We start from the raw sequence: 54,788 nt of genomic DNA, 5'->3' as shown, positions 1-54,788 counted from the left end.
GTGCTGTCGGTCGTCTGTCGGGGATCTGTCGGCAGCGTCCGTCAGCGTGGGGGCATGAGACGAAACGACCGCATCGCCGTCGAGGTCAGGGGCCTCGTGAAGCACTACGGCGAGACGAAGGCGCTGGACGGCGTCGACCTGGAGGTCCGCGAGGGCACCGTGCTCGGCGTCCTCGGGCCGAACGGCGCCGGCAAGACCACCCTCGTCCGCTGCCTGTCCACCCTCGTCCGCCCGGACGCCGGGACCGCCGTCGTCGCCGGGTGCGACGTCCTGCGCGAGCCGCGGCGGCTGCGCCGCGCCATCGGGCTGACCGGCCAGTACGCCTCGGTGGACGAGAAGCTCTCCGGCCGGGAGAACCTGTACATGATCGGGCGGCTGCTCGACCTGTCCCGCCGGGACGCCCGGCGCCGGGCCGACGAGCTGCTGGAGCGCTTCTCCCTCGCCGAGGCGGCCCACCGCCCGGCCCTGCAGTACTCCGGCGGGATGCGCCGGCGCCTGGACCTCGCGGCCTCGATGATCGGCCGCCCCGCGGTGCTGTACCTGGACGAGCCCACCACCGGCCTCGACCCGCGGACCCGCAACGAGGTGTGGGACGAGGTCCGGCACCTGGTCGCCGAGGGGGCGACGGTGCTGCTGACCACCCAGTACATGGAGGAGGCCGAGCAGCTGGCCGACGAGCTGACGGTCGTGGACCGCGGCCGGGTCATCGCGGGCGGGGCCGTGGACGAGCTCAAGGCCAGGGTCGGCGGCCGCACGCTCGTGGTCCGCCCCGCCGAGCCCGCGCACCTGGACGCCGTGGCCGCCGCGGTGGCGCAGGCGGGTCTCGACGCCGCCCCCGGGGTGCGCGTCCTCCGGGAGGAGGGCGAGCTGCACGTTCCCGTGCTGAGCGACCTCCAGCTGACCGCCGTGGTGGGCCTGCTGGGCGACCGCGGGTTCCCCCTCGCCCACATCTCGACCGAACTGCCCAGCCTGGACGAGGTGTTCCTCGCCGTCACCGGCCTGCGGCCGGAGGCGGCCGGCGCCGCCGCCGGGCCCGTCCCCGAGGAGGTGGCCGCATGAGCGCGGCGACCCGTCCCGCCCCCGCCGTACCCGCCGTCCCCGCCGGCCTGGCGCCGCCGCCCGAGGGGCGGATCTCCCCGCGGGCCGGCCTGCGGCACATCGGCGCCCTGGTGCGGCGCAACGTGCTCCAGATCCGCCAGGACCCGGAGTCCATGTTCGACGTCCTGCTGATGCCCGTCGTCTTCACGCTGCTGTTCGTCTACGTCTTCGGCGGGGCGATCTCCGGCAAGGGCAACCAGCAGGAGTACGTCAACTACCTGGTGCCCGGGCTGATGGCGATGATGGGCATGAACATCGCCATGGCCGTCGGGACCGGTATCAACGACGACTTCCGCAAGGGCGTGATGGACCGCTTCCGGACGCTGCCCATCGCCCGGTCCTCGGTGCTCGTCGCCAAGATCGTGGTGGAGGCCGGGCGGATGCTCATCGCCATCGCCATCCTGCTGGCCGTGGGCTTCGCGCTCGGTCTCCAGATCGGGACCTCCGTGCTCGGGCTGCTCGGCGCCGTCGGGCTGTCCCTGCTCTTCGGCACCTCGCTGATGTGGATCTTCATGCTGCTGGGGCTGACCATGAAGACGGCCCAGTCGGTGCAGGGCATGGCCATGCTGGTGCTGATGCCGCTCCAGTTCGGCTCGTCGATCTTCACACCGACGGAGTCCATGCCGGGCTGGCTGGAGGCGTTCACCGACGTCAACCCGCTGTCCAACCTGGCCGATGCCGCCCGCAACCTGATCAACGGCGGTCCCGTCGCCGGCCCGGTGGGGATGACGCTGGCCTGGGCCGCGGCGATCACTCTGGTCACCGCGCCGCTGGCGATCAGCAGGTTCCGGCGCAAGACCTGAAGCCGGGCGGGGTGCGGCCGGGGTCAGCCCCCGGCCGCACCCGCGGCGCGCACCAGGGCGGCCGCCTCCTCCGGTGCCAGGCGCCCGCCTTCGGCCCTCAGCGCCTCGAAGCGGTCCCCGAGCGCGGCCCGCCCGGCCCGCTCGGCGTACTCCAGCTGCTCCCGCTCGACGGCGGTGGGCACATGCCCGGGCGGCAGCAGGCCCGGCCGGGCCCCGACCAGCCGCGCCCCGGCCGAGGTCCGGTCCGGGCCGCCCAGCCGCAGGAGGGCGCAGGCGGCGGTGAGCACATGCAGCGCGGGGAGCTGCGGGGCGACCATCAGCGACAGCCGGTCCAGCGCGGGGTCGAGGGCGGCCCGTGCTCCTTCCAGCGCCTCGGCGAAGCGGCCGTCGAGCACGTCCAGCCAGGCCAGGTAGCCGACGACCATGCCGTGGAAGAGGACCAGCGTGTCCCCGCTCATCTCCGCGGCCAGCAGCCCGAGCTGGGTGCGCGCCTCGGGGGTGCGCCCGGTGCGGGCGTAGAGCATGGAGATCACCAGCCGGGCCGCCGGAAGGGCCTCGTTGCTCTCGCCCTCGGCCTCGACCACGGCCCGCAGGATCGCCTCGGCCTCGCCGTACACACCGGTCTCCACCAGCACGGCGGCCAGCCGTGTGCGCAGCAGCGCCGCCTGGCTCTCGGCGCCCAGCCGCTCGGCGTGCCCGGTCGCGGCGCGGAAGCCGGCGGCGGCCTCGGCGTAGTCGCCCCGCCGCTCGTGGGCCTCGGCCCGCGAGGCCAGCGCCTCGGCGATGCCCCAGGCGTCCCCGAGGTCCCGGAACAGGGCGAGGCTGCGGTCCGCGTCCTGCAGGGCGTCGCCCGCCCAGTGGGCCCGGTTGGCCAGGAGGTTCGCCCGCTGCTGGAGGACGGCCGCGAGGGCCCAGTCGTCTCCCTGCTCCCCGGCGGTGCGGACCGAGGCGTCGAGGAAGCGCCGGACGTCCTCGCCGTCGCCGGTGAGCAGGACGGCGAAGAAGGCGAGGGAGCCGGGGAAGCGCGCGAGCTGCGGCAGCGACGGCGGCTCGTAGGTCCGCACGACCCGGCGGAGCCACTCCTGCGCCCGGGGGGAGGTCCAGTCCTCCGCGTGGTGGTCCATGGCCGCCATCCGGATCAGCGCGTTCTGACGCCGGGCCTCGGCCAGCACCGGGGGCGGGAACGGCGGGGGCCCGTCCGTGCACCGGCCGGCGAGCGGCGGCGCCGGGCGGACGGGTTCGCCGAACGGGTCCCCGTGCAGGGCGGCCGCGGCGGCCGACCACTGGCGTGCCTCGCCGCGCAGGTCGCGCATCTGCCAGTACCAGGCCAGGGAGAGCACCAGGCACAGCACCTCGTGCTCGGCCCGCAGGGCGGTGGCCCGGCGCAGCGCGGCGCGCAGGTTCTCGTACTCCCGGCGGAACAGGGCGAGGGCCCGGTGCTGCTCCGGGCCCCGCAGGACCGGGTCGGCGGCGCGTGCCAGCTCGCGGTGGTACACGAGGTGGCGCCGCTCGGCGGCGGCGCGCTCGCCCGCCTCGTCGAGCCGGTCCGCCGCGTACTCGGCGACGGTCTCCAGCAGCCGGTAGCGCATCGCCCCGCCGTCGTCGGGCTCGGCGACCACCAGGGACTTGTCCACCAGTGCCCCGACGAGGCCGGCGACCTCGGTCGCGGGGACGGGCCCGGCCGCGGCGGCGTCGGCCCCGGTCCGCTGCCGCCCGGTCGCGGGCGCCCCGGTCCCCGCGGGGTCCCCGGCGGGACCCGCGGGGACGGCCTCCGCGGGGTCCCCGGCCGGATCCGCGCACACGGCCTCCGCGGCGGCGAGGGCGCAGCCGCCCGCGAACACCGACAGGCGGCGCAGGACGGCGCGCTCGGCCGCGGTCAGCAGGTCCCAGGACCAGTCGACGACGGCCCGCAGCGTCTGCTGGCGGGGCAGCGCGGTCCGGTTGCCCGTCGTCAGGAGGCGGAAGCGGTCGTCGAGCCGGTCCGCGATCTGGCGGGGGGTGAGCATCCGCAGCCGTGCGGCGGCGAGTTCGACGGCCAGGGGCAGGCCGTCCAGCCGTCGGCAGATCTCGGCGACGGCCCGGGCGGTCGCCTCGTCGGCGTCGGCGCGGAAGCCCGGCCGGACCGCGGCCCCGCGGTCGGCGAAGAGCCGCACCGCCACCGGGTCGGGCAACGGGTCCACGGGGCGCAGCAGTTCACCCGGGACGCCCAGCGGTTCGCGGCTGGTGGCGAGGACGGCGAGCCCCGGGCAGTCCTCCAGGAGCCGCTGGGCGAGCAGGGCCGCGGCCTCCACCAGGTGCTCGCAGTTGTCCAGAAGCAGCAGCATCCGGCGGCCCGAGCAGTGCTCGGCCAGCCGGTGCAGCGCGTCGTCACCGTGGCGGTCGGCGGCCCGCAGCTCCTGGGCCCCCGCCCCGCGCAGCACGGTCCGCCGGCCGCCGAGGGCGGTGAGGACCGCCTCGGGCAGGGCCGCCGGATCGTCGACGGGGGCGAGTTCGGCCATCCAGACGCCGTCGGGCCAGCGGTCCCCGAGGGCCTCCGCGGCCTCCTGGGAGAGCCGGGTCTTGCCCGCGCCGCCCGGCCCGAGGAGGGTCACCAGCCGTGCCGCGGCGAGGTCGCCGCCGAGGGCCTGCAGTTCGGGCTCGCGGCCGACGAAGCTGGTGAGACGGGCTCTGAGGTTGCCGCGGGCCGGGGCGGCGGCCGGGACCGGCGGCGGGGCGGGCGGGGCGAGCAGTCCGGCGTGGAGGGCGGTGAGTTCGGGCCCCGGGTCGGTGCCGAGGCGCTCCGCGAGGCTCCGGCGCACCTCCTCGTAGGCGGCGAGGGCCTGGGCGGGGCGGCCGGCGTCGCGCAGCGCCCGGATGCGCAGGGCCTGGAGGGGTTCGTCCAGGGGGTGCGCCGCACACAGGTCGGCCAGCTCCGCGGTGGCGTCCCCGGCGCGGCCGAGGGCGAGGGCCGCGTCCAGCCGGGCCCTGCGGGCGTCCAGTCTGCGCGCCTCCCAGCGCGCCGCGGCGGCGGTGCGGCCGGGGAGGTCGGCGAGGGCCGGACCGCGCCACAGGGCGAGCGCGTCGTCGAGCAGGGCTGCCGCCTTGACCGGATCGCCGTCGGCGAGGGCGCGCGTCCCCTCGGCGGTGAGCCGTTCGAAGCGGTGGAGGTCGACGTCCTCGGGGTCGGCGCAGAGCCGGTAGCCGCCGTCGGCGGAGGCCACCGCGTCCCGGCCCAGGGCCCTGCGCAGGCGGCCGACCAGGGCCTGGAGGGCCCCGTGGGCGTCGCGCGGCGGGTCCCCGTCCCACACCTCCTCCACGAGGCGGGCCGCGGGCACCGCCCGTCCCGGCCGCTGCGCGAGGACCGCGAGCAGGGTCCGCAGCCGGGCACCGCCGAGCGCGGCGGCGGTGCCGTCGTCGCGGACGGCCTGCGTGGTGCCGAGGAGAGTGATGCGCACCCGCCCATTGTTCCCGACGGCCGGGGCAGGGGGCCCGGGCCGCCCCGGCCGGGGCAGGGGGCCCGGGCGGGGCGGCCCGGGGGCACGGTCCGGGGCGGCGCGCGATGCGGGGTGCGCGGTACGGGCGCGGGCCGGGCCCCGCGGGGAACCCCGGGTGGCCGGGCGGCGTTCCCCCCGTGTCCGCCGTACGGCCCGGGCCCGGCCGTGACCCGCCCCGCCTCCCCACCCAGGAGCCGCCCCGTGACCACCGCCGCCGCGCGCCGCGCCGACCGCCGGATCAGCCCCGTCTTCCTCGGGATCGCCGCCGTCGCCGCGGTGTCGGGCTGGGCGGTGTGGAGCGGTGTCCCGGCGGCGCCGGGCCCGGCGGTCTTCGCCTTCGTGCTGTCGGCGTGGGTCGTCTCGCTGTGCCTGCACGAGTACGCGCACGCCCGCACGGCACTGCACGGCGGGGACCTCTCCGTCGCGGCCAAGGGCTATCTCACGCTGAACCCGCTGAAGTACACCCACGCCCTGCTGAGCGTCGTGCTGCCGGTGCTGTTCGTGATCATGGGCGGTTTCGGTCTGCCGGGCGGAGCCGTGTACATCGAGCGGCACCGCGTCCGCGGGCGGCTGCGGCACAGCATGATCTCCGCCGCGGGACCGCTGGCGAACGTCGTGTTCGCCCTCGCGTGCACGGCGCCGTTCTGGACGGGCGCCCTGGCGGGGGTGCCGGTGACGTTCCTGTTCGCGCTGGCCTTCCTGGCGATGCTCCAGGTCACGGCCGCGGTGCTGAACCTGCTCCCGGTGCCGGGCCTGGACGGGTACGGCGTGGTGGAGCCCTGGCTGTCCTCCGGGCTGCGGCGCCGGCTGGCGCCGTACGCCCCGTACGGGCTGCTGGCGGTCTTCGCCGTGCTGTGGATTCCGGGGGTGAACGCGGCCTTCTTCGACGGGGTCTACGCGGTGATGGACGCCCTGGGCGTGCCCCGCGAGGCGGCCTACTGCGGCCGGGAGCTGTTCCGCTTCTGGGAGGGGGAGGGCTACTTCTGCTTCGCCCCGGTGCCCGGCTGAGGCGCCGGGCGGGCGCGGCGGGGCGGGCGGCTCAGACCTCGGCGGCGGCCCTGCGCGCCCGGTCCCGGCGCAGGTAGTACCAGGCCATGTTGGAGGAGAGCCCGGCCAGCAGCACCCAGACGATGCCGATCCACATGCCCTGCACGAAGGAGAGGACCGCCGCGGCCACGGCGAGCACGCAGACGATCAGGGAGTAGAGGGCGAGGCGGGGCATGGGGGGCGGCTCCTGTCCGGGTGCTGCGGGGTACGTCCGCTCCAGTGTCCCCCATGCCGCCCGCGGGGCGGCCCGGCGGGCCCCCGCGGCCCGCCCCCGCTGCGGGGGCGGGCGGTCGGCGGGGCCTGCGCTCAGACGTCGGTGACCCGCAGTCCGGCGTGGGCCTTGTAGCGGCGGTTGGCCGAGATGAGGTTGGCCACCAGCGACTCGACCTGGTGGGCGTTGCGCAGCCGCCCGGCGAACACCCCGCGCATCCCGGGGATGCGGGCGGCGAGCGCCTGCACGACGTCGGTGTCGGCACGGGACTCGCCGAGGACCATCACGTCGGTGTCGATCTCCTCGACGGACGCGTCCTGGAGGAGGACGGCGGACAGGTGGTGGAAGGCGGCGGTCACCCGGGAGCCGGGCAGGAGCGCGGCCGCCTGCTCCGCGGCGCTGCCCTCCTCCGGCTTCAGGGCGTAGGCGCCCTTCTTGTCGAAACCGAGCGGGTTGACGCAGTCGACCACGATCTTGTCGGCCAGTTCCTCGCGGAGCGCCTCCAGTGTGGGGGCGTGCCCGTCCCAGGGGACGGCCACGATGACGATGTCGCTGCGCCGGGCGCACTCCGCGTTGTCGGCCCCCTCCACACCGAAGCCGAGTTCGGCGGCCGCCGCCTCGGCCCGGTCGGCGGCCCGCGAGCCGATGACGACCTTCTGGCCGGCCCGGGCCAGCCGGTAGGCGAGGCCGCGCCCCTGGTCGCCGGTGCCGCCGAGGACGCCGACGACGAGACCGGATACGTCCGGGAGGTCCCAGGGGTCCTTGGCGGGGGCCTTGGCGGGGGTGGCGGCGGTGCCCGTTGCGTCGTGGGAAGTCATGGCCCGACCCTATCGCCGGGGGCCCGGCTCCCGAACGGGTGAGAGCGGGTCCGTTCCGGCCCGCGGCCCGGCCGGCGCGGTGCAGGATGCCGGGCCATGGACGCCGTACGGGTCGCGCTGCTGCGCGAGGTGCTCGCCGGGACGGAGTGGCCCGCGGCCGCCCGGCGCTTCGCCGGGGTGCTGCGGACGGCGGCCGGGGACCGGCCGGGGGGCCTGCTGCTGGTGGGCACCGAGGCGTACGAGCCGTGGCATCTGGCGGCCCATCTGGTGGACGAGGCGGCCTGGTCCGGGCGTCCCGGGCTCGCCCCGACGCTGGTGCGCCACCGGGTGCGCGCCGGTGCCCCCTCGCATCTGGCGGTGGGGCTCGGGCGGCTGGAGGCCGCTGGGCGGGGCGAGACGCTCCTGGTGGTGGCGCCGGGGGCGCCGGGGGCGGAGGTGCTGGAGCGGGTGCACGGGGCCCGGCGGGCGGGGGCGACGGTGCTGGCCCTGGAGGGCGGCGAACCCGAGGTGCGGGGCCTCGCGCACGAGGCCCTGACGGTTCCCGGCTCGGCGGAGGTCGGCCTGGACACCGTGCAGCACCTGGTGAGCGCGGCGGCCGGGGAGAACGGGGTGCCCGGACCGGGGGGCGGCGCGGGGCGGCGCCGGTTCCGCGACCGTCTGTCCCGCCTGGCGGACCGGCTGACGGCCCCGCCGCCCGAGCCGTGGTGAGGGGCGGCGGGGGCCCGGGGCCGTCCGCCCGGCCCCGGGCTAATTCGGTTGCCCGCCCGCGGCACGGCGCCGAGCATGGCCCTTCGTGCCCTCCACGCTCTCCTCGCTGCTGCCCGACGTGTCCCCCTGGCGTTCCTCTCCCGACTTCCGGCTGCTCTGGGTCCAGGGGCTGATCACCAACTTCGGCAGCTTCATGGCACTGGTCGCCCTGCCGCTCCAGATCAAGGAACTGACCGGGTCGCCGCTCGCCGTCGGCGCGATGGGGGCCGTCGAGCTGGTGCCGCTGGTGGTCTTCGGGCTGTACGGCGGGGCCCTGGCCGACGCGGTCGACCGGCGCAGGCTGATCCTGTGGACCGAGGCCGGGCTGGGCTTCCTCGCGCTGGTGCTGCTGGTGAACGCGCTGCTGCCGCAGCCGCTGCTGTGGCCGCTGTACCTGGTCGCGGCGGGGGTCTCGGCGCTCGCGGGGCTCCAGCGCCCGGCGCTGGACTCCCTGCTGGCCCGGATCGTGCCGCACGACCAGCTGACGGCCGCGGCCGCGCTGAACGCCCTGCGGTGGCAGCTCGGGGCGATCGCCGGGCCCGCGCTGGCGGGGCTGGTGGTCGCCTACGCGGGCCACGGCACGGCCTACGCGGTGACCGTGGCCGGCTTCGCCGTCTCGGTGCTGCTCTGCCTGCGGCTCTCCCCCGCCCCGCCGGCGCCGGGTGCCGGCCGGCCCTCGCTGCGGGGCATCGCGCAGGGCGCCCGGTACGCGTGGAGCAGGCCGGTGCTGCTGGGCACCTACGCCGTGGACCTCGCGGCCATGTTCTTCGCCTTCCCAAACGCGATCTTCCCCTTCCTCGCCGACGAGCTGGACGCCGAGTGGTCGCTGGGGCTGATGTACGCGGCCGGCTCGGTCGGTTCGGTGCTGCTCGGCCTGACCAGCGGCTGGACCTCCCGGGTGCGGCGGCACGGCCTGCTGGTGGTCCTCGGCGCCGCGGGGTGGGGTGCCGCCGTCTTCGCGGCGGGCCGGTTCGACGAGGTGTGGCTGGTGCTGCTGTGCCTGGCGGTCGCCGGGGCCGGGGACATGCTCAGCGGACTGGGGCGCTCGACGATCTGGAACCAGACGGTGCCCGAGGAGCTGCGCGGCAGGCTGGCGGGCATCGAGGTGCTCTCGTACAGCGTCGGTCCGCAGCTGGGCCAGGTGCGGGCGGGGGCGATGGCCGGCTGGACGGGGACCCGTCCGGCCGTCTGGAGCGGCGGGCTGGCCTGCGTGGTGTCGGTGGGGCTGCTGGCCGCCGCCCTGCCGAAGCTGCTGACCTACGACGCCCGCACGGACGAGGACGCGCTGCGCAGGAAGGCGCAGAAGGAGGCGGCCGCCCCGGCGGAGGGCTGAGGCGGGCGCGGACCCGGAGCGCTCAGTCGCCCGGCTCCCGGTCGTCCCTTTCGGGCCCGGACGGGGCGTCGTGCCAGCGCGGGTCGTTCTCCCACTCCAGGTTGCGCTCGCGGGCCGTGGCCATCGCGTGCTCCGCCTCCTTCCGGGTCGGGTAGGGCCCGAAGCGGTCCTTGGCCGGGCACTCCGGTCCCTCCTCGACCTTGCGGTGCTCCAGGCAGTAGTACCACTCGCCGGGCTTGCCGACCGTGCGCTTCTTGAACAGGGGCATGTGGGGCTCCTTCCTCTGAGGCCATGCTGCCCCACCCCGGCTGGTTAGACTCGCTCGCATGTCTGGCCAGTCGCTGCTCGTACCAGGGGAGATCTCTCCCGCCCGCTCCGTCCCCGGCTCCATCCGGCGTCCCGAGTACGTGGGGAGGCCCGCGCCGGCCCCGTACTCCGGTCCGGAGGTCCAGGACTCCGACACCGTCGAGCGGATGCGTGTCGCGGGCCGTATCGCCGCCCAGGCGATGGAGGAGGCCGCGAAGCACATCGCCCCCGGCGTGACCACCGACGAACTCGACCGCGTGGCCCACGAGTTCATGTGCGACCACGGCGCCTACCCGTCCACCCTGGGCTACCGCGGCTTCCCCAAGTCGCTGTGCGCCTCGGTCAACGAGGTGATCTGCCACGGCATCCCCGACTCCACGGTGCTGCGCGACGGGGACATCGTGAACCTCGACGTGACGGCCTACATCGGCGGTGTGCACGGGGACAACAACGCGACCTACCTCTGCGGCGACGTGGACGAGGAGTCCCGGCTGCTGGTGGAGCGGACGCGGGAGTCCCTGAACCGGGCCGTGAAGGCGGTGAAGCCGGGCCGGCAGGTCAACGTCATCGGGCGGGTGATCGAGTCCTACGCCAAGCGGTTCGGGTACGGGGTGGTGCGCGACTTCACGGGCCACGGCATCAACACGTCCTTCCACTCCGGCCTGATCATCCCGCACTACGACGCCCCGCACGCCACGACGGTCATGGAGCCGGGGATGACCTTCACGATCGAGCCGATGCTGACGCTGGGGACGCACGAGTACGACATGTGGGAGGACGGCTGGACGGTCGTCACCAAGGACCGCAGGCGCACGGCGCAGTTCGAGCACACCCTGGTGGTCACCGCGACGGGGGCGGAGATCCTGACCCTGCCGTGACGGCTCGCGGGCCCCGGCCGTCCCGCGCGGCCGGGGCGGGGCCGGGCCCGGCGGGGGGCGCCGGGCGGGCAACGGGGGGGGCGGGACGGGTTCGGATCCTGTTGACTCAGGTAGACCTCAGTACAAGGATCCGTACTGCCTGCCCGCCCTTCCCGGTACCGGAGGTCCCGACGTGGACACGCCCTTCTCGACGCAGATCCGTGTCGCCTCGCAGGAGCAGCACGCCGAGGCGGAGACGTCCCCCTTCATGGCCCGCATGCTCGGCGGTTCACTCGGTGTCGAGGCCTTCGCCCGGTACACCGAGCAGCTGTGGTTCGTCTACCGCGCCCTGGAGGACGGCGCCGGGCGCCTGGCGGGGGACCCGGTCGCCGGGCCCTTCGTCCGGCCCGAGCTGATGCGCACGGCGGCGCTGGAGCGCGACCTGGCGCACCTGCGCGGCGTCCGCTGGCGCGAGGGGCTGACCGCCCTGCCCTCGACGGCGGCCTACGCCGCGCGGATCGAGGAGTGCGCCCGTGCCTGGCCGGCGGGCTACATAGCCCACCACTACACGCGCTACCTGGGCGACCTCTCCGGCGGCCAGATCATCCGCGACCGGGCCGAGCGCACCTGGGGCTTCGCCCGCAAGGGTGACGGGGTGCGCTTCTACGTCTTCGAGGAGGTCGCCAACCCCGCGGCCTTCAAGCGGACCTACCGCGAACTGCTCGACGCGGTCCGGGCCGACGAGCTGGTCCGGCAGCGGATCGTCGAGGAGTGCCGCCGGGCCTTCGCCTTCAACGGGGCGGTCTTCCGGGAGCTGGACCAGGAGTTCCCGCTCAGCGCCTGACCCGCTCGGCCCCGGGCGGGCGCCGCCCGGGCCGCGACCGCCCCGTGCCCGGACGTCCTCGGGAGCCCCTCGGCCAGCGGGCGCACGCGTGCGCGCCGGGTGCCCGCCGACGCCCCGTGCGGGCGGGACGATGCGCTCGGGACCGCGTCAGGGGGCGGAGACCGGTCCCGGTACGGCCACCGTGTGCGGGAGCCGGGAGCGCGTGCCTCGCTCCACCGGGGCGATCCGCAGGGCGGCCGCGGGGCCCCGGGTCCTCGCGGGCTCGGCCGCCGGGGAGGCGAGCCGCACCCGGCCGCCGATCTCCACGACGCCGTCCGGCCCGGGCGCGGAGAGGATCTGCGACCCGCGGCCCTGGATGATGTTCAGCGCCCGGCCGAGCAGGTCGGTCAGCAGCACGGCCGCGGAGCCGGTCGCCTCCTCCTCGTCGGCGCCCCCGCCGCGCGGGAAGGAGCGGGCCCGCACCCGGCCCGCGGACTCGTCCTCCCACGCCCAGGCGTACAGCGGCCCCCGCCCCGGCGGCGGCAGGGGCAGCGCGTCCACCTCGGCCGGGGTGTCATGGCGGCGCAGCGTCCACGGAGCGGGCTCCGCTCGGACGGTCACCCAGGCGAACTCACCGTCGTGGCGGGCCCACACCTCGCCGCCCGGGGGGTGCACGGCCTCCAGGTCCAGCAGCCAGGCCGCCGCGAGCAGCGGGCCGACGGCGAAGGCGGGACGCGTCGGCGGCGTGTGCACATCGAGCTCCCCCCGCTCGGGGTCGTCGACGAACACACAACCGCCGAGGCCGAGTTCGGCCGCGAGGGCCTGCCGGGACCGCCGGTCGGGGTGGCGCCGTGGGTCGCGCACCACCGCGACCGGGTTCCCGAACCGGCCGTCGCCGGAGCAGAAGACCTGGACCACGTCGAGTTCGTTCACTCCCGCATTGAAGCATTCATGCCTGGCTGCCGCCCGGGGTTCGCCGCCGCTCCCGGGCGGGCGGCCGGGGAGGCGGGCGGGTGACGGCGGACGGGTGAGATGCGGGCAGGTCCGAACACGACCGCGGTGCGGGCGGGTTGACCGCGTCCGGCGCCTGGCCTGCGCCTCCCGGCCGCGGACCGGGGCAGGAAGCGGAGGGCGGCGCTCCCGGGCCGCCTCGCCCTGCGCCCGGACCGTCCGCGGCACCGGTAGGGTTCGGACGGTCAGGTCGGGGCGAGGAGCAGAAGGCAGCGCATGAGAAGGCTGGGCCGGGCGGCCGCGGGGCTCGCGGCGACGGTGGTGTTGTCCCTGGCGGCGAGCGCGTGCGTCACCGTCCACGGGGAGCGGGAGGTCGTCCCCTCGGTGACCGAGGAGGAAGCCGCGGCGGCGCTCGCCGGGTTCACCGCTGCCTATAACAAGGCGGACAAGGCGTACGATCCGGCACTCGACGCCGCCCATGTCACCGGTGCCCTCGGCGCCATCAACCAGGCCGGGTTGAAGGCCCGCCAGGTCAACTTCCCCGACGGCAACCCCCGGCACGTCCCGCTGGAGCTGGCGGACGCGCGGTTCGTCATCCCCCGGAAGGCCGGCTGGCCGCGCTGGTTCCTCGCCGACACCGACTCCAACCGGGACACCGACGACGGAGGCGAGCGCGACAGCCGCTGGCTGCTGGCCTTCGTCCGCGCCGGGGTGGACGACACCTGGAAGGCCGCCTACCTCGCGATCCTCGCACCCGAGGACATCCCCGCCTTCAAGCGGGACGCGGACGGCTACGCGGAGCCGGTCACCCCCGACGACGCGGCCCTCGCCGTCGCACCGGCCGAGCTGAGCAGCGACTACGCCTCCTACCTCCAGGACGGGAGGCCGGAGGCGTTCACGGCCGGCCCGCACACCACGGGCTGGCGCGAGACACGGGCCAGGAGCGCCTCCCTGCCCGGCGTGTCGACGCAGTACCTGGACCAGCCGCTCGACTCGGGCGCCTACGCCCCCCTCGGGCTGGTGACCCAGGACGGCGGGGCGCTGGTCTTCTTCACGGTGAAGAACTTCGAGCGGCAGACCGCGGCGAAGGGCGTGGAGCTGAAGGTCATCCCGGATGTGCGGGCGCTGCTCACCGGCGAGGTGAGGTCGACCCTCACCAAGGAGCGGGTCTCCGGCCAGCTGGTGAGCATCCCCGTGGGCTCGGGCGGCGGTCAGCCGGACATACTGAGCCGCCTCACCGGACTGACCGCGGCGAAGGGCTCCTGAGGCCCGCCCCGGCGCACTCCGAAAGACCGCGCACCCCGCCGCCGGAAGCCGAGCGCACTCCGGGTCCGCAGGGGAGCGCGCAGGGGGCGCACGGGTGCGGATCCGGTCAGCGGCCCAGCGGCCAGGCCGCCTCGGACCGCTCGGCTCGCCGCCGCTCCTGCTCGTCGGCGTAGCGGGCGCAGGCGTCGGTCAGCGTCTCCAGCAGGGTCAGCGGGTCCGGCAGGGGATGCTCCACACCCCGCTCCCAGGAGACCCCCCGGTCACCGTCGCCCGGCAGCCGGGCCGGCGGCACCAGGACGTAGCTGCCCCGGCAGTGCCAGCGCAGCCCGGGGTGCTCGTCCATGGTCTCGGGGTGGCAGTCCAGTTCGCAGGGCCACCACTCGTCCTCGTCCTCGGGCGTGCCCCGCGTCGCGGTGAAGAAGAGCATGCGGCCCTCGTCGCCCGCCCCGTCGCACACGGCAACGGGCCCGACCTCGACGCCCTGCTCCAGCAGGCGCCCGAGGGCGCTGCGGCCCGCGTCGAGCGGGACGTCCAGGACGTCGTGGACCATGCCCGTCGCGGTGATGAAGTTCGCCTCGGGCTGGTTGCGGGCCCAGCGCTCGACCTGGCCCCGGTCGGTGGTGGACTGCGTCTGCCAGGCGAAGGAGATCGGGTGGGTGGCCGGGATGGGGCAGCCGATGCGCTCGCAGGAGCAGCGGAAGCCGACGGGGTGGGCGGCCGGTGCCAGGGGCAGCCCGGCGGCGGCGACGGCGACGAGCAGCTCCTCGCGCTGCGGGCCCTCGGCCCCGGACTCTGCCGAGGACCGGCGGCGCAGCCACTGCGCCAGCCTGCTCTCCCGGGGCCTGCCGCCCACCGTGCCGCGGATCCGGCCGATACCGTCGCCCATCTATCCCCTCACACCTCATGCGTCGGCCGCACGCGTCCGTGCGGTCACTGCCCTCGGTCACTGCTTTCGGTCACTGCCATGGTCCCACCATCGTGCGGGGCGGGTGGACACAGGCCTCAACCGGGCGGGGGGCCCGTCTGTTCCCGGCGCCCAGGGGCGCACCGCGGCAGCCCGGAGCGCACGGGGAGCGCACCGGTGGCACAGGGAGGGGGACGGGCTGCCACCTCCGCGCCGGGCGCACAGGCGGGCGCGCAGGCGGGCACGGATACGGGGGCGGAGGCGGCGCCGTCCGGTGGGGCCGGGTGCCGCCCGCGCACCCCGGCGGGGGCGGGGTGCGGCGGGATACCGCCGGGGAAGGTGCCCGGGAGGGGGCGCCCGACGGGAGCGGCGCCCGGGAGGGGAGCGGGTTCGGGCGGCCGGGGCGCGGGGTCCGGCAGGCGGCTCAGGGGCGGGGGGCCAGCCCGTCGAGCGCGTAGTCGACGACGGCGTCCGCGTAGGCGTGGGTCAGCGGGAGGGTGCGCAGCAGCCAGCGGTGGAGGAGCGGGCCGACGAAGAGCTCCAGGGCGATCCGGGGGTCCACCGAGGGCCGGACCGCGCCCGCCTGCTGCGCGGCACGCAGCCGGACGGTGTAGAGCTCGAGCTGCGGGGCGAGCAGCCTCTCCACGAACCGGGCGCCGGTCGCGGCGTCGATCACCCCCTCCGCCGTGAGCGCCCGCGCCGGGGCGTCGTAGGCGGGGTCGTTCATCTGGTCGACCGTGGCCCGCAGCACCAGCCGCAGGTCGGCCCGGAGGTCACCGGTGTCGGGGATGACGGGCCCACCCGGTCCCGCCTCCTCCGCGGCCCGGGTGGCCAGGTCGAGGAAGGCGTCCATCAGCACCGCGGCCTTCGACGGCCACCAGCGGTAGATGGTCTGCTTGCCGACCCCCGCGCGGGCGGCGATGGCCTCGACGGTCGTCCGTCCGTAGCCCACCTCGCCGACGAGCCCGAGCGCGGCCTCGTAGATCGCGCGGCGGGAGCGTTCGCTGCGACGCGAGGGGTCGGGGGCCTTCGGCTCGGTCATCGGCTCAACCTAGCAGTGAGACGGGACGTCTCGCCTGCGGAGCGGAGCGTTCCCGGTGCACCCCCGCACGGGCCCCGCCCGTCGGCCGCGGCCCGCGGCCGCCCGGGAGGCACCGGCCGGCCCGGGCGGGCGGACACCAAGCGGCGCAGGGGGCTCACCGGCGCGGGGCGCCGGGGCAGGGGGCCTTGTTCACGAGAACCGACAGCAGACGTTCACCACCACGGGAAACACCACTACATGGTGCTGTTCGATGGCGCGGCTCCGGAGTGTGAGCACCGTCGTCCGACAGTCGGGCTAGAAGAGACCGGCTTGCATGTGGTGCGTGAGGTTGTCGAGGATCTCGCGCAGCAAGGGGCTGCGGACCGCCGGCAATCGGACCAGGGCGTGCTGGAAGGTTCCCGGGTCGGCTCGGAACAGGTGGTGGGGGCGTGGCGGGGGCGGGTCGTCGCGCAGTACGCCGTCGGGCATGGTTCCCGAGGTGGGGAGGTAGAGGTGTGGTTTGGGGAAGGCCATCCACATCCATATCCCGAACGGCAGTGGCACCGGGCGTGTAGATGCGTCCGGGCTGGCCGGGGTCCAGAGTTCCCCCGTCTGCGGGTGGGTCGGCACGAGGATCATGTCGGCGTCCGGGCCGGGGGCGGGTAACCCCGGACCGGACAGGACGGCGCGTCGCGCTGGCCGGTCCGCGGGCAGCAAGGCGTCGAGGGCGCGTTGGAACACTTCCGTGATCAGTCCGGGCGGGACCGTCACCGGCCGGCCGTCCGAGGCTGCCAGGAGGTGGGCCAGGGCCCGACCAACTGCCGCTTCCCACTGTGGGCTCCATGACCACCAGTGGTCCAGCCCGCGGAGCGAGCCCCATCTGCTGATCGGCTCCATCGGGGGCGTGGCTACCCCCTCCTCCAGTAGTTCCTCCCAGGAGAGGATCGCGGAGTCGGAGTCGGTGTCGTCGACGGGGAGGCGGTGCACGGCATCCGGCGCGAGCCAGACTGCCTGCCAGAGTGAGCAGTCGTCGATCCGGCTCGCCACCGGCAGGCCGCACGCCTCGCAGCCCATGTTGGGGCCTTCACCCCAGTCGAGGCCGCAGCAGTAGCCGCCGGCTTCGTGCGGGATGAGCACGGTGCCGCGGGTATCCCCGGGGGCGATGACGACGGTGCCGGGTGCGCTGTCGGACAAGGCGTAGAGCGGAGCGTAGATACCGCGGGCCGCCGCCTCGTCCGGGTCGATCTCCTCCCACCGCCGCCACGGTGGCCCCCAGGGCTCCGGTTCCACGGCGAACGTGCCCGACTCCATGAGCACCGGGAGCTGGATCCCGTTCCCGTACTTCTGATGGGCATGAACCGGCAGCGCGACCTGGGACAGCGGGATGGTCAGCTCGGCGCCACATCCCGCACACACGAAAGCGAACACATGTCCTCCGCGAAGAAAGCAGGGGGCATCGTCGCAGCTCTGTGGCGGACCTTCCACGTGCTTTCTCATCCGCGGCGCGGGACTGTGCACCGCCACGGTGTGTAACGCACGGTTCGAATCCCCGACGTGCCGGGTGCCTTCCGTGGTGGTGAACGTCTGCCGTCGGTCCTCGTGAACAATGCCAGGCAGGGCATCTCACCGGGGCGCCGGGCGGGGCCTCCGGCCGCCGTGCTCAGTCCGCCGTGCTCAGTCCGCCGCGGCGCGGCCCGGGGCGTCGCCCCCGGCGTCGCCGTCCTCCGGTGCGGGCGGCGGCCAGGCGTCGCCCCAGTCGGCGTCCCGGGCCGCGCGGTAGAGGGGCCCGTGGCGCTTGGTGACGGTCTCGCGGCGCAGGCCCTCCCCCGCGGTGCACAGGTCGAGCAGGACCATGCCCTTGCGGATCTGGGGCCTGCGGGTGACCCGGGCGGGCGCGGGCTCCACGGGGAAGCGCACCGCGGCCACGTAGCTGAACTTCTCGTCCTCGTAGGCGAGCGAGCCGCCCTTGACCCGGCGGTGGAGGGAGGAGCGTGAGACACGGGCCGAGAAGTGGCACCAGTCCGCGCCCGGCTCGATCGGGCAGGCGGAGCTGTGCGGACAGGGAGCCGCGACCGTCAGGCCCGCGGCGACCAGAGCTTCGCGGGCCCGCAGGATCCGCTCGTAGCCGTCGGGGGTGCCGGGCTCCACCACGAGGACCGCGCGCGCCGCCCGGGCCGCCTCGGCGACCACGGCGGCGCGGTCCGCCTCCGTGAGCTCCTTCAGGACGTAGGACACCGTCACGAGATCAGTGCTCTCGATCCTGAGCGCCGAACCGATCCGAGAGCACTGCCACTCGACCCCTTGCAGCGCCGGCGCCCCGGAGGCGAGGGCCAGTTCGCGCCCCAGGTCGAGCGCGGGCCGCGCCCAGTCCAGCACCGTCGTCGCGGGCGGGGCGGAGGCGAAGGCCTCGGCGACGGCCCAGGTCGCCGCGCCGGTGCCGCCGCCGATGTCGGTGTGCGTGGCGGGCGCCCAGCCGGGGACGGCGACACGCAGCCCGTCCAACGCGCCGCGCACGGCCTCGAAGGTGGCAGGCATGCGGTACGCGGCGTAGGCGGCCACGTCGGAGCGGTCGCGCAGGACGGGGGCGTCGGTCGGGGTGGTACCGCGGTAGCTGGCGATCAGCCGCTCGACGGCCTGTGCGGCCCGCGTCGGCGGCAGCCCGTCCAGCAGCCCCGCGAGGGTGGTGCGCAGGGTCTCGGCGGTGGGGGCTGTGGCGTTCACCGGGCGAGTCTACGTCGCCCGGGGGCACGCCCGGGGCCGTCCTCCGCCCGGCCGGGAAAGGGCGCGCCGAGGTCCGCCGAGCCGCCCGGCCCACGTCCTCCGGGGACCTGGCGCACACCCGCGCCGCACGCGGCGGGTGCACGCCGACGGACCGGCCGGGCGTCCCCGCCGGGCCTCTCCGCGGGGGACCCGGCAGCCCGGTCCCGCCCCGCCCCGCGACCGCCTGCTCAGAGTTCCGAGTCGCCCCGCCACGGGCGGCACAGGAGCAGGAAGCAGGCCCCGGCCGCCAGGGCGCAGCCCAGCTGGACCACGGCCATCGGCACCGCCGTGTGCTCGCCCGCCACACCGACCAGCGGGGAGGCCACCGCGCCGACGAGGAACGACGCCGTGCCGAGCAGGGCCGAGGCCGAGCCCGCCGCGTGCGGGGTGCGCGTCAGGGCCAGGGCGTTGGTGTTCGGCAGCACGAGGCCCATCGCCGACATCAGCACGAACAGCCCCGCGGCCACGGGGAACAGGCCCACCCGGCCGAACACTCCGGCCGTCATCAGCAGCAGGGCGGCCGCGGCGAGCGCGATCACGGTGAGGCCGAAGGCCAGCACCTTGACCAGCGCCACCCGTCCCACCAGCACCTTGCCGTTGATCTGGCCGACGGCGATCAGGCCGACCGCGTTCAGCCCGAAGAGCAGGCTGAAGGTCTGCGGGGACGCCCCGTAGATCTCCTGCACCACGAAGGGCGAGGCCGCGATGTACGCGAAGAGCACCGCGAAGGCCAGGCCGCCCGCCAGCATGTAGCCGGCGAACACCCGGTCGGCCAGCAGCGCCCGCATGGTCCGCAGCGCCTGCCCGACGCCACCGGAGTGGCGGCGCTCGGGCGGCAGGGTCTCGGCGAGCCAGCGGGCGGCCACCAGGGTCAGCAGCAGCCCCACGCCCGCGAGCACGACGAAGATCCCGCGCCAGTCGGTCACCCGCAGCACCTGGCCGCCTATCAGCGGGGCGATGACGGGGGCCGCGCCGGAGACCAGCATCAGCGTGGAGAAGAAGCGGGCCATCTCCACACCGTCGTAGAGGTCCCGGACCATGGCCCGGGCGATGACGATCCCGGCGGCGCCGGCGAGGCCCTGCACCAGGCGGAAGGCGATCAGGAACTCGATGGTCGGGGCGAGCGCGCAGACGAGGGTGGCCAGCACGTAGACGACCATCCCCGCGAGCAGGGGGCGGCGACGGCCCCACCGGTCGCTCATGGGCCCCACGACGAGCTGCCCGAGCGCCATGCCGGCCAGGCAGGCGGTGAGTGTCAGCTGGACGGTCGCGGCGGAAGTGCCGAGGGCGTCCGTGACCGCGGGCAGCGCGGGCAGGTACATGTCCATGGACAGCGGCGGCATCGCGGTCATCCCGCCGAGGACGAGGACCAGCAGCAGCCCCGCACGCCGTGCCGCGGGAACGGAGCCGCCCGGCCCGGTACCGGCCGCAGGGGGTGGGCTCGCGACCGGGCCCTGCCCCTCGGGGGCGGGCCCGGCGTTCGCCTGTCCGACTCGACCGCGTTCCGGCATCGGCTCCTCCTGTTCCGTTGTCGACGCGCCCTGGCCGACGCCCCATGCTCTCAGCCCGATCGCCTGATCGAATCCACCCCGGGGCGGAGTCCCGCCTCCCCTGCCCGGAGCCGCCGGGCCGTCCCGGCTCCCCTCCCCCGCACACGGCCCCCGCCACCACCCGGGCACCGTACGCGCGGCAGCCGAACACCCGGCGGCGCCCGGGTATCCGTATGCCGGTCGCCGCCGCCCTGCCCCGGCACCCCCGCGTACCCTGCGCGCCATGAGCGCTGAACACCCTGGACGCCGGATCGCGGTGGTCACCGGAGCCGGTTCGGGTATCGGGCGGAGCGTCGCCCTGGAGCTGGCCCGGGAGGTGGGGGGCCGCCGCGGGTGGGCGGTGGCCCTCGCCGGGCGGCGGGCCGCCGCGCTGGAGGAGACCGCCGCGCTCGCCGGGCCGGACGCCGAGACGCTCCGCGTCCCGGCCGACGTCACGGACCCGGCGGCGGTGGCCGCGCTGTTCGACGCGGTCCGGGAGCGGTACGGCCGCGTGGACCTGCTGTTCAACAACGCGGGCACCTTCGGCCCGGGAGGCGTGGGCTTCGCCGACCTGCCGTACGAGGCCTGGCGGAAAGTGGTGGACGTCAACCTCACCGGCGCCTTCCTGTGCGCACAGGCGGCCTTCCGGCAGATGCGCGACCAGCGCCCCCAGGGCGGCCGGATCATCAACAACGGGTCCGTCTCCGCCCACACCCCCCGTCCGGACTCCGCGCCGTACACCGCGACCAAGCACGCGCTGACGGGCCTGACCAAGTCGGTCTCCCTCGACGGGCGTCCGTACGCGATCGCCTGCGGCCAGATCGACATCGGCAACGCGGCCACCGAGATGACGCGGGCCATGGAGTCGGGGGTGCGCCAGGCGAACGGGGAGCTGGCGCCGGAGCCGGTGATGGACGCGGCCGACGTGGCCCGCACCGTGCGGCACATGGCGGAGCTGCCGCTGGAGGCGAACGTGCAGTTCGCCACCGTGATGGCCACCGCCATGCCGTACATCGGCCGCGGCTGACGCCCTCGGCCCGGCGCGGGCCGGGGCGGTCCGGTCCGGGCCGGGGGTGGTACCCGGCGAACTCCACGAGACCGGCGAACCGCCCCCGGGTCGGGGCCGGGCGCGGGCCGTTCGGATCGGCCCCGGACGGGGACCTCGTCGCTCCCGAGGCCAGACGGCCCGCTCGATGCGTTCGGAGGTTTCCGCGTCCGTCTCCTGCTGCCGGGTCGGCAGGTCGGCCCGGTCGGCCACGTATCCGGGCTTGGGTTCCTCGAAGCGCTCGACCATCTGGGCGGTCCAGCAGAGCGCCACGCACCGCCCCTTCTGCACGCGGGTGAGCCGGCCCGTGCGACCTCCACTGACCTCGATGCCGCTGGCCCGGGCTGGGGGACGCACGATCGTTGGGCTCTTGCCGGTCTTCGATCGGTTGACGGGAAATCCGGTCGCACCCAGGAAGGGGTGTGTGCTCGGCCGTGTGATCGACCCGCAGCCGGAAGACGTCGGCCAGGCGATGCTCAGGCCGGCTCATCCCTCACGATTCGACGCGGCGCTGGGGAGGGTCACTCGGAAGGTGCAGCCTGCTTCGGGGGCTGTCTCGAGCTGGGCGGTGCCCTGATGGGCGGCGGCGAGTGCGGCGACGATGGAGAGGCCCAGACCGGTACCGGGGTGCGTACGCGCTGCTGCGGTGCGATAGAAGCGTTCGAACACGCGCTCTGCCTGATGGGCGGTCATGCCCGGTCCCTCGTCCGCTACTTCGATGACGGCGGTGGCCTCCTGCAGCCCGACGCGTACTTCGATGGACGCAGATTCGGGTGTATGGGTGAGGGCATTCGTGAGGAGGTTGTCGAGAATCTGGCGGAGTTGGCCGACATCGCCCAGGACGGGCACCGGTGTGGTGGTGTCCGGAGGGTTGTCCAGGCGGACGAGTTCGATGGGGCGGCGGGGGTCGCGGGCTCGTGCGTCGAGTACTGCTGCCACGGCGAGATCGAACACGTCGGCCGGGAGGTGGGCGCGCGGGCGATGCTGGTCGAGTCGGGCCAGGATCAGCAGGTCCTCGACGAGTGCCGCCATGCGGGTCCCACCGTCCTGTATGCGCTGCATCAGGTACATGAGTCGAGCTGGTTCGTGGGGAGTCCGGTGGGCCAGTTCGGCGTAGCCGCGGAGGGAGGTAAGGGGGGTGCGCAGTTCGTGGCCGGCGTCGGCGATGAAGGTGCGCATGCGTTCTTCCGAGTCGCGTGCGGCCGCTTCCGAGGCTCGTTGCGCGTTCACGGCCGACTCGATCTGGTTCAGCATGGCGTTGAGGGCCCGTCCCAGGCGGCCCGCCTCGGTCCAGGCCGGGTGCACGGGGACGCGGCAGGAGAGATCTCCGGCGACGATGGATTCGGCGGTGGCCTCGATGGTCCGCAGGGGACGCAGGGAAGCGCGTACGAGGAGGTGTCCCACGCATGCCAGGGCGATGACTGCCCCCGCGCCGACCAGCAGGTCGATGGTGACGAGACGCGCCACGGTCGCCTCGGATTCGGCCAGGCTGGTCGTGGTGACGAGCGTCCTGCCGCCGGACAGGGGCAGGGCTACGACCCGCCAGTCGCCGTCGGCGCCGGAGGTGGTGAAGGGCTGGTGCGCAGGTCTCGCGGACGGTGCGGCGAGAGTCGTCACGAGGGAGTCCGGCGGGCTGTCCTCGTTGGGCGGGATGCGGCGGACCGGGGTGCCCGCTTCGTCGACGATCCAGGCTGTGTACGCGGCGGGGAGCGGCGAGGCGAGCCGGTCGGAGCGGGGACTGTCGATCTCGTGCGAGATGCGGGTCGCCGTTCCGGTCAGCTGGCGGTCCAGCCGTTCCAGGAGGTAGCCGTGCAGCAGGTGGGAACCGAGGAATCCAGTCGCCAGGAGTGCGACGGTGACCAGTCCCGTCGCGCACAGGAGCAGGCGCAGTGACAGGGGGATGTGGGCGAGCAGGCGGCGCGTCCTGCTCACGTGCGGGGGACTCGCAGCACGTATCCGACTCCGCGGAGCGTGTGGAGGAGCTTCGGCTCGGCGAAGTCGATCTTGCGGCGCAGGGTGGAGATGTAGGTCTCGACGATGCCGGCCTCGCCGTTGAATGCGTAGTTCCAGACGTTGTCGAGGATCTGGGGCTTCGACATGACGCGGCCGCTGTTGGCGAGGAGGAAGCGCAGCAGCTGGAATTCCAGGGGGGTGAGGTGGATTTCCTGGCCCGCCCGCCATACCGCGTGGCTGTCCTCGTCCATCTTCAGGTCGGCGATCTCCAGGCAGGCCGTCCCTGTCGGCTGGCAGCGCGCGCGCCTCAGTACCGCGTGGATGCGGGCGACGACCTCTTCCAGACTGAACGGTTTGGTGATGTAGTCGTCCGCGCCGAGGGTCAGGCCGGCGACCTTGTCGTCCGTGGCGTCGCGTGCGGTGAGGAAGACCACGGGGGCCTGGTTTCCTGTGCTCCGCAGGCGACGCGTCACCTCGAAGCCGTCGATGTCGGGCATGGCCACGTCGAGGATCAGGAGGTCCGGCCGCGCTCGGTCGGCACCCTGCAGTGCTTCCCGGCCGTCCGCCGCCGTGGTGACGTCGAAGCCCGCGTAGCGCAGGCCGACCGCGAGCAGTTCGCGGATGCTGGGCTCGTCTTCGGCGATGAGCAACCGTGTCCGCTCGGGGTCGGTCTTCCGTTCCTGCCATGACGTCATGGCCGCCAGGATGACCGGTCCGCCTGAGCGCGAACTGAGAGCCCCCTGAGGAGACCCTGAAGGATCTGGCCGACACTCAGGTGGCGCTGAGGTTGTGCTGCGGTGGGGCCCAGAAAGATCCGCCAAGCTCTGCCACATGAACATGAAACGTCCTGGCAGCCCCCCTTGGGCGCGGTACAAGTTCATGGCCATCGCTGCTGTCATGGCTATCGCCCTGGTAGGCGGGCTCGCCGTAGCCTACGCCGGCTACACAGGGAACGCCGCAGAGAACTCGGCTGCCTCCTCGGCGACCACGTGCCCGCCGGCTCCCGCAAGCGCGAATCGGGTCTCCGGGGGCGGCCAAGGCGGGCAGCAGGGCTGCGGCACGGGCCCGCAGGACGCCGGCCCGCAGGGCGCCGGCCAGCAGGGCGCCGGCCAGCAGGGCGGTAGGCGCGGCGGACAGGGGCAGCGCTCCGAAGAGGATCGTGCCGCTCAGGTCGCCTACCGCAAGTGCCTCAAGGATCAAGGTATCGAGCTGCCGAACGGCCCGGTCGACCAGCTCGACGCGTCCGAGCCTGCGATCGGCAAGGCCCTTGCGGCCTGTAAGGACCTCGAACCGGATCATCCCGGCGCTTCGTCGCCCGCGGTCTCGGCCGCGGCTTCCCCCGTTCCCCAGGCAGCACGGCGGGGAACGGCCGTCCGGCGTCAGTGAAGGCGGCTGGGGGGGAGTCGCTCGGAGTTTCCCGAGCTCCGCGTCCGGCCCGCAGCCCTTCAGCTTCCCCCCTCACCGCGCGCACCGAGGAAAGGCTTGTCACGCATGCATCACCCGTCATCACCGCCGGGCCGCCGGCGCAGCCGCTCTCCATGGCTGCGGCAGCGTGCCCTCGTCGTCCCGCTGACCCTGGCGGCCATGGTGGCCGCCGGATGCGGCTCGTCGGAATCCACCCCGCCTCGCGCCGACGCCTCCCTGCTGCCGCTGGGGGACGGACGGGTCAGCGACCGTCCGGAAGTCGGGTCGGTCTTCTCCTGCCAGACACGGTTCCCCAGGAACGCGCCGGGAGCGTTCCGCGACGGTGAGTGGATCCAGGGCGACCAGTGGGACCCTCAAGGCAAGCCCACCGTGGACGGCGAGGTGGAGTGGCCGAACGCCGAGATCTCCATCGCGGTGGAAGGCTCCGAACGCGTCGTCACGGCGAACGGCCTGCCCTCCCATTCCACGGGGAGCTTCCCGATCTCGCCGGACGACGACGCCTACGCCTACGACCGGAACCCCAACCGCATCAGCGAGCAACAGGTCCTGCTCCGCCTGCCCGCCTCGCCGACCGCAGCGGCGGAGCCGTCCTGTGTTCCCGGGGGGATGATCGGATTCACGCTGACCGGTGCGGCCCTCTACAACGCACTGGACGCCCAGGGACGGGATGCCGCCGCGCACGAGATCCAGGACTCCTGCGACGGCCATCCCGAGAAGAACGGGCAGTACCACTACCACAGCCTGACCGACTGCATCGACGACTCGTCGGGCGACGCCGGCGGGCACAGCGACCTGTTCGGCTTCGCCCTGGACGGATTCGGCATCTACGGCCCCAGGGACAGCGGCGGGGACGCACTCACCAACGCCGGCCTCGACGCCTGCCACGGCCACACCGGGCCCGTGGAAGTGGACGGGAGGGCCAAGACCGTCTACCACTACCACTTCACCGAGGAGTACCCGTACACGCTCGGATGCTTCACCGGTGACCCGGTCGAGCTCCCCGGCACGCCTCCCGGAGGCCGCCCGTGAGTGACTCACAGCAGCCATCGCGCGCGGGCTCGGAGCCGGCGCCTCGCAGCGGGAAGCGCTTCTACGGCATCGCAGCCGGCCTCGTCGCCGCCAGTCTGCTCGCCGCGGGCATCGTGGTCGCGGCGACCGACGGTCCACCGGGCGGGTCCGGCACATCACCGAACATCCTGATGGTCATCGCTGACGACTTCGGCGTCGACGCCAGCCCGTGCTACGACCTCGGTGAGGACAAGCCCGACATGCCGACCCTGGAATCGCTGTGCGGATCGGGCCTGGTCTTCGACCAGGCGTGGGTCAACACCGCGTGCACCCCCACCAGGGCCACGTTCCTGACCGGCCAGTACGGCATCCGCACCGGCGTCGGCTCCGTCGACGCGCAACTGCCCACCTCGCAGACCACCATCCAGCGGGTACTGGCGGAGCGCACCGACTACGCGAGCGCGGTGATCGGCAAGTGGCATGTGGGCGGGCGGCCCAACCAGGTCGTCGCCGACCACCCGGGCCGACTCGGTGTGCCCTACTACGCGGGCTTCCTCTCCGGGGCCATGGAGGACTACCGCCGCTGGCCGCTGACCGTCAACGGGCAGACACACGAGGAGACGACGTACGCCACCACCAAGTTCACCGACCTTGCTCTGGACTGGATCGAAGAGCAGGACGGGCCCTGGTTCACCTGGCTCGCCTACACGGCGCCGCACACCCCCTTCCACCTGCCCCCGGCAGAGCTGCACTCCCGTGACGACCTCACCGGTACCCCGGAGGACATCGAGAAGCGCCCCAAGGAGTACTACTTCGCCGCCGCCGAGGCCATGGACCACGAGTTGGGGCGCCTGCTGGACGGCCTCCCCGACGGTGAACGGGAGAACACCACCGTGATCTTCGTCGGTGACAACGGCACCCCCCAGCAGGTCGTCCAGTCCTACCCGCGCGGTCACGCCAAGGGCACCGTCTATCAAGGTGGAGTGCACGTGCCCCTCGTCGTCTCCGGGGCGTCGGTCCCACGCACGGGCGAACGCGAGGACGCCCTCGTCAACGGCGCCGACCTCTACGCCACCATGTCCGAACTCGCCGGAGCCACCGCCACCGCCACCGGCACCGGCACCGGCACCGGCACCGGCGACAGCGTCAGCATCGCGCCGCTGCTGACCACCGCCGGCGACGGCGGCCGCGCATACGCCTACACCGAGGCGTTCGGCCAGACCAAGCGCCGCACCGGAACCACCGCCCCCGACGTATGGGCGATCCGCGACAGCCGCTACAAGCTCGTCCACTACGACGACGGCAGAGAAGAGCTCTACGACCTGTCCGACGACCCCCTCGAAACACGCAACATCCTGGCCGAACAGCCTGCAGCGGTAGCGCGCCTGCGAAGCCAGGCCGAGAACCTGCGCAGAGAGTGATATGCCGCCGGACGCTCCCGGCACCGTACATGCCAAGCGTCGCTTCAACGGCGCCACGCTCCGGGTCCGGACCGCCGGGCATGACGGTGTGCCACCTGTGGTGCAGGGGCTTGTACGCGAAATCGTCCGGGTCGGCCAGGCCGGCGACCGCCTTCCAGACCCGCCGCGCGCGCACCGGGCAGTCGCTCGGCCGGGAGCCGAACGGCGCTTGCACCTTCCGGTGCTTGATCTTCGACACCCGTACGTCGTCCTCCATCCCGTGCTCGGTCTCACTGACGTCGGGCACCCGCGCCCGGCCCGCGGTCGCGAGACCCTCCCGGCCCGCTCCGAAGCCGTGATCCACCTCGCGATGACCGGCCTCATGGCCCGCCGCCTCACCGGCGAAGCCGCCATCACCCGGCGTGCCGCGACATCACAAAAGCAAACCCGCATCCCGGGATGAAACAACGGGAGAAACGCCCTCTCGGGAAGCCGTCAACGCGGGGGCGGCGGTTTTCGTCCCGACGCGATGATCAGGCGATCACACCGAGGCGATGATCAAGTCCCGCCCGAGTTCCACCTGCAAAGCAGGGTTTCGAACTCGTTACCAAGGGATTTCGGACAACCTCTTGCGGATCGACGGGTCAGGGGTCGATATTCATCCAACGCAACCGAATCAACTCGTGTTGACAACACGAGTTGATCCTCAAACGCAGCCCGAGCCCAGGGAGGATCTGATGGCAACTCGCCGCGACGTGGCACGCCTGGCGGGCACCTCCGAGGCCCTGGTCAGCTACGTCCTCAACAACGGCCCCCGCAAGGTCGCCCCCGCCACCCGTGAGCGGATCCTCGCGGCGATAGACGAGCTCGGCTACCGCCCCAACGCGGTGGCCCGGTCCCTGAAGACCTCGCGGACCATGACCTTCGGGCTGGTCGTGCCCGACAATTCCAACCCCTTCTTCGCCGAGCTGGCCCGCGTCATCGAGGATGTCGGCTTCGCCTCCGGCTACACGATGCTGCTGGGCAACGCGATGGGTGACGACGCCCGTGAGGCGACGTACATCCGGACCCTGCTCGACCGGCAGGTGGACGGGATCATCGTGGTCCCGATCCACGGCCCGCACAGCTGGGTCGCGGAGCTGTCCGACCAGACGACCGTGCCCCGGCTGGTGCTCGACCGTGAGCTGGAGCTGCCGGGGGCGACGCAGGTGCTCACCGACAACGAGGGCGGCGCGTACCAGGCCACCTCCCATCTGCTCGGTCACGGCCGGGAGCGGATCGGGTGCATCGCCGGGCTGGAGGGCGTGCACCCGACGGTCGACCGGGTCGCGGGCTGGCGCCGGGCCCTCGTCGAGGCCGGGCGGGATCCAGGGAACGCGCCCCTGACACATGTGCCGTTCGGACGGGCCGACGGGTACCGGGCCGGCCGGCTGATGCTCGCGGACGCCGGGCATCCGGACGCGCTCTTCGTGGCGAGTGACGAGCAGGCCATCGGCGTCCTGCGCGCCGCCGCCGAACTGGGGCTGCGCGTCCCCGACGACGTGGCGGTCTGCGCCTTCGACGGTATCGACGGCAGCGAGTACACGGTGCCCGCGCTCACCACCATGCGGCAGCCCTTCGACGAGCTGGGCCGCTCGGCCGTCGAGTGGCTCCTGGCCAAGATCGCCGACCCGGCCCTCCCGGTACAGCGCATCACCCACACCACCACCCTGATCGCGCGCGGCTCCTGCGGCTGCCCGGACCCCGCAGGTGGCGACTCGACGATCGGTCAGCGCTTATAGCGACGGCGGGCGGGCGGTTGGAACGGGCGACCGGTTGTGGCGCCCGGCTCACACCGACATACCCGACATGTACGCCGCGTACACCCCGTACGACCCATCCACCCCGTTTGACCCGCCTGACCCGTAGTACGACCCGCCTGACCCGTACGGCGGACTACGACCTCACCACGGGCCCCGCACCTGGCCCCGTCCTCGAACTCGGCCCCCGGTCCCAGACTTACGGACTCCCGGACCTACGGACTCCCGGACTCCCGGACTCCCGGACTCCCGGACTCCGACCCAGCCTCCTCCGGCCTCGGAGTCCGGGCCACCCCCCGCGCCCCGCTCCGACCCCACCCCGTTGTGACGCAATGACGCGACGAAAGGCACACCCATGAACACCAACGTCACCGCCAACTCCGGTGCCAACGCCAACCGCACCGCACGCAGAGTCCGTTCCGCCACCGCTGTCGCCGCCGCCGCGACGATGCTGCTGGTGGTCGCCGGTTGCGGCCGGGGCGGAGACAGCTCCGGCAGCGACGGCGCGTCGGGCGAGGCGAAGATCGCCATCGTCACCCGGAACTTCACCAACCCCTACTGGGCGGCGCTGCGCGACGGCGCGATAGCCGAGGGCAAGAAGCAGGGCGTCAAGGTGGAGGTCCAGGCGGGCGCGTCGGAGACCGACAGCACGGGCGAGAACGCCAAGATCTCCACCCTCGCGGGTCAGGACTACAACTGCTTCGGCGTCGTGCCGGTCAACGCCACCAACGTGATCACCCCGCTCGTCCCGGTCGCCCAGAAGAAGATCCCGATCCTCAACCTGGACACCCAGATCGACGCGAAGGCCTCCGAGCAGGCCGGGGTGTCGTACGCCTCGTTCATCGGCTCGGACAACCTGTCGGCGGGCGAGCTGGCGGGCGAGGCCCTGCTGAAGCTCATGGGCGGCAAGGGCGAGGTGGCCATCCTCCAGGGCATCGCCGGTGAGCAGAACGGCATCAACCGTCAGAAGGGCTTCTCGGAGAAGGTCGCGGGCAAGCTGGACATCGTCGCCACGCAACCCGCCGACTACGACCAGGCCAAGGCGCAGACGGTCACCGAGGCCATCCTCAAGGCCCACCCGAAGATCACCGGCATATTCGCCGCCAACGACACCATGGGTCTGGGCGCCGCGCAGGCGGTCCGCAACGCCGGTCTGACCGGCAAGGTCTCCATCATCTCGGTGGACGGCATCACCGCCGCGCTGAAGGCGGTCAAGGCGGGCACCCTCAGCGGCACGATCTCCCAGTACCCGTACGCCGAGGGCCAGTTGGCCGTGCAGGCCTGCATCGACCTGGTCGCCGAGAAGAAGGTGCCCACCCGGATCGTCGCCCCGATCGCCCTGATCGACTCCAGCAACGTGGACAAGGCGATCAGCTCCTTCCCGCAGCCGTTCGTCCCGTTCGACAACCCGCTCACCTCGGCCGGGAAGTGAGCTGATCATGACTGACACCCAGGCACCGGGACGGCTCGGCCTGGACCTCTCGTTCGCGGCGGCGGCACGGTTCGCCGCCCCGATCGGGCTGGGCGTGGTGTTCCTCGCCTTCTTCATCGCCACGCCCGACTTCCTCACCACGTCCAACATCAGCGACCTGCTGGTGTCCGCCTCGATCCTGCTGGTCCTCGCCATGGGCCAGCAGCTGGTGGTCACCGTCGCCGGTATCGACCTCTCGGTGGGCTCCAACCTGCCCTGGTCGGCGGCGGTCCTCGGGTACGCCTACGCCAGTGGCTGGGGACTGACCGTCTCCATCGGCCTGGCCCTGCTGGCCGGGCTGGCGGTGGGCGTGGTGAACGGTCTGCTGGTGGCCCGGCTGAACATGACCGACTTCATCGTCACCCTCGGCTCGCTCTCCGTGGTCAGCGGTCTCACCCTGCTGCTGACCAGCGGCAACACCGTCCCCGTGAACTCGGACTTCCTGCGCGGTCTGGCGATCGACGGCATCGGCCCGCTGCGCTGGTTCTGGGTACTGGCCTTCGTGGTGGCCGCGCTGGTGGGCTTCCTTCTCTACCGCACCCGTACCGGCACCTATCTGCTGTCGACCGGCGGCAACATCGAGGCCGCGCGGGGTGTGGGCATCCACGTCGACCGTATCCGGCTGATCGCGTACGCGAGTTCCGGGCTGGCCTGCGGGGTGGCGGCCGTGCTGTTCGTGGCCCGCACGGGCGGCGCCGACCCCAGCCTCCAGACCGACCTGCTGCTCAGCTCCATCGCGGCGGTGGTCCTCGGCGGGTCCAGCCTGTTCGGCGGGAAGGCCTCCGTACTCGGCACGGTGACCGGCGCGTTGCTGCTCCAGAGCCTCATCAACGGTTTCACCCTGGTCGGCATCTCGCAGTACTACCAGCCCGTCGCGGTCGGCAGCGTCGTACTCGGCGCGGCCTTCATCTCCCGGTTCCAGAAGTAGGAGAAGCCAGCCATGACGGACACTCCGGCCCGTGCGACGGGCGTATCCGCCGCCGCCCCGGCCAGCCAGAACGCCGCTTCGGCCAGTCAGGTCATCTCCCCGCTCGTGGAGATCACCGGGCTGCGCAAGTCCTTCGGCGCGGTCCACGCGCTCCAGGGCGTGGACCTGAAGCTGGCCCCCGGCGAGGTCACCGCGCTGCTCGGCGACAACGGCGCGGGCAAGTCCACGCTGGTGCGCTGTCTGACCGGTGTGCACCCGCCGGACGCGGGCGAGATCCGCTTCCGGGGCGAGCATATCCGGTTCCACTCCCCCGACGACGCGCGGCAGCTGGGCATCGAGACGGTGTACCAGACCCTCGGCCTCATCGAGGACCTCCCGGTCTGGCAGAACCTCTACCTCAACCACGAGCTGACCAGAGGCTTCGGCCCGTTCCGGGTGCTGGACAAGAAGTCCATGATCGCCCAGAGCCGCGCCATCCTGTCCCGGCTGGACGTGAACGTCCCGAACATCCGGGCCACCGTGCGGCGGATGTCGGGCGGTCAGCGGCAGTGCATCGCCATCGCCCGCGCGGCCAACTGGGGCCGCACCCTGGTCATCATGGACGAGCCGACCGCAGCGCTGGGCGTCCGGGAGACGGCGGCCGTGGAGGAGCTCATCGACCGGCTCCGCGAGGCGTCGGTGACCGTGCTGCTGATCAGCCACGACATGGCACAGGTGCTCCGGGTCGCCGACACCGCGTACGTACTGCGCCGAGGCCGGACTGCCGCGCGGCGGGCCGTCTCCGCCACCACGGGTGACGAGCTGGTCGGGCTGATCACCGGGGCCGTGCCCGGGGACGCGCATGCCTGAGGCCGGCCCCTCATCCGCCCCCGTACCCGAGCCCCTGACGGGTACGTCACCCCTCGTCGTGGTGATCGGCTCGGTGAACATCGACCATGTCGTCGTCGCCGACGCCTTCCCCTCCCCCGGCGAGACCCTCCTCGGCCGTACCGCGTACGTCACCCTCGGCGGCAAGGGTGCCAACCAGGCGGCTGCGGCGGCCTCCGGAGGTGTTCGTACGGCGATGATCGCCCGGGTGGGCGAGGACGCCGAGGCGGACCGGGCCCGTGCCCGGCTGGTCGCCGGCGGAGTGGACGTCGGGGCGGTGACCACGGTGCCCGGCGCCGAGACCGGTACCGCGTGGATCACCACGGCGGCCGGGGACAACACCATCGTGGTGGTCGCCGGAGCCAACCACCGGTGGCCGTCCGAGGGCGACCCCACCGAGGGCCTCGGGGCTCAAGCAGCCGTCGTACTGGCCCAGTTGGAGATCCCGCTGGACATCGTACGACGCGCGGCGGACGCCTGCCGGGGCCGGTTCCTCCTCAACGCCGCCCCCGCCGCCGAACTCCCCGACGACCTGATCGCCCGCTGTGACGTGCTCATCGTGAACGAGCACGAACAGGCGGTGGTGTCAGGGCAGTTGGGGACGGAGGGTACGGCGGGGGCCGCGACCGCGCGGAAGGCGCACGACGCGCTGCGGGCCCGGGGTGCCAAGGCCGTGGTCACCACCCTGGGCGAGGCGGGCGCGCTCGTCACCGACGCCGACGGCCTCTCCACCGCGCTCCCGGCCGTCCCCGCGACCGTCGTGGACACCACGGGTGCCGGTGACGCCTTCGCCGGGGTGCTTGCCGCCCGGCTCGCCGCCGGTGACTCGCTCCTGGACGCCGCCCGCCTGGGCATCGCCGCCGGCGCCCTGGCCGTACAGGTCTCCGGCGCGCCCCAACAGCACGCCGACCTGGCCACACTGCGCGCCCTCACCCTCACCACTCCCCCTGCCGAAGAGGACTGAACCCGTGCAACGCAGCGGTATCATCCACCGCGAGCTGGCCGGGCTGATCGCCGGTCTCCGCCACACCGACACCTTCGTGATCAGCGACGCCGGGCTCCCCTTGGCCTCCGACACCCCCGTCGTGGATCTCGGCTACCGGTACGGCAGCTCCCCGTTCCTGGACGTCGTCCAGACCGTGCTTCGCGAGACCGTTGTCGAGCACAGTTGGGTGACCGACAAGGTCCGCGAGGTCAACCCCACCGTCCACACCGGCCTGCGCTCCTTCGGGCTCGACCCCGAACTCGTCGACCACGACGAGTTCAAGGCCAGGGTCCGGGACGTCAAGTTCGCCGTACGTACGGGTGAGGACACCTTCTACGCCAACGTACTCTGCCGCGCGGGGGTCCCCTTCACCCCGTGACCGCCGCCTGCGTGACGACGCGCCCCCGCATCTCCCGTTCGCCGGCGCCTGTGTTGCGGGCGTCGCCCGGCCGGACGGTCGACAGACCAACGCCAGGACACTCATGGGGTCAGTCATGAGCAAGAGTCAGACAGTCACGGCGGACGAGGTCCGGGGCGGGCGGGTCGAGCCGGTCCCGGACCGTGGTGCGCCTACGCCGACGCAGGTGACGGCCCTCGATCCGGTTCAGGCGCATCAGCCGCTCGACGCGCTTGCGGTTGACCGTGTGCCCCGGTCCCCGCAACTCGGCATGGACGCGGCGCACCCCGTACGTCCCCTTGCGCGCGGTGTGGACCTGGGCGGATCTCCCGGTCACGTTCAGGGCGCGTCGCCGGCCGATAGTCCATCTGAGACCTCGCCCTCCCCGCCGCCCGCGGGACTTTCCGGGGGGACTTTCAGCCCTGTCCGAGGACTTCCGAGGCACTTTCCGCCGCGTAACGCGGCAAGCCCCCGAAAGACCGGAAAGGGCCTCCGACGCAGGTCAGAGGCCCTTCCCGAGGCAAAGCCGCAGGTAGGGGCAGACGAGTCGGGCTGTACGCCGGGTTCTGTACCCCGGGACCTCGCGGTCGTCGGGGCGACGGCCATCCATCTAGGACCGGCGTTGCCGCCGGTCTCGTGCGGTCTACCCGCGGACTCGGGCGGGCAGCCCTCGAACGTCCGCGCAGGAGCACCGGGGCGCTCCCTCTTGACCTTGCTCCGGGTGGGGTTTACCTAGCTGCCCAGGTCACCCTGGGCACTGGTGGTCTCTTACACCACCGTTTCACCCTTACCGAGGGCCGAGGCCCCCGGCGGTCTGTTTTCTGTGGCACTGTCCCGCGGGTCACCCCGGGTGGCCGTTAGCCACCACCCTGCCCTGTGGAGCCCGGACGTTCCTCGGGAGGGTCCGAGGACCCCCACGCGGCCGCCCGCCCGGCTCGTCTGCCGTGGCGACCATGCTACCCGCCTGCCGCGGGCCCTCCCTCCCCCGCGCCTCCCCGGCCCCCGGCGGGTGCTTGACCCTGCCGCAGCGTCACGGTTTCTACTGGCCGCATGAGGATCGGAGAACTCGCCGCGCTGGCCGGGGTGACCCCGCGCACCGTGCGGCACTACCACCAGCTGGGTCTGCTGCCCGAACCGGTGCGGCGCGCCAACGGGTACCGGGACTACGGGCTGCGGCACGCCGTGGCGCTGGCCCGGATCCGGCGGCTGACCGAGCTGGGCCTCGGCCTGGCCGAGGTGCGGGACGTCCTCGCGGACGACGCCGGGCGGGAGCTGGCCGAGGTGCTGGAGGAGCTGGACGCCGACCTCCGGCGCCAGCTGGCGGAGCTCGGGGAGCGCCGGGCCCGCCTCGCCGAGCTGCGGGAGCAGGCGCGGCTCGGGCGGCTGCCCGCCGAGGGGCCGGTCTCCGACGAGCTGGCGGCGCTGCTCGGGAGCATCACGCCGAGCGACTCGCCCATGGCGGCGAAGGACCGCGAGCACCTGGTGCTGCTGGACTCGCTGGTGCCGCCCGGGCAGCGTGCCGCGCTCTTCGAGGGCCTGCGCCCCTTCGCCGAGGACCCGGCGTTCGCCGGGCGGGTGCAGGGCCTGTACGAGCGGCTGGACGCCCTCGCGGACGCCGGCCCGGACGACCGGCGGGTGGAGCCGCTGGCGCGGGAGTTGGCCGGGAGTGTGCCGGACGGGCTGCTGGCGCTGGCGGGGGACGGCGGTTCGCGCGCGGACAGCGCCTTCGGGCAGGCGTTCCTCGACGACTTCGCCCCCGCGCAGGCGGCCGTGGTGCGGCGGATGCTGGAGCTGCTGGCGGACCGGGCGCGGGCGGCCGCGCGGCACGGGGGCGGGGAGCGGCGGTCGTGAGGCGGGCCGCGCGGGTCGCGCTGTGGTTGCTGCTGCCCGGCGAGCTGGTCGTGCTGGTGCTCCTGGTGGGCGGGGTGGAGGTGCCGTTCGCCGTGGTGGCCGCCGCGGAGGTGCTGGTGCTCGCCGTGCTGGCACTGGAGGCGGCCGTCTGGTTCGGGCTGTACCGGGCCGCCCGCCGGGCCGGGCTGCCCCCGGGGGCGGCCTCGGCCCGGGCGGTGCGCGGGCTGCTGCCGCCGGTTGCGGCGCGGCTCGCCGCCCACGAGCTGCGCGCGCTGCACAGCCTGGTGCTGTGGGCGCTGCGCCGCAGGCACGGGGTCCGGGGCGGCGAGGTGGTGGCCGCGGGGTACACGGGTCCGCAGACCGCCCTGCTGTGGGGCATGGTCTTCGTCTCGGTGGTGGAGACGGTCGCGCTGGCGGTGCTCATCCCGTGGCCGCTGGTGCACGCGGTGGCCCTGGTGCTCGACGTCTACGGTGTGCTGTTCCTGGTGGCCCTGCACGCCTCCTGTGTGACCAGGCCCCATGTGCTGGGCGCCGACCGCTCGCTGCGGCTGCGCTACGGCGCCCTGTTCGACCTGCGGATACCGGCGGAGGCGATCGCCGGGGCGCGGATCGAGCGGCGCTTCCCGGAGGGGCGGCTGGTGCACGCGCGGGAGGACGGCGGCCTGGAGCTGATCGTCGGCGGGCAGACCACCGTCGCGGTGGAGCTGTCCCGGCCGGTTTCGTATCTGCGGCCGCTGGGCGGGCGCGCGGAGGCGGTGGGTTCGGTGCGGTTCCACGCGGACGACCCGGCGGCCGTGGTGGCCGCGCTCCGCGCGTCGGGACCGCCGGTCGGGCCCGGTGCCGGTGTGGCGGCCCCGACCGGGCCGGGGTCCGCGGTGGGACGGGGCACCGGGACGGACGTCTGAGCCGCCGGAGCGACCGGGACGGACGCCTGAGCCGCCGGGATGACCGGGCGGCCGGAGCACGAGCCGCCGGAGCGACCGGGACGGACGCCTGAGCCGCCGGGATGACCGTGCGGCCGGAGCACGAGCCGCCGGGATGACCGGGCGGCCGGAGCACGAGCCGCCCGGGGTGACCCGGGTGCCGCGGTCGCGGCTTTCGCCCCGGGGCGCCGTTCCGCCGGACCCGTGCCCCCGCGGCTAACGCGCCGCCGGGGCGAACACCACGGCCGGCTCCGCCGGGTCGGCGCGGGTGAGCCGCACCCGCAGGCGCTCCCCCAGCGGCAGGGCGCCGTCGCCCTCGATCCGGGCGACCACCGCCGGATGCTCCAGCTGGACGGTGCCGACGTCCGGCTCGCTGTCGCGGACGTCGACCACCACGCCGTCGAAGAGTTCGCCCACCCGGCCGCGCAGGGCCGCCGCCTCCACCAGGTCGACGCAGGCCCGCTCGACGGCGGCCGCGCGCCGTGCGCCGCGGGCCATCTCCTCCGGCAGCCCGGCCAGTGCGGCACTCGCCCAGTCCGGCGGCTCCCGTCCGGCGGCGGCGGCGAGGCACAGCTCCCCCGCGTAGCGGTCCACGAGGCGGCGCAGCGGGGCCGTGCAGTGGGTGTACGCGGCGGCGACGGCCGCGTGGACGGAGGGCGAGGGCAGGCGGCCGCCGGTGAAGGCGCTGTACCCGGCCCCCCGCAGCAGCCTGGTGCACTCCTGGAGGAAGGCCGCGTGGCGGGGCTCCCCCGGGTCGAGGGAGCGCACCAGCGCCGCGTAGGAGACATGGTGGGGCCAGTCGACGCCGAGGGCCCCTGCGGTGCGGCGCAGCCGGGTGACCGCGCCGTCGGGGGCGGTGGGCAGGGTGCGCAGGATGCCGGTGCCCGAGGCGGTCATCAGAGCGGCGGCCGCCATCCCGGTCAGCAGGGAGAGCTGGGCGTTCCAGCGCTCCACGGGCAGCGGGGAGCGGTAGGAGAGCAGGAAGGCGCCGTCGTGCTCGTGGACCTCCTGCTCCGGGACGTCCAGGGAGATGCCGCCGCGCTCCGCCTCCAGGTCCTGGCGCAGGCGGCCGATCTCCGCCAGCAGCGCCACGGGCTCCACGGCGGTGCCCGTGTCGAGGAGGCGCTGCACGCCGGCGTAGTCCAGCCGGTCCCGGCTGCGGACCAGGGCGCGGCGCACGTCGGTGGTGACGGCCCGGCCGTCGGCGTCCAGGTCGATCCGCCACAGCAGGGCGGGCGCGGGGCGGCCGGGCAGCAGGCTGGCGGCACCCTCGGAGAGCACCCGGGGGTACAGGGGGACCGTGCCGTCGGGGAAGTAGAGGCTCTGGACGCGCCGGTGCGCCTCGGTGTCCAGGCGGCCGCCGGGTGCGACGAAGACGGCGACGTCGGCGATGGCGTGGTGCACACGGAAGCCGCCCCCGGGGCGGCGGGCCAGGTGGACGGCCTGGTCGAGGTCGGCGGACCCGGGCGGGTCGACGGTCCAGAAGGGGAGGTCGGTGGCGTCGTGGCCGGGCGGTCGCGGTGTGCGGGCCGCCTGCTCCGCCTCGGCGAGTGCTTCCCGGGGGAAGTCGCCGGGGACGTCGAGAGCGGCGCGCACCTCGCGCAGCGCGGTCCTGAGCGCGGCCTCGGCCGCGCCGGTCAGGTGCAGGGGGCGGCGGGGCATGCACCGAGCGTAGGGCGGGCCGGGAGCCGCGGCACCTCGGCGGCCGGGGCGCTTTGTAGGCTGGCGCGGGGGCCGCACCCCCTGCCTCGCAAGCCGTGAAGGAGAACCGCCGTGCTCGTGCTGCTGCCGCCGTCGGAGGGCAAGGCCCCTGCGGGACGGGGCGCCCCGCTGAAGCCGGAGTCGCTGTCGCTGCCCGGTCTCGGGGACGCCCGGGCGACCGTGCTGGAGGAACTGGCCGCCCTGTGCGCCGGGGACGAGGCGAAGGCGCAGGAGGTGCTCGGCCTGAGTGACGGGCTGCGGGGCGAGGTCGCGAAGAACGCCGCCCTGCGGACCGCGGGCACCCGTCCGGCGGGCGAGCTGTACACCGGGGTGCTGTACGACGCGCTGGACCTGGCCTCGCTGGACGCGGAGGCGCGGCGCCGGGCGCACCGGGCGCTGCTGGTGTTCTCCGGGCTGTGGGGAGCCGTGCGGATCGGCGACCGGATTCCGCCGTACCGCTGCTCGATGGGGGTGAAGCTGCCGGGCCTGGGCGGGCTGGGGGCCTTCTGGCGGGGCCCGATGGCCGAGGTGCTCCCCGAGGCGGCGGGCGACGGGCTCGTGCTGGACCTGCGCTCCGCCGCCTACGCGTCGGCCTGGCGGCCGAAGGGGGAGGTGGCCGGTCGCACGGCGACGGTGCGGGTGCTGCACTCCCGCCTCGTGGACGGGGTGGAGAAGCGTTCGGTGGTCAGCCACTTCAACAAGGCGACCAAGGGGAGGATCGTGCGCGGCCTGCTGGCCTCGGGCGCGGTGCCGCGTTCGCCCGGGGAACTGGTCGAGGCCCTGCGGGGGCTGGGGTACGTGGTCGAGGCGGAGCCGCCCCGGGCGGGCCGGACGTGGGCGCTGGACGTGGTGGTGACCGAGATCCACTGACGGGAAGCCGTCCGTTGCACACAGTGCAACCCTCGTTGCACCCGCCGCACGGCGAGGGGCAGGATGACGCCCATGAGCCGCTCGCTGCCCGTGTCCGTGCTGGACCTCGCGCAGGTGCTGCCGGTCGTCGTCCTGGACGACGCGGCGGACGCGGTGCCCGCGGCCCGGGCACTGGTCGCCGGGGGGCTGCGCGCGGTGGAGGTGACCCTGCGCACCCCGGCCGCGCCGGATGCCATCCGCGCCATCGCCGCGGAGGTGCCCGAGGCGGTGGTGGGCGCGGGGACGGTGGTCGGTGCGGAGGCCGTGGCCACGGCCGCCGGCGCGGGTGCGTCGTTCCTGGTGAGTCCCGGCTCCACACCGGGGCTGCTGGAGGCCATGCGCGCCTCGGGGCTGCCGTTCCTGCCGGGCGCATCGACGGCCTCGGAGGTCCTGGCCCTGCTCGAACAGGGCGTGCGGGAGATGAAGTTCTTCCCCGCGGAGGCGGCGGGAGGCGCGCCCTATCTGGCGTCCCTCGCCGGGCCGCTGCCCGGGGCGCGGTTCTGCGCGACGGGCGGCGTCACCGCCGCCACCGCCCCCCGCTATCTGGCCCTGCCCAACGTCCCCTGTGTGGGCGGCTCCTGGCTGCTGCCCCCGGACGCGGTCGCCGCCGGGGACTGGGCCCGGGTGGAGGCGCTGGCCCGCCGGGCCGCGGCCCTGGGCGGGCCGGGGCGCCCGTGACCGGGTGCGGCCGGGCTCCCGGAAGCGGTCGGCGGCGTGCGCCTGACGCCCTCCGGGGCACGGCAGGGCCGGGGCCGACGGCGGGTCAGCGCAGGTGCGAGGTGTCGTTCAGCAGCCTCAGCGAGGCGTTGCCGTCCGCGTAGTAGGCGAGCGCGGACAGCGAGGCCGCCGACAGCTCCATGCGGAACAGGGACTCGGGCGGGGCCCCGAGCGCCAGCCGGGCCAGGGTCTTGATCGGCGTGACGTGGGTGACCAGCAGCACGGTGCGCCCCTGGTGGGCGGCGAGCAGCCGGTCGCGGGCCGCGGCGACCCTGCGGGCGACCGCGGCGAAGGACTCGCCGCCGCCGGTCGGTGCGGCCTTGGCGGAGGCCAGCCAGGCGTCGAGGTCCTGCGGGTGGCGTTCGCGGACCTCGGCGAAGGTGAGGCCCTCCCAGGCGCCGAAGTCCGTCTCGCGCAGGCCCTCGTCCACCTCGACGGGCAGTCCCAGGCGCGCTGCGACGGTCCCGGCCGTCTCGCGGCACCGCCGCAGCGGCGAGCTGACGACGGCCTGGACGGTGCCGCGGGCGGCCAGCGCGGCGGCGGCCGCCTCGGCCTGGCGGCGGCCCGCCTCGGACAGCTCGGGGTCTCCGCCCCCGCTGCCCGAGAAGCGCTTCTGGGGCGTGAGGGCCGTCTCGCCGTGGCGCAGCAGCACGAAGGTCGTGGGCGCGCCGAGGTCGGCGGAAGCTCCCCAGCCCGTGCCGGACGCGGCCGCGGGGGCGGCGGAGGCCGGGACGGCGGCGGATGCGGGGGCGGCGGCCGCGGTGCCGGAGGAGGCCGCGGCGGCGGAGGCCAGCGCCGCACGGGCCCTGGCCGCTCCGGCGGCCGCGTCGCCCACCACCCGGGCGGCGCCGGTGTCCCCGGCGAGGTCGGCCGTGGAACGGGAGGGCTCCCACTGGCGGCCCCTGCGGCCCGCGTCCATCGCCTCGTTGGCGAGCCGGTCGGCGTGCTTGTTGCGCTCGCGCGGGATCCACTCGTAGGTGACCTGGGAGGGCGGGAGGACGGAGGCCGCCTCGGCGGCCAGCGGCCTCATCCCGGGGTGCTTGATCTTCCAGCGGCCGGACATCTGCTCGACGACGAGCTTGGAGTCCATCCGCACCCGCACCACGGCGTCCGGGTCCAGCTCCCGCGCGGCCCGCAGCCCGGCGACCAGGCCCTTGTACTCGGCGACGTTGTTGGTCGCCACGCCGATGAACTCGGCCGTCTCGGCCAGGGTTTCGCCGGTGGCCGGGTCGAGGACGACCGCCCCGTAGCCGGCGGGCCCCGGGTTGCCCCGCGACCCGCCGTCGGCCTCGACGACCAACTCGCGCACTACAGGCCCGACTCGGAGGTGCGCACCAGGATGCGCCGGCAGTTCTCGCAGCGCAGCACCGCGTCCGGGGCGGCGGCGCGGACCTCGTTGAGTTCGGTGATGTTCAGCTCCAGGCGGCAGCCCTCGCAGCGCCGCTGGAACAGCCGGGCGGCGCCGACCCCGCCCTGCTGGACGCGCAGCTTCTCGTAGAGCTTCATCAGGTCGGCGGGCACGGAGGCGGCGACGACCTCGCGCTCCTTGGTGGCGGAGGCGGCCTCGTCGTCCAGCTCGCGCTGCGCGGCGTCGCGGCGCGCGGTCGCGTCGTCGACCTTGGCCTGCACGGAGCCGACCCGGCCGGTGAGCTCGCCGGCGCGCTCCTGCGCGGCCTCGCGGCGCTCCATGACCTCCAGGACGATGTCCTCCAGGTCTCCCTGGCGCCGGGCGAGGGAGACGATCTCGCGCTGGAGGTTCTCCAGGTCCTTCGGCGAGCTGACCGCGCCGGAGTCCAGGCGCTGCTGGTCGCGCGCGGCGCGCTGGCGGACCTGGTCGACGTCCTGCTCGGCCTTGGTCTGCTCGCGGGCGGTGTCGCTCTCCTCGGTCTGCGCGGCGACGAGCAGGTCGCGCAGCTGCGCGAGGTCCTTGTTCAGCGACTCCAGCTCGGCGTGCTCGGGCAGGGAGGCCCGCTTGTGGGCGAGCTGGGCGAGCCGTACGTCCAGGGCCTGTACGTCGAGGAGTCGGATCTGGTCGGCGGGCGCGGCGTTCAGTTGGGGGCTCCAGTGGAATCGTGGTGGGCGGACCAGGGGTCGGTGACCGTGTTCGAGACATGGACCCGCAGGTCCCAGCCGTGCCGGTCGGAGATCTCGTCGAGCTGGGCGGCGGCCAGCTCGCACCAGGGCCACTCGGTGGCCCAGTGGGCGGCGTCGACCAGGCCCAGCGGGGACTGCTGGACGGCCTCGGAGGCCGGGTGGTGGCGCAGGTCGGCCGTGAGGAAGGCGTCCACCCCCGCGGCGCGCACCCGGTCGAACAGGCTGTCGCCGGAGCCGCCGCTGACGGCGACGGTGCGCACCTGCGCGTCCGGGTCGCCCGCGACGCGGACGCCCTGCGCGGTGGCGGGCAGCCGCTGCGCGGCGCGCGCGGCGAAGGCGGCGAGCGTCTCGGGGCGGTCGAGCTCGCAGACGCGGCCGAGCCCCCGCCGCCCGGCGGGGTCGCCCGGGTCCGGCACCAGGGGGCGCAGGACGCGCAGGCCCAGGGCGCCCGCGAGGGCGTCGGACACACCGGGGTCGGCGGTGTCGGCGTTGGTGTGGGCGACGTGCAGGCCGATGTCGTTCTTGATGAGGGTGTGCACCACGCGGCCCTTGAAGTGGCCCGCGGCGACCGTGGTCGTCCCCCTCAGATAGAGGGGGTGATGGGTGACCAGCAGGTCGGCGCCCAGCCGGACGGCCTCGTCGGCCACCTCCTGCACGGGGTCGACCGCGAACAGGACGCGCGAGACCGGCGCCTCCGGGTCACCGCAGACCGTGCCGACCGCGTCCCACTGCTCGGCCCGCTCGGGGGGCCAGAGGGCGTCGAGGGCGGTGATGACTTCTGACAGACGGGGCACGCAGCACAGGCTACCTGCCCGGTCGGCCGCGCCGGGACCGCGCCCGGAAGCGGGCCGGCCGGACCGGGCTCCGGCCCCGCGCGCTGCGCGGTTCCGGCAGCACACGCCTCTCCTCCCGCTCAGGCGAATCGATTCACGGCCACCCTTATGTGTGAAGTGACCGGTCTCCCGTTGTCCGGCGGGAAGGGCGCTGCCTAGCTTCGGTGGCCGGAGGTGACGTTTCGATGACTGCCTGTGCCACCGAGGCCGCCGCGGAAGGCGAAGCGACGGAGGAGCCGAGGAGGGGCCCCGCGACGGCGGGACCGGACGGCGCGGCCCCCGGCGCGCTCACCCTGACCGCGGACGGCTCGTACGCCGCCCGTCTCGCCGGGACCGGCGAGGCGCACTACGTCGAGCGCTGGACGCTCGGGGGGCCGGAGCCGTACGCGGTCCCCCTGCCGCTCGACCAGCCGGAGGAGGCGCACACGGCGGTCCAGCCGCTCGCCGACGGCCGGGTGCTGGTCGTCCGGCGCGCGGCGGGGCGCTCCCTGTTCTCCCTGCTCTACCCGACCGGGCCGGCGACCGGCCAGGTGCACCTGGGCGCGGTGACGGGCCCGGTCGTGCTGCTGCCGCCCTGCCCGGACGGCGTGCGCGCCTATGCGCTGACCCCCGGCGCGCATGCGACGGGCGTGTGGCTGGTCGCGGGCGGAGCCCCCGGCCCGCAGCGGGTCGCCGTGGTGCCGGGGCGCTGCTCGGGAGGCGCCTGGCTCGACCGGGCGGGCCGGATGCTGGCCCTGGACCGCCGGCTCCCGGAGGGCGGCCCGGTCAAGGCGGTCTCCGTGGACCTGGCGCGGGGCGGGGAGGTGGCCCCGCTCCTGCAGATCGCGGAGTCGAGCGACGACCGGCTGCTGCTGGCGGACCCGGACAGCGGGCTGATCGTGGTCCGGTCCGACGCCCCCGCACCGGGGCGGGACCGCCTCGGCTGGGGTGTGCTGGGCAGCCTGGAGCCCGTCCGCTTCCCCGAGAGCCTGCGGCTGCCGGACGCGGTGGTGACCCCGTTCGCCCTCCAGCCCGGCCAGGCGCTGGCCCCGGAGGACTGCGCCCTGGCCGTGCGGATCGACGGCGCGTCCGGGAGCTGGGTGGGCGCCTGGAGCCCGGCGGCCCGGCGCCTGCACCAACTCGCGCCGCCGGAAGGCTGGTTGGCAGGGACGGGCAGCTGGGGGCGGGACGGGCGTCTGCACCTTCCCTACACCACCGGCCAGGTGCCGTGCGGGGTGGCGCATGCGAGCCGCGAAGAAACCTTCGGGCTCGGCGGGGGCCGGGGCGGGGCGCCGGCCACGGCGGGGCCCGCCGCGGCGGCCGGAGCGGCCTCCGGCGCTTCCGCCGGTACGGCGCCGACGCCCTGCGCCGCGGGTGCCTCCCCGGGGGCCTCCGGCGCGGGCGGGGCAGGCGGACCGGGGCGCGCGGAGGCGGGTGCCGCGGGGGCGTGCAGGCCGGTCCCGCTCCAGCAGGCACCGCTCACGGGGCGGGTGATGCACGGTTAGACTTTGCCGCCGGGCTGCTCATCCGCACCGTCCGTGCACCGACGGTGACGGGCGCCGCGGCGTGCGGCCGGGAGCCCGTGACAGGCCGTCAGCGAACACAACGGGGTGAGTTCCACCATGTCCGAGACCCGAACCGACCTTTCGCCCGAGCAGCAGGCGGCGGACGCGGTCGGCGGCGCGGCCGAGGCGGCGACCGGACCGGAGGCCGCAGCCTCCGGGGCCGGCAGGCACCGGGGCGGGGCCGCGGCGGAGGAGGTGGCGGCCGGTGCCCAGGCGCACGGCCGCCACCGGAGGCCGTCGGCGGCGTGAACGGCCCGTGCGGAAGGGGCGGAAGGCACTGCGCCTTCCGCCCCTTCGCCGTGTGCGGGGCGGGCCCGCCCCCGCCGGTGGGCGGGCCGGGCCGGGGCCCGGTCGCCGCCCCGCCCCCGGCTCAGTGGTGGCGGGCGCCGCGCCCCCGGGGCAGCCACAGCAGCATCAGGACCGCGGCGGCCAGCAGGACGCCCGTCCCGGTCCGGAACGCCAGCGCGTACCCGGCGGTCAGCGACTCCGGGGAGGCGTCGGCGCCGATACGGGAGGCCGCCACCGTGGACAGGACCGCGAGGCCGAGCGCACCGCCCATGGTGCGGGAGGTGTTGACCAGCCCGGACACCAGCCCCGCGTCCTCGGGGGCCGCCCCGGAGGTGGCGAGGGTGGCGAGCGGCGTCATGGCGAGCCCGGCACCGGCCATCATCAGCACGCCCGGCAGGGCGATGGAGGTCAGGTAGGAGCCGCCGGTGCCCATCGTGGACTGCCAGCCGAAACCGGTGGCGGCGATGAGGGCGCCGAGCACGGCGACGTTTCCGGCTCCGAGCCGGGCCATCAGCCGCGGGGCGGACTTGGAGCCGACGACCACGCTCAGCGAACTGGGGATCAGGGCCAGTCCCGCCTCGGTCGGGGTGTAGCCCAGCACGTTCTGGGCGTAGACCGTCATGAAGAACCACATCGCGAAGGTCGAGGACCCGATGACGAGGATGGCGGTGTTCGCCGCGGACACGGCCCGCGAGCGGAACAGCTTCAGCGGCATCAGCGGGGCCCTGGTGCGGGACTCCACCAGTACGAAGACCGCGAGCAGCGCAAGGCCCCCGAGGAAGGGCAGGAGGGTGCCGGGGTCGGCCCAACCGGACTGCTCCGTCTGCACGATGCCGTAGGCGACGGCCGCGAGGCCGCCCGTGGCCAGGACGGCCCCGGGCAGATCGAGCCGGCGGGCCCCCTCCACGCGGCTCTCCTTCAGCCACACCGCCGCGGCGGCCAGCACCACCACTCCCACGGGCACGTTGACCAGGAGCACCCAGCGCCAGGACAGCAGGTCGGTGAGCACACCGCCGACGAGTCCGCCCGCCGCACCCCCGGCCGCGCCGACCGCCGACCAGGTGGCGATGGCCCGGCTGCGCGCGGGACCGGCCGGGACGGCGGCGGTGATCAGGGTGAGGGTGGCGGGGGCGAGCACCGCGGCGCCCAGTCCCTGAACGGCGCGTGCGAGCAGCAGCTGCCAGCCCTCCTGCGCCACTCCGCCCGCCAGGGAGGCGGCGGTGAACAGGCCCAGTCCCAGGAGGAACATGCGCTTGCGCCCGAAGACGTCGGCGGCCCGCCCGCCGAGCAGCATGAAGCCCGCGAAGGCGATCGAGTACGCGTTGAGCACCCACTGCAGTCCCGCCGCGCTCATCGAGAGGTCCGTGCGCATCGACGGCAGGGCGACGTTGACCACGGACACGTCGAGAACGACGAGGAACTGCCCCGCACAGGCGGCCAGGACCACCGCCCAGGTACGGGGGGCCGCGGTGGCGGGCGGGGCTGCGGGCGTCTTCGTATGCGAGGGGGCTCGGACCATGGGGGTCATGTTCGCAGCCGCTGCGTGGCCCGTACATCCGCGCGCCGCAGGATCCGGCCCCCCGCCGCTGGTCCTAGGACCAGCGCCGGGCAGGGGGGAAGGCGCCGGGTTCTGCCGCATGCTGCCCGCGTTCCCGCGGCGGCGGCCCCGTACGATGCGGTGACCGCACGGTGCGGCGCCCGGCGGGCGCCGCATCGCCGTGGGGCACCGCCGCCGACCCGCACCGAGGACCGCCCATGCCCGCCGCCGCACCCGAGCCCGACGTCCTGGCCGCCTTCGAGGGCGCCAAGGGATTCATGCCCGTGGACGAGGGCCTGGCCCTCTACGCGGCCGCCGTGGAGGCGGGTGCGCTGGGGCTCCCGCTGCTGGAGGTGGGCACCTACTGCGGGCGTTCGACGGTCCTGCTGGCGGATGCCGCCCGCCGCACCGGCACCGTGGCGGTGACGGTCGACCACCACCGGGGCAGCGAGGAGCAGCAGCCGGGCTGGGAGTACCACGACCCGGAGACGGTCGACCCGGAGACCGGGTTGATGGACACCCTCCCCGCGTTCCGCCGGACCCTGCACCGGGCGGGCCTGGAGGAGCACGTGGTGGCCGTGGTCGGGCGTTCGCCGCAGGTGGCACGGGTGTGGGGCGGCCGGGTGGGCCTGGTCTTCGTCGACGGGGGGCACACGGACGAGCACGCCGCCGGCGACTACGAGGGCTGGGGTCCCCGAGTCGCCGAGGGCGGGCTGCTGGTGATCCACGACGTGTTCCCCGACCCGGTGGACGAGTTCACCGGCCAGGCCCCGTACCGGATCTATCTGCGGGCGCTGGCCTCCGGAGCGTTCCGCGAGGTCTCCGCCACGGGCTCGCTGCGGGTCCTGCGCCGTACGGGAGAAGGCATCTGACGGTCCGCCGGGTCCCGGGGGGCGCCGTTGCGGGCACACGGGCGGGGCGGCCGGGAAGCGGTGCCTAGGATGGCCGGATGAGCATGATCACTCCCGCGGGCTGGTACCCGGACGCCTCGGCCCCGGGACAGGAGCGCTGGTGGGACGGCGCCGCCTGGACCGGCCACACCCGCCCGGCCGCGGCCGCGCCTGCCCCGCCCTCACCGCCGGTACCCCGCCATGGCCCGCCCCCGATACCGCCCGCCGCGCCCCTGGGCCCTCCCGGGGCCGCGCACGGCCCGGGGGCGGCGGCTCCCGGGGGCTCCGCTCCGGGCGGGCCGCGCCGGCGGCCCGCCCTGCTCGCCGCGGTCGCCGTCGTCGTCCTCGCCGCCTGTGCCGCCGGGGCGCTGCTGCTCCGCGGAGGTGACGGCGGCGGACCGGCGCACGTGGCGAAGCCGCCCGCCGGACCCTCCGGCGCGGGGACGGCCGCGGAGGGCCCGAAGGGCGCCCCGGAGGGCGGCGAGAAGGGCGGCGAGGAGGGCCCGGCGGAGCTGGCGGACCAGCTCAGCGGCATCAGCCTGCCCGTCCCGCACGGCTGGGAGGAGGCCCACACCTCGCTGGACGGGGCGACCACGGTCTGGACCGAGGGGCCCTTCAACTGCCCCGGGGACCCGATCTTCTGCCGCCGCGGCCGGATGTCCTCCCGGCCCCTGCCGGCCGACGGCGCGTCCGGCCCCGAGGCGATGGCGCGCCGGGACATCGCCGACGCCGCCGACGCCCTGTACGGCACCCACCCGCTCGGCCTGGAGCCCTACGGCGGGATCACCTCGCACGAGGAGGTCGCGGCCGAGGCCGTGACGGTGGCCGGGCGGGACGGGTACCTGGTGCGCTGGCGCGTGGTGACCGGCGCCGGGCCGGGCGGCTTCGTCCAGTCCGTGGCCTTCCCCTCCGAGACGGGCCCCGACTCCCTGGTGGTCGTCCGCTTCGCCGTCGACGCCGGGCCGGAGGGTCCGCCCGTGACGCTGCTGGACGAACTGCCGCGCGGCATCCGCGCCCTGGGCGGCTGACAGCACCCCGGAGCGGGCGGGCCGGAGCGGCCCCGGGCGCGCCCGGCCGGCCGGCGGGTCGGCGCGCCCCGGCGGGGTGGCGCGGCGGAGGCAACCGCTCCCGTTAGCATCGCGGCGTGCCGTACGACCAGAACCAGCGCACCCCCGACCGCACCCGCCGCGCACGGCGGGGCGTGCTCGCCGCCGCCCTCCTGCTGCCCGCCCTGCTCGCCGCCGGGTGCGGCGGTCCCGGCGGGGCGGACCCCTCGGGCGGCACCCCGCCGGGAGGGGGCAAGCCGGGCGACACCGCCCCGGCCTCCCCTCCCGGATCCGCGCCGGCCTCCCCTCCGTCCCCCTCGGCATCCGGCGAGGACCGCCCGCTGGCCGGGCGCACCGTGGTCGTGGACCCCGGGCACAACCCCGGCAACTTCCGGCACACCTCCGAGATCGCCCGCCAGGTCGACGTCGGGACGCACACCAAGGAGTGCGACACCACGGGCACCGCCACACAGGCGGGCTACCGCGAGGCCGACTTCACCCTGGACGTGGCCCGTCGGCTGCGCAGCCTGCTGGAGTCCCGGGGCGCGAGGGTCCTCCTGACGCACGACGGCGACCGCCCGTTCGGGCCCTGCATCGACGAGCGCGCACGGTTCGGCAACGAAGCGCGCGCCGACGCCGTGGTCTCGGTGCACGCAGACGGCTCCGCCGCCGGGCACCGGGGCTTCCATGTGATCCTCCCCGCGCGGGTCGAGGGCGGGGGCGCGGACACGTCCGCGATCGTCGGCCCCTCCCGCGAGCTGGGCGAGCACCTCGTCGACGCGTTCGCCCGGGCCACGGCCACCGGGCCGGCCGACTACCTCGGGGGCGGGACGGGGATCGACGTGCGGTCGGACCTCGGCGGCCTGAACCTCTCGACCGTGCCGAAGGTCTTCGTCGAGTGCGGCAACATGCGCAACGGCGAGGACGCGGCCCTTCTGTCCGAGGGGAGTTGGCGGCAGCGCGCGGCCGAGGGGATGGCGGACGGAATCGGCGCCTACCTCGCGCGCTGAGCACCGGCGCCGCGGTCGCCGACCGTCCGCGACCGCAGCCCGTGGGCGGCCTGTGGGCCGCCTGTGAACCGCCTGTGGGGATGCGCGGACGGCTCGTCAATCCGGATACCCGCGGGACGGCCGGAACCGGTGGACGATAGATTCCCCTCTACGATGGGGCCATCCCCCCTCGCTCCGCTTCCGCGCCACCGCCAGGGCGGAGGGAACCGGCGACCGCTCCGACGAGACGACCTACGAAGGACTGACACGTGAACATCCGCTCCCTCACTCGAGGCGACGGCGTGGTGATCGGAGCAGCGGTGTTGCTGTTCATCGCCTCGTTCCTCAAGACCTATGACTTCGGGTCGGACGGCCCGAACGCGTGGGACTCCCTGAACTTCGCGTTCGGCGTCTACCTCGTCGGCATCCTCGGTGCGGGGCTCGTCGTGCTCTCCAGGCTCCAGCCCGGGCGGAAGATCGCGGGGATCGACCTGGGGCAGTTCGGCCTCGCCGCGACGGTCTTCGTGGTGTGGTTCTTCTTCTGGTCGCTGGTGGACCTGGGCAACGCCAGTGCGGGCGCCGGACTGATCCTCGGCCTGCTCGCCTCCCTCGCCCTGGCCGGTGCGGCGATCGCCACCCCGCTGGTGCCCGCGCTCAAGGCCCCGCTGGCGGGTGCGCCGCGCCCGCAGCAGCCCTACAGCGCCCAGCCCCAGCAGGGCGGCTACGGCTACCCCGGCACCCAGCAGCAGCCGTACGGCGCGCAGCCGCAGCCGTTCGGCGGGCAGCAGGGCCAGCCGGGAGGCGGCCAGCCGGGAGCACCGACCCCTGCCGCCCCGCAGGGCCCCGCGCCCTCGGACTTCTCCCCGTTCTGGTTCGCCGTCCCGGTGGCCCGTCCCCTCTACGGCGAGGACGGATCGCCCGCGCCGATCGCCGAACTGGCGCCCGGCACCTGGTACCTGGCGGTCGAGCAGCGCGGCCAGGGCCTGGTGGCGCAGACCCAGGACGGGCGCCGCGGCGTCCTCCAGGACACCTCCGGCATCCAGCGCGGCTGAGCACCGGCGCGCCGGTCGGCGGCCCCCCGCTCCTGCGAGCGGGGGGCCGCCGCCGTCTGCGCGGGCGGGGCCCTCGCCGGGCGGGGCGGCCCCGCCACCGGAACCCCGGGCCCCGGTCCGCGAGCGCGGCCCCACGGGGCCCGGGACCGGGCCGCCGCCCCCAACCGGAACCGGCGGCCCGGGTTTCCCGGGCGCCCGAGCGGCAAGACGCGGTGACATGACAACACGTGCGAGCAACACAGCGACCGCAGGCCGGATCATCGCCGTGGTCGCCGACGTCATGGCCGCCGTGATCGGCCTGTGGATCCTGATGTACCTGCTGAAGGCCAACCAGGCCAACGACTTCGTGCAGTTCGTGCAGGACACCGCGCGGTGGCTGGCCGGATGGTCCCACGACCTGTTCACCTTCGAGAAGGAGTGGGCGCGCGTGACCGCCGGCTACGGTCTCGCCGCGGTCGTGTACCTGTTCATCGGCCACGCGGTGGCGGGCCGCCTGCGCGGCCGCTGAGCGCCCTGGGCGACGTCGGCCGGCGATCCGGGAGGGCGAGGAGTCGGACGCCGACGGCGCCGCCCTCCTCCCGACGGCCGTCGAGGGCCGACCGCCCGGCGGGGCGCGGGGAGGCGGCCGGGCCCGGTAGACCCTGCGGGCGCCTCCGCCGCGTCCCTCCCGGGCCGTCGCTACCCGGCACCCGCCGCCGTCAAGGCCGCGACCGGCAGGAGCAGGATCCACTGCGGCAGCCGGAGCAGTGGCCTCGACCAGCCGACCGACAGCGTGACGGCCAGGAAGGCGACGGTGTACGCGGCGAAGTGCGCAGCCACGAACCACGCCAGCGGACCGGTCGCCGGCGTAGCGTCCGCCAGCGCGAGGTGGACCAGGGCCGCGGCGGAGAGCACGAGGTCCACGCTCACCATGTGCCACACGGCATGAAGGACGCGCCTGGGCTCGTCTGCGAGTCCGCAGGACAGCAGGGGGCGGACCACGTCCCGGTGCCCGGCGCCCACGTGCACTGCGGCCACACCGAAGGTGGTGACGCCCGCCGCGAGGAGCCAGCCGTTCACCGGACCTCGATTCCCTTGGCCATGACGGCGGCCAGCTGCTCGGCCAGCCGGGGGTCGGGGTGTTCCCCGACCAGGCCGACGTGGAAGAACACGGCCCCGGCCAACGTGTCCAGGACCAGGTCCACGGGTGTGCCGGCCGCGATCTCCCCGCGCGTCTCGGCGCGCTCGAAGACGACCAGCAGCCGCTCCTTCGACGGGGCCAGGAAGCCGCTGCGGATGCGCGCCCTCAGCAGCGGATCGGCGGCGAAGTCGGCGAGCAGCCCCGGAAGCGCCGCTGCCGCGGCAGGTGCGCGGAACTCGTCGACCAGGCCCCGCAGCAGTGCGCCCAGGTCCCCGGCCAGCGTTCCGGTGTCCGGGACCGGAGCATGGTCGGTGGTGGTGAACACGGCCTCGAAGACCAGCTCCGGCTTGCCCCGCCAGCGCCGGTAGACGGTGTCCTTGCCGACGCCGGCCCGGGCGGCCACCGCCCCGATCGACGTCGCGGCGTAGCCGACCTCGGCCACCAGCTCTGCGGCGGCGCTGACGATCGCCTCGTGCGAACGGGGATCCCTGGGACGTCCCCTGGGGGACGGAGAGGAACTCATGGTCATTTACGATACGGGTCGACCCGTTTGATAAACAACCCCGGCCGGTGCACCGAGGGGCGACCCCACCGCGGAGGATGGGCACGCGCCGCGAGACGGGCCGCGGCACCGGCGGCGGCCACAGCGCACTCACGAGACCGCCCGCGTGCACGGGCGGCCCCGGCGGCGGGGTTCGCTCCGGGCGGCCGGGGCGGGTTCGGCGGAGAAAACCGGTGGCGGGCACCGGGGCGCGCCTGGCACGGTGCAGCGGACCGCTCCCTGCCAGAGGTTCCCATGACGATCTACTTCTACGGCGCCGACGACGTCCCCTACGGATGCTTCTCGAACTTCTCCCCTCACGGATTCGAGCTCGACGGGGCCTGGTGGCCGACCTCGGAGCACTACTTCCAGGCGCAGAAGTTCAGGGGCACCCGCCACGCGGACCTCGTCCGGCGCGCGCCCACCCCGCTGCGTGCCGCGACCCTCGGGCGCGATCCGTCCAGGCCCCTGCGGAGGGACTGGGAACGGGTCAGGGACGACGTGATGCGCCGTGCGGTGGCGGCCAAGTTCGGCGCGCACCCCGACATCCGCGAGGTCCTGCTGTCCACCGGGGACGAGGAGATCGTCGAGGACACCACCACGGACCACTACTGGGGTCGCGGCAGGACCGGGAACGGCAGGAACATGCTCGGGCGGATCCTGGTGCGCACCCGGAGCCGGCTGCGCGCCGAACCCGCCGAGGCCCGCGGCGGCGACGGCCGCCGGCCGGGGCCCTGATCCGGGGCCCCGCCGTGTCCCGGGCCCGGGTCCCGGGCCCGCCGGGCGCGCTCGTCAGAGGCCCGTGCAGCACTCCCCCGAGAGCCCCCGAGGCAGGCGCTCGCCGCCGAACACGGCCACCGTCGGCTCGTCGCCGCCGAGTGCGGCGACGGCCAGCAGCAGCGAGCCCGCCGTCCAGGTCGTCAGCTCCTCCGGCCATACGGCGCGGTCGCCCTCGAAGACGTATCCCGTCCAGTACAGACCGCCCCGGGCGCGCAGGTGCTGCACCGACTGGAGGATCTCCAGCGCGCGGTCGGACTCCCCGATCGCCCAGAGGGCGAGGGCGAGTTCGCAGCTCTCGCCGCCCGTGACCCAGGGGTTGGGCAGCACGCAGCGCACACCGAGGCCCGGCACCACGAACTCGTCCCAGCGCGCGTCGATCCGCGCCCTGGCCTCCGCTCCCGTCACGGCCCCGCCGAGGACCGGGTAGTACCAGTCCATCGAGTAGCGGTCCTTGTCCAGGAAGCGCTCGGGGTGGCGGCGGATCGCATGGGCCAGGGCGCCCGTCGCGAGCTCCCAGTCGGGCTGCGGGTCCTCCCGCTCCTCGGCGATGGCCAGGGCGCAGCGCAGCGCGTGGTGCACGGAGGAGCTGCCGGTGAGCAGCGCGTCGGCGACGGGTGTGCCGTCCTCCTCGCGCTTCCAGCCGATCTGGCCGCCCGGCTGCTGGAGCGCGAGGACGAACTCGACCGCGGCGCGGACGCAGGGCCACATGCGGTCGAGGAAGGGCTCGTCGCCGGTGCTCAGGTAGTGGTGCCACACGCCGACCGCCACATAGGCGCAGAAGTTGGTCTCCCGGCCCCGGTCGGTGATCTCGGCGGGGTCGCCGTCGTGGTAGGCGGCGTACCAGGAGCCGTCGGCGTTCTGGTGGCGGGCCAGCCACGCGTAGGCCCTCTCCGCGGCCCGGTGCTCGCCCGCGGCGTCGAGCGCCATCGCGGCCTCGGTGTGGTCCCAGGGGTCGAGGTGGTGGCCGCGGAACCAGGGGATCGCGCCGTCCTCGCGCTGGACGGCCAGGATGCCCGCCACGGTCTCGGCCGCCTGTGCGGCGGTGAGCACACCCGGCAGGACGAGGTGGTCGGTGCGGCCCGGGCTGGTCACGCGCCGGTCCCGGTGGTGGTGCGGGCGGCGGCGTCGGCGGGGCGGGCGTCGTCGGCAGCGGCGGGGCGGGCGTCGGCCGCGGTGCGGGGCTTGGTGGCGTACGCCACGAAGCTCTTGCCGATGAGGGGGTTCAGCGCCCGCTCCGCGGCCCGGGTGGCCAGCGGCTTCTTCATGATGTCCCAGACCAGCAGCTTGTGGTACGCCTTCACCGGCAGCGCCCGGTCGTTGTCCACGCCGAAGGCGCACTTGAGCCACCAGTAGGGCGAGTGGAGCGCATGGGCGTGGTGGGTGCCGTACGGGCGCAGCCCCGCCTCCCGCATCCGGGCGAGGAGTTCGTCGGCGCGGTAGATGCGGATGTGGCCGCCCTCGACCTCGTGGTAGGCGTCGGAGAGCGCCCAGCAGATCTTCTCGGGGCCGTAGCGGGGGACGGTCACCGCGATCCGGCCGCCGGGGCGCAGCACGCGCACCATCTCGGCGAGGACGCCCTTGTCGTCCGGGATGTGCTCCATGACCTCGGAGATGATGACGACGTCGAAGGAGTCGTCGGGGAAGGGCAGGTTGAGCGCGTCGCCCTCCATGGCGGTGGCCGTGGCGCCCTCGGGCGCCTCCCCGGCCTCCTTCATCGCGGCGAACCACCTGGCGACCTCGCGGATCTCCTCGCCGTTGCGGTCCAGGGCGACGACCCGCGCGCCGCGCCGGTAGCACTCGAAGGCGTGCCGGCCTGCGCCGCAGCCCAGATCGAGCACGCGGTCGCCCGGGGCGAGCGGAAAGCGGGAGAAGTCGACGGTCAGCACGGGGGTCTGCCTTCCTGCGGGCGGTGCGGGGCGTTCACGGGGCGGGGCGGTTCGGGGCCCGGGCGGCGCCGGTCCCGCGGCGGCGCCGGTGGGGCGTCAGGGGGTGCGGACGGCGGGCCGGGCGGCGGCGATGGCCTCCCGGTAGCGCTCGGCGGTGCCGAGGGCGGCCTGTTTCCAGGTGAAGCGGGCGAGCACCCGGGCGCGGCCCCGGGCACCGAGCCGCTCGCGCAGCGCGTCGTCGCCGAGGAGGCGGCGCAGCGCTCCGGCGAGGGCCTCGGAGTCCCCCGGCGGCACGGCGAGGCAGGTGTCCCCGTCGGGACCGGCGACCTCGGGGATGGCACCGCCCGTGGTGGCGACCAGCGGGGTGCCGGTGGCCATCGCCTCGGCGGCGGGCAGCGAGAAGCCCTCGTACAGCGAGGGCACGCAGGCGATCTGCGCGCCCCGGACCAGGTCGACGAGCTCGGCGTCGGTGATGCCCTTGACGAAGCGGACGGCGTCGCCGAGGCCGTGGCGCTCGATCGTCCGGGCCACCGGCCCGTCCTCGGCACGCCTGCCGACGACGACGAGGTGGGCGTCGGGGCGGTCGGTGCGGACCTTGGCCAGCGCCTCCACGAGGTGCACCAGGCCCTTGAGCGGGACATCGGCGCTGGAGGTGGTGACGATCCGGCCCGGCACCTCGGCGACCGACGGGTCCGGCGAGAAGAGGTCGGTGTCGGCTCCGACGTGGACGACGTGGATCCGGTCGGCGGGCACGGCGAGGTGCTCGGTGATCTCCTGCCGGGAGGACCCGGAGACGGTGAGGACCGAGGGCAGCCGGCGCGCGACCCTGCCCTGCATACGGGTGAAGCCGTACCAGCGGCGC

53 protein-coding genes and 1 other RNA gene (1 of these 54 running past the window's edge) are annotated in these 54,788 nt (G+C 74.9%); 30 read left to right on the top strand and 24 right to left on the bottom strand.

The annotated features are described in order from the left end of the window. Positions 1-54 precede the first annotated feature (54 nt). Together ACGF15_RS23350 and ACGF15_RS23345 are read left to right on the top strand one after the other, a co-directional pair. Positions 55-1,059 carry an ATP-binding cassette domain-containing protein gene (locus ACGF15_RS23350; RefSeq protein ID WP_362740181.1) on the top strand — a complete coding sequence of 335 codons (1,005 nt, stop codon included), beginning with the start codon at positions 55-57 and terminating at the stop codon, positions 1,057-1,059. Continuing rightward, the gene (locus ACGF15_RS23345; RefSeq protein WP_345610040.1) at positions 1,056-1,901 is read left to right on the top strand and encodes an ABC transporter permease; all 846 of its coding nucleotides are present in this window, start codon (positions 1,056-1,058) and stop codon (positions 1,899-1,901) included. The genes ACGF15_RS23350 and ACGF15_RS23345 overlap by 4 nt, the downstream gene beginning before the upstream one ends. A 23-nt stretch (positions 1,902-1,924) precedes the next feature. On the opposite strand, the gene ACGF15_RS23340 is transcribed toward ACGF15_RS23345, so the two are convergent. Further along, positions 1,925-5,335, bottom strand: coding sequence for a BTAD domain-containing putative transcriptional regulator (locus tag ACGF15_RS23340; RefSeq protein ID WP_392801624.1), 3,411 nt, complete (start codon positions 5,333-5,335; stop codon positions 1,925-1,927). Positions 5,336-5,575: 240 nt separating this feature from the next. On the opposite strand from ACGF15_RS23340, the gene ACGF15_RS23335 reads away from it, so the two are divergent. After that, positions 5,576-6,382 (top strand): site-2 protease family protein, encoded by an 807-nt coding sequence (locus ACGF15_RS23335; protein ID WP_345610044.1) that lies wholly within the window; start codon positions 5,576-5,578, stop codon positions 6,380-6,382. Positions 6,383-6,413: 31 nt separating this feature from the next. Here ACGF15_RS23335 and ACGF15_RS23330 read toward each other — a convergent pair whose 3' ends face one another. Both ACGF15_RS23330 and npdG read right to left on the bottom strand, forming a co-directional pair. Next, entirely contained in the window at positions 6,414-6,596 is a 183-nt protein-coding gene (locus tag ACGF15_RS23330; RefSeq protein ID WP_345610046.1) for a hypothetical protein, read from the bottom strand. A 131-nt stretch (positions 6,597-6,727) separates the two neighbouring features. Beyond that, complete coding sequence (gene npdG / locus ACGF15_RS23325) at positions 6,728-7,450, bottom strand: NADPH-dependent F420 reductase (protein WP_256523793.1); 723 nt, start codon at positions 7,448-7,450, stop codon at positions 6,728-6,730. Between the two features lie 96 nt (positions 7,451-7,546). Between npdG and ACGF15_RS23320 the strand changes: the two genes are divergently transcribed. After that, positions 7,547-8,158, top strand: a complete 612-nt coding sequence (locus ACGF15_RS23320) for a hypothetical protein (protein ID WP_392801619.1) — start codon at positions 7,547-7,549, stop codon at positions 8,156-8,158. 85 nt (positions 8,159-8,243) lie between these two features. Next, entirely contained in the window at positions 8,244-9,530 is a 1,287-nt protein-coding gene (locus tag ACGF15_RS23315; RefSeq protein ID WP_345610051.1) for an MFS transporter, read from the top strand. Positions 9,531-9,552: 22 nt separating this feature from the next. Here ACGF15_RS23315 and ACGF15_RS23310 read toward each other — a convergent pair whose 3' ends face one another. After that, entirely contained in the window at positions 9,553-9,798 is a 246-nt protein-coding gene (locus tag ACGF15_RS23310; RefSeq protein WP_256523796.1) for a hypothetical protein, read from the bottom strand. 58 nt (positions 9,799-9,856) lie between these two features. Here ACGF15_RS23310 and map point away from each other — a divergent pair, with 58 nt between their 5' ends. Continuing rightward, positions 9,857-10,714 carry a type I methionyl aminopeptidase gene (gene map, locus ACGF15_RS23305; RefSeq protein ID WP_256523797.1) on the top strand — a complete coding sequence of 286 codons (858 nt, stop codon included), beginning with the start codon at positions 9,857-9,859 and terminating at the stop codon, positions 10,712-10,714. A gap of 172 nt (positions 10,715-10,886) precedes the next feature. Next, complete coding sequence (locus tag ACGF15_RS23300; protein WP_345610055.1) at positions 10,887-11,537, top strand: biliverdin-producing heme oxygenase; 651 nt, start codon at positions 10,887-10,889, stop codon at positions 11,535-11,537. A gap of 147 nt (positions 11,538-11,684) precedes the next feature. On the opposite strand, the gene ACGF15_RS23295 is transcribed toward ACGF15_RS23300, so the two are convergent. Continuing rightward, positions 11,685-12,449 carry a PhzF family phenazine biosynthesis protein gene (locus tag ACGF15_RS23295; protein ID WP_362612119.1) on the bottom strand — a complete coding sequence of 255 codons (765 nt, stop codon included), beginning with the start codon at positions 12,447-12,449 and terminating at the stop codon, positions 11,685-11,687. Between the two features lie 294 nt (positions 12,450-12,743). Here ACGF15_RS23295 and ACGF15_RS23290 point away from each other — a divergent pair, with 294 nt between their 5' ends. Then, a complete protein-coding gene (locus tag ACGF15_RS23290; protein ID WP_392801613.1) occupies positions 12,744-13,733 on the top strand; it encodes a hypothetical protein in 990 nt (329 codons plus the stop codon). A gap of 106 nt (positions 13,734-13,839) precedes the next feature. Here ACGF15_RS23290 and ACGF15_RS23285 read toward each other — a convergent pair whose 3' ends face one another. The 5 genes from ACGF15_RS23285 to ACGF15_RS23265 form a co-directional block, all read right to left on the bottom strand. Further along, positions 13,840-14,619, bottom strand: a complete 780-nt coding sequence (locus ACGF15_RS23285; protein ID WP_392801610.1) for a bifunctional DNA primase/polymerase — start codon at positions 14,617-14,619, stop codon at positions 13,840-13,842. A gap of 442 nt (positions 14,620-15,061) precedes the next feature. Continuing rightward, positions 15,062-15,679 (bottom strand): TetR/AcrR family transcriptional regulator, encoded by a 618-nt coding sequence (locus ACGF15_RS23280; RefSeq protein ID WP_345610064.1) that lies wholly within the window; start codon positions 15,677-15,679, stop codon positions 15,062-15,064. 294 nt (positions 15,680-15,973) lie between these two features. Beyond that, positions 15,974-17,086 (bottom strand): hypothetical protein, encoded by a 1,113-nt coding sequence (locus ACGF15_RS23275; protein WP_392801606.1) that lies wholly within the window; start codon positions 17,084-17,086, stop codon positions 15,974-15,976. A gap of 246 nt (positions 17,087-17,332) precedes the next feature. Next, entirely contained in the window at positions 17,333-18,379 is a 1,047-nt protein-coding gene (locus tag ACGF15_RS23270) for a small ribosomal subunit Rsm22 family protein (RefSeq protein WP_392801603.1), read from the bottom strand. Positions 18,380-18,606: 227 nt separating this feature from the next. After that, entirely contained in the window at positions 18,607-19,929 is a 1,323-nt protein-coding gene (locus ACGF15_RS23265; protein WP_392801600.1) for a Bcr/CflA family multidrug efflux MFS transporter, read from the bottom strand. Positions 19,930-20,191: 262 nt separating this feature from the next. Here ACGF15_RS23265 and ACGF15_RS23260 point away from each other — a divergent pair, with 262 nt between their 5' ends. After that, positions 20,192-20,974 (top strand): SDR family oxidoreductase, encoded by a 783-nt coding sequence (locus ACGF15_RS23260; RefSeq protein ID WP_392801597.1) that lies wholly within the window; start codon positions 20,192-20,194, stop codon positions 20,972-20,974. A 504-nt stretch (positions 20,975-21,478) separates the two neighbouring features. Here ACGF15_RS23260 and ACGF15_RS23255 read toward each other — a convergent pair. Next, entirely contained in the window at positions 21,479-22,924 is a 1,446-nt protein-coding gene (locus tag ACGF15_RS23255) for a sensor histidine kinase (RefSeq protein ID WP_392801595.1), read from the bottom strand. Beyond that, on the bottom strand, positions 22,921-23,640 hold the full coding sequence (locus ACGF15_RS23250) for a response regulator transcription factor (protein WP_392801592.1): 720 nt from the start codon (positions 23,638-23,640) through the stop codon (positions 22,921-22,923). The genes ACGF15_RS23255 and ACGF15_RS23250 overlap by 4 nt, the downstream gene beginning before the upstream one ends. Before the next feature lie 136 nt (positions 23,641-23,776). Between ACGF15_RS23250 and ACGF15_RS23245 the strand changes: the two genes are divergently transcribed. The 9 genes from ACGF15_RS23245 (at position 23,777) to rbsD (ending at position 33,207) form a co-directional block, all read left to right on the top strand. Then, positions 23,777-24,331 (top strand): hypothetical protein, encoded by a 555-nt coding sequence (locus tag ACGF15_RS23245; protein WP_392801589.1) that lies wholly within the window; start codon positions 23,777-23,779, stop codon positions 24,329-24,331. Positions 24,332-24,436: 105 nt separating this feature from the next. Further along, on the top strand, positions 24,437-25,399 hold the full coding sequence (locus ACGF15_RS23240; RefSeq protein ID WP_392801586.1) for a YHYH protein: 963 nt from the start codon (positions 24,437-24,439) through the stop codon (positions 25,397-25,399). Then, positions 25,396-26,799, top strand: coding sequence for a sulfatase-like hydrolase/transferase (locus ACGF15_RS23235; protein ID WP_392801583.1), 1,404 nt, complete (start codon positions 25,396-25,398; stop codon positions 26,797-26,799). The genes ACGF15_RS23240 and ACGF15_RS23235 overlap by 4 nt, the downstream gene beginning before the upstream one ends. A gap of 716 nt (positions 26,800-27,515) precedes the next feature. Beyond that, positions 27,516-28,559 carry a LacI family DNA-binding transcriptional regulator gene (locus ACGF15_RS23230; RefSeq protein ID WP_345610070.1) on the top strand — a complete coding sequence of 348 codons (1,044 nt, stop codon included), beginning with the start codon at positions 27,516-27,518 and terminating at the stop codon, positions 28,557-28,559. Between the two features lie 373 nt (positions 28,560-28,932). Further along, a complete protein-coding gene (locus ACGF15_RS23225) occupies positions 28,933-30,009 on the top strand; it encodes a substrate-binding domain-containing protein (protein ID WP_345610072.1) in 1,077 nt (358 codons plus the stop codon). A 7-nt stretch (positions 30,010-30,016) separates the two neighbouring features. Next, a complete protein-coding gene (locus ACGF15_RS23220) occupies positions 30,017-30,976 on the top strand; it encodes an ABC transporter permease (protein ID WP_345610074.1) in 960 nt (319 codons plus the stop codon). Positions 30,977-30,988: 12 nt separating this feature from the next. Beyond that, positions 30,989-31,825: an ATP-binding cassette domain-containing protein gene (locus ACGF15_RS23215; protein ID WP_392801578.1), complete on the top strand. Its 837-nt coding sequence runs from the start codon at positions 30,989-30,991 to the stop codon at positions 31,823-31,825. Continuing rightward, positions 31,818-32,807, top strand: coding sequence for a ribokinase (locus ACGF15_RS23210; protein ID WP_345610078.1), 990 nt, complete (start codon positions 31,818-31,820; stop codon positions 32,805-32,807). Before ACGF15_RS23215 ends, ACGF15_RS23210 begins: the two co-directional genes overlap by 8 nt. A gap of 4 nt (positions 32,808-32,811) precedes the next feature. After that, on the top strand, positions 32,812-33,207 hold the full coding sequence (gene rbsD, locus ACGF15_RS23205; RefSeq protein ID WP_345610080.1) for a D-ribose pyranase: 396 nt from the start codon (positions 32,812-32,814) through the stop codon (positions 33,205-33,207). Positions 33,208-33,316: 109 nt separating this feature from the next. Here rbsD and ACGF15_RS23200 read toward each other — a convergent pair whose 3' ends face one another. Together ACGF15_RS23200 and rnpB are read right to left on the bottom strand one after the other, a co-directional pair. After that, positions 33,317-33,562: an IS3 family transposase gene (locus ACGF15_RS23200; RefSeq protein ID WP_392801573.1), complete on the bottom strand. Its 246-nt coding sequence runs from the start codon at positions 33,560-33,562 to the stop codon at positions 33,317-33,319. 202 nt (positions 33,563-33,764) lie between these two features. Beyond that, positions 33,765-34,163, bottom strand: an RNA gene (gene rnpB / locus ACGF15_RS23195) — RNase P RNA component class A. Positions 34,164-34,275: 112 nt separating this feature from the next. Here rnpB and ACGF15_RS23190 point away from each other — a divergent pair. Beyond that, positions 34,276-35,076: a MerR family transcriptional regulator gene (locus tag ACGF15_RS23190; RefSeq protein WP_392801570.1), complete on the top strand. Its 801-nt coding sequence runs from the start codon at positions 34,276-34,278 to the stop codon at positions 35,074-35,076. Further along, positions 35,073-35,981, top strand: coding sequence for a hypothetical protein (locus ACGF15_RS23185; RefSeq protein WP_392801567.1), 909 nt, complete (start codon positions 35,073-35,075; stop codon positions 35,979-35,981). The genes ACGF15_RS23190 and ACGF15_RS23185 overlap by 4 nt, the downstream gene beginning before the upstream one ends. 234 nt (positions 35,982-36,215) lie before the next feature. Here ACGF15_RS23185 and ACGF15_RS23180 read toward each other — a convergent pair whose 3' ends face one another. Continuing rightward, positions 36,216-37,661, bottom strand: coding sequence for an RNB domain-containing ribonuclease (locus ACGF15_RS23180; protein ID WP_392801564.1), 1,446 nt, complete (start codon positions 37,659-37,661; stop codon positions 36,216-36,218). Between the two features lie 111 nt (positions 37,662-37,772). On the opposite strand from ACGF15_RS23180, the gene yaaA reads away from it, so the two are divergent. Together yaaA and eda are read left to right on the top strand one after the other, a co-directional pair. Then, the gene (gene yaaA / locus ACGF15_RS23175) at positions 37,773-38,570 is read left to right on the top strand and encodes a peroxide stress protein YaaA (RefSeq protein WP_392801561.1); all 798 of its coding nucleotides are present in this window, start codon (positions 37,773-37,775) and stop codon (positions 38,568-38,570) included. 72 nt (positions 38,571-38,642) lie between these two features. Beyond that, entirely contained in the window at positions 38,643-39,287 is a 645-nt protein-coding gene (eda, locus tag ACGF15_RS23170) for a bifunctional 4-hydroxy-2-oxoglutarate aldolase/2-dehydro-3-deoxy-phosphogluconate aldolase (RefSeq protein WP_392801558.1), read from the top strand. 85 nt (positions 39,288-39,372) lie between these two features. Here eda and ACGF15_RS23165 read toward each other — a convergent pair whose 3' ends face one another. From ACGF15_RS23165 to ACGF15_RS23155, 3 genes are read right to left on the bottom strand one after another with little or no spacing between them, the layout of a single operon-like run. Beyond that, positions 39,373-40,635, bottom strand: a complete 1,263-nt coding sequence (locus ACGF15_RS23165; RefSeq protein ID WP_392801555.1) for a bifunctional RNase H/acid phosphatase — start codon at positions 40,633-40,635, stop codon at positions 39,373-39,375. Next, positions 40,635-41,378: a C4-type zinc ribbon domain-containing protein gene (locus ACGF15_RS23160; RefSeq protein ID WP_345611404.1), complete on the bottom strand. Its 744-nt coding sequence runs from the start codon at positions 41,376-41,378 to the stop codon at positions 40,635-40,637. Before ACGF15_RS23160 ends, ACGF15_RS23165 begins: the two co-directional genes overlap by 1 nt. Continuing rightward, positions 41,375-42,214, bottom strand: a complete 840-nt coding sequence (locus ACGF15_RS23155; RefSeq protein ID WP_345610096.1) for a Nif3-like dinuclear metal center hexameric protein — start codon at positions 42,212-42,214, stop codon at positions 41,375-41,377. The genes ACGF15_RS23160 and ACGF15_RS23155 overlap by 4 nt, the downstream gene beginning before the upstream one ends. Positions 42,215-42,438: 224 nt before the next feature. Here ACGF15_RS23155 and ACGF15_RS23150 point away from each other — a divergent pair, with 224 nt between their 5' ends. Continuing rightward, positions 42,439-43,737 carry a hypothetical protein gene (locus ACGF15_RS23150; RefSeq protein WP_392801551.1) on the top strand — a complete coding sequence of 433 codons (1,299 nt, stop codon included), beginning with the start codon at positions 42,439-42,441 and terminating at the stop codon, positions 43,735-43,737. Positions 43,738-43,854: 117 nt separating this feature from the next. Next, complete coding sequence (locus tag ACGF15_RS23145) at positions 43,855-44,046, top strand: hypothetical protein (protein ID WP_345610100.1); 192 nt, start codon at positions 43,855-43,857, stop codon at positions 44,044-44,046. Positions 44,047-44,167: 121 nt separating this feature from the next. On the opposite strand, the gene ACGF15_RS23140 is transcribed toward ACGF15_RS23145, so the two are convergent. Then, positions 44,168-45,613 (bottom strand): MFS transporter, encoded by a 1,446-nt coding sequence (locus ACGF15_RS23140; RefSeq protein ID WP_392801548.1) that lies wholly within the window; start codon positions 45,611-45,613, stop codon positions 44,168-44,170. A 227-nt stretch (positions 45,614-45,840) separates the two neighbouring features. Here ACGF15_RS23140 and ACGF15_RS23135 point away from each other — a divergent pair, with 227 nt between their 5' ends. From ACGF15_RS23135 to ACGF15_RS23115, 5 genes are all read left to right on the top strand, one after another. After that, entirely contained in the window at positions 45,841-46,494 is a 654-nt protein-coding gene (locus ACGF15_RS23135) for a class I SAM-dependent methyltransferase (RefSeq protein ID WP_345610104.1), read from the top strand. A gap of 77 nt (positions 46,495-46,571) precedes the next feature. Beyond that, positions 46,572-47,540, top strand: a complete 969-nt coding sequence (locus ACGF15_RS23130) for a DUF2510 domain-containing protein (RefSeq protein WP_392801545.1) — start codon at positions 46,572-46,574, stop codon at positions 47,538-47,540. A gap of 116 nt (positions 47,541-47,656) precedes the next feature. Next, positions 47,657-48,568: an N-acetylmuramoyl-L-alanine amidase gene (locus ACGF15_RS23125; protein WP_392801542.1), complete on the top strand. Its 912-nt coding sequence runs from the start codon at positions 47,657-47,659 to the stop codon at positions 48,566-48,568. A 248-nt stretch (positions 48,569-48,816) separates the two neighbouring features. Next, positions 48,817-49,599 carry a hypothetical protein gene (locus tag ACGF15_RS23120; RefSeq protein ID WP_345610111.1) on the top strand — a complete coding sequence of 261 codons (783 nt, stop codon included), beginning with the start codon at positions 48,817-48,819 and terminating at the stop codon, positions 49,597-49,599. A gap of 217 nt (positions 49,600-49,816) precedes the next feature. Beyond that, the gene (locus tag ACGF15_RS23115; RefSeq protein ID WP_345610114.1) at positions 49,817-50,107 is read left to right on the top strand and encodes a hypothetical protein; all 291 of its coding nucleotides are present in this window, start codon (positions 49,817-49,819) and stop codon (positions 50,105-50,107) included. 170 nt (positions 50,108-50,277) lie between these two features. On the opposite strand, the gene ACGF15_RS23110 is transcribed toward ACGF15_RS23115, so the two are convergent. Together ACGF15_RS23110 and ACGF15_RS23105 are read right to left on the bottom strand one after the other, a co-directional pair. Then, positions 50,278-50,658, bottom strand: coding sequence for a hypothetical protein (locus tag ACGF15_RS23110; protein WP_392801537.1), 381 nt, complete (start codon positions 50,656-50,658; stop codon positions 50,278-50,280). Further along, entirely contained in the window at positions 50,655-51,242 is a 588-nt protein-coding gene (locus ACGF15_RS23105; protein WP_392801535.1) for a TetR/AcrR family transcriptional regulator, read from the bottom strand. Before ACGF15_RS23105 ends, ACGF15_RS23110 begins: the two co-directional genes overlap by 4 nt. Before the next feature lie 273 nt (positions 51,243-51,515). Here ACGF15_RS23105 and ACGF15_RS23100 point away from each other — a divergent pair, with 273 nt between their 5' ends. Further along, on the top strand, positions 51,516-51,998 hold the full coding sequence (locus ACGF15_RS23100; RefSeq protein WP_345610121.1) for an NADAR family protein: 483 nt from the start codon (positions 51,516-51,518) through the stop codon (positions 51,996-51,998). A 54-nt stretch (positions 51,999-52,052) separates the two neighbouring features. Here the strand turns inward: ACGF15_RS23100 and ACGF15_RS23095 are convergent, their stop codons facing one another. From ACGF15_RS23095 to ACGF15_RS23085, 3 genes are all read right to left on the bottom strand, one after another. Continuing rightward, the gene (locus ACGF15_RS23095) at positions 52,053-53,132 is read right to left on the bottom strand and encodes a prenyltransferase (protein WP_345610123.1); all 1,080 of its coding nucleotides are present in this window, start codon (positions 53,130-53,132) and stop codon (positions 52,053-52,055) included. Further along, positions 53,129-53,926: a methyltransferase domain-containing protein gene (locus tag ACGF15_RS23090; RefSeq protein WP_345610125.1), complete on the bottom strand. Its 798-nt coding sequence runs from the start codon at positions 53,924-53,926 to the stop codon at positions 53,129-53,131. The genes ACGF15_RS23095 and ACGF15_RS23090 overlap by 4 nt, the downstream gene beginning before the upstream one ends. 96 nt (positions 53,927-54,022) lie before the next feature. Next, a protein-coding gene (locus ACGF15_RS23085; RefSeq protein WP_362614177.1) for a glycosyltransferase family 4 protein crosses the window boundary here: on the bottom strand, positions 54,023-54,788 show its 3' portion. The gene runs 548 nt beyond the window's last position; only the last 766 of its 1,314 coding nucleotides appear in the window; its start codon lies off the right edge, out of view — the gene reads right to left on this strand; the stop codon is at positions 54,023-54,025.

Source organism: Streptomyces sp. NPDC048001 (assembly GCF_043203115.1).
Classification (GTDB): Bacteria; Actinomycetota; Actinomycetes; order Streptomycetales; family Streptomycetaceae; genus Streptomyces; species Streptomyces sanyensis.
This window is presented reverse-complemented; position numbering and strand designations above follow the sequence as displayed.

What these genes read in the sequence shown, in the direction of transcription:
- ACGF15_RS23115 (WP_345610114.1), top strand. Translation starts at nt 49,817, where the DNA reads ATGACAACACGTGCGAGCAACACAGCGACCGCAGGCCGGATCATCGCC.
- ACGF15_RS23180 (WP_392801564.1), bottom strand. Translation starts at nt 37,661, where the DNA reads ATGCCCCGCCGCCCCCTGCACCTGACCGGCGCGGCCGAGGCCGCGCTC.
- ACGF15_RS23215 (WP_392801578.1), top strand. Translation starts at nt 30,989, where the DNA reads ATGACGGACACTCCGGCCCGTGCGACGGGCGTATCCGCCGCCGCCCCG.
- ACGF15_RS23190 (WP_392801570.1), top strand. Translation starts at nt 34,276, where the DNA reads ATGAGGATCGGAGAACTCGCCGCGCTGGCCGGGGTGACCCCGCGCACC.
- ACGF15_RS23290 (WP_392801613.1), top strand. Translation starts at nt 12,744, where the DNA reads ATGAGAAGGCTGGGCCGGGCGGCCGCGGGGCTCGCGGCGACGGTGGTG.
- map (WP_256523797.1), top strand. Translation starts at nt 9,857, where the DNA reads ATGTCTGGCCAGTCGCTGCTCGTACCAGGGGAGATCTCTCCCGCCCGC.
- ACGF15_RS23220 (WP_345610074.1), top strand. Translation starts at nt 30,017, where the DNA reads ATGACTGACACCCAGGCACCGGGACGGCTCGGCCTGGACCTCTCGTTC.
- ACGF15_RS23330 (WP_345610046.1), bottom strand. Translation starts at nt 6,596, where the DNA reads ATGCCCCGCCTCGCCCTCTACTCCCTGATCGTCTGCGTGCTCGCCGTG.
- ACGF15_RS23280 (WP_345610064.1), bottom strand. Translation starts at nt 15,679, where the DNA reads ATGACCGAGCCGAAGGCCCCCGACCCCTCGCGTCGCAGCGAACGCTCC.
- ACGF15_RS23105 (WP_392801535.1), bottom strand. Translation starts at nt 51,242, where the DNA reads ATGAGTTCCTCTCCGTCCCCCAGGGGACGTCCCAGGGATCCCCGTTCG.
- ACGF15_RS23210 (WP_345610078.1), top strand. Translation starts at nt 31,818, where the DNA reads ATGCCTGAGGCCGGCCCCTCATCCGCCCCCGTACCCGAGCCCCTGACG.
- eda (WP_392801558.1), top strand. Translation starts at nt 38,643, where the DNA reads ATGAGCCGCTCGCTGCCCGTGTCCGTGCTGGACCTCGCGCAGGTGCTG.
- ACGF15_RS23260 (WP_392801597.1), top strand. Translation starts at nt 20,192, where the DNA reads ATGAGCGCTGAACACCCTGGACGCCGGATCGCGGTGGTCACCGGAGCC.
- ACGF15_RS23230 (WP_345610070.1), top strand. Translation starts at nt 27,516, where the DNA reads ATGGCAACTCGCCGCGACGTGGCACGCCTGGCGGGCACCTCCGAGGCC.
- ACGF15_RS23265 (WP_392801600.1), bottom strand. Translation starts at nt 19,929, where the DNA reads ATGCCGGAACGCGGTCGAGTCGGACAGGCGAACGCCGGGCCCGCCCCC.
- ACGF15_RS23225 (WP_345610072.1), top strand. Translation starts at nt 28,933, where the DNA reads ATGAACACCAACGTCACCGCCAACTCCGGTGCCAACGCCAACCGCACC.
- ACGF15_RS23310 (WP_256523796.1), bottom strand. Translation starts at nt 9,798, where the DNA reads ATGCCCCTGTTCAAGAAGCGCACGGTCGGCAAGCCCGGCGAGTGGTAC.
- ACGF15_RS23145 (WP_345610100.1), top strand. Translation starts at nt 43,855, where the DNA reads ATGTCCGAGACCCGAACCGACCTTTCGCCCGAGCAGCAGGCGGCGGAC.
- ACGF15_RS23135 (WP_345610104.1), top strand. Translation starts at nt 45,841, where the DNA reads ATGCCCGCCGCCGCACCCGAGCCCGACGTCCTGGCCGCCTTCGAGGGC.
- ACGF15_RS23285 (WP_392801610.1), bottom strand. Translation starts at nt 14,619, where the DNA reads ATGGGCGACGGTATCGGCCGGATCCGCGGCACGGTGGGCGGCAGGCCC.
- ACGF15_RS23140 (WP_392801548.1), bottom strand. Translation starts at nt 45,613, where the DNA reads ATGACCCCCATGGTCCGAGCCCCCTCGCATACGAAGACGCCCGCAGCC.
- ACGF15_RS23320 (WP_392801619.1), top strand. Translation starts at nt 7,547, where the DNA reads ATGGACGCCGTACGGGTCGCGCTGCTGCGCGAGGTGCTCGCCGGGACG.
- ACGF15_RS23150 (WP_392801551.1), top strand. Translation starts at nt 42,439, where the DNA reads ATGACTGCCTGTGCCACCGAGGCCGCCGCGGAAGGCGAAGCGACGGAG.
- ACGF15_RS23345 (WP_345610040.1), top strand. Translation starts at nt 1,056, where the DNA reads ATGAGCGCGGCGACCCGTCCCGCCCCCGCCGTACCCGCCGTCCCCGCC.
- ACGF15_RS23350 (WP_362740181.1), top strand. Translation starts at nt 55, where the DNA reads ATGAGACGAAACGACCGCATCGCCGTCGAGGTCAGGGGCCTCGTGAAG.
- ACGF15_RS23245 (WP_392801589.1), top strand. Translation starts at nt 23,777, where the DNA reads ATGAACATGAAACGTCCTGGCAGCCCCCCTTGGGCGCGGTACAAGTTC.
- ACGF15_RS23240 (WP_392801586.1), top strand. Translation starts at nt 24,437, where the DNA reads ATGCATCACCCGTCATCACCGCCGGGCCGCCGGCGCAGCCGCTCTCCA.
- ACGF15_RS23100 (WP_345610121.1), top strand. Translation starts at nt 51,516, where the DNA reads ATGACGATCTACTTCTACGGCGCCGACGACGTCCCCTACGGATGCTTC.
- ACGF15_RS23250 (WP_392801592.1), bottom strand. Translation starts at nt 23,640, where the DNA reads ATGACGTCATGGCAGGAACGGAAGACCGACCCCGAGCGGACACGGTTG.
- npdG (WP_256523793.1), bottom strand. Translation starts at nt 7,450, where the DNA reads ATGACTTCCCACGACGCAACGGGCACCGCCGCCACCCCCGCCAAGGCC.
- ACGF15_RS23130 (WP_392801545.1), top strand. Translation starts at nt 46,572, where the DNA reads ATGAGCATGATCACTCCCGCGGGCTGGTACCCGGACGCCTCGGCCCCG.